The organism is Candidatus Kuenenia sp., assembly GCF_039794105.1.
Lineage (GTDB): Bacteria > Planctomycetota > Brocadiia > Brocadiales > Brocadiaceae > Kuenenia.
On sequence record NZ_JBDIWA010000010.1, the window covers coordinates 1 to 57671 of the forward strand.

Annotated in this window: 44 protein-coding genes and 1 pseudogene (1 of these 45 running past the window's edge); 9 read left to right on the forward strand and 36 right to left on the reverse strand. The window is 42.4% G+C overall.

What is annotated here, in order from left to right; genetic code table 11:
• Nucleotides 1–274: 274 nt before the first annotated feature.
• The 20 genes from ABJL82_RS07050 to ABJL82_RS07145 all read right to left on the reverse strand — a co-directional run bounded on the left by ABJL82_RS07050 (nucleotide 275) and on the right by ABJL82_RS07145 (nucleotide 22588).
• Entirely contained in the window at nucleotides 275–2848 is a 2574-nt protein-coding gene (locus tag ABJL82_RS07050; RefSeq protein WP_347274029.1) for an EAL domain-containing protein, read from the reverse strand.
• A gap of 16 nt (nucleotides 2849–2864) precedes the next feature.
• Entirely contained in the window at nucleotides 2865–3311 is a 447-nt protein-coding gene (locus tag ABJL82_RS07055; protein ID WP_347274030.1) for a response regulator, read from the reverse strand.
• A 20-nt stretch (nucleotides 3312–3331) separates the two neighbouring features.
• Nucleotides 3332–4816 (reverse strand): PAS domain S-box protein, encoded by a 1485-nt coding sequence (locus ABJL82_RS07060; RefSeq protein WP_347274031.1) that lies wholly within the window; start codon nucleotides 4814–4816, stop codon nucleotides 3332–3334.
• 21 nt (nucleotides 4817–4837) lie between these two features.
• On the reverse strand, nucleotides 4838–5620 hold the full coding sequence (locus tag ABJL82_RS07065) for a response regulator (protein WP_347274032.1): 783 nt from the start codon (nucleotides 5618–5620) through the stop codon (nucleotides 4838–4840).
• 31 nt (nucleotides 5621–5651) lie between these two features.
• A complete protein-coding gene (locus ABJL82_RS07070; RefSeq protein WP_347274033.1) occupies nucleotides 5652–6023 on the reverse strand; it encodes a response regulator in 372 nt (123 codons plus the stop codon).
• A 56-nt stretch (nucleotides 6024–6079) separates the two neighbouring features.
• Complete coding sequence (locus tag ABJL82_RS07075; RefSeq protein WP_347274034.1) at nucleotides 6080–8500, reverse strand: response regulator; 2421 nt, start codon at nucleotides 8498–8500, stop codon at nucleotides 6080–6082.
• Entirely contained in the window at nucleotides 8497–10827 is a 2331-nt protein-coding gene (locus tag ABJL82_RS07080; RefSeq protein WP_347274035.1) for a glycoside hydrolase family 15 protein, read from the reverse strand. Before ABJL82_RS07080 ends, ABJL82_RS07075 begins: the two co-directional genes overlap by 4 nt.
• Nucleotides 10828–11100: 273 nt before the next feature.
• Nucleotides 11101–11592: a ferritin family protein gene (locus tag ABJL82_RS07085; RefSeq protein WP_347274036.1), complete on the reverse strand. Its 492-nt coding sequence runs from the start codon at nucleotides 11590–11592 to the stop codon at nucleotides 11101–11103.
• A gap of 569 nt (nucleotides 11593–12161) precedes the next feature.
• On the reverse strand, nucleotides 12162–12410 hold the full coding sequence (gene rpmA / locus ABJL82_RS07090; protein ID WP_347274037.1) for a 50S ribosomal protein L27: 249 nt from the start codon (nucleotides 12408–12410) through the stop codon (nucleotides 12162–12164).
• Nucleotides 12411–12542: 132 nt separating this feature from the next.
• Nucleotides 12543–12857 (reverse strand): 50S ribosomal protein L21, encoded by a 315-nt coding sequence (rplU, locus tag ABJL82_RS07095; RefSeq protein ID WP_347274038.1) that lies wholly within the window; start codon nucleotides 12855–12857, stop codon nucleotides 12543–12545.
• A gap of 41 nt (nucleotides 12858–12898) precedes the next feature.
• Nucleotides 12899–14428 (reverse strand): Rne/Rng family ribonuclease, encoded by a 1530-nt coding sequence (locus ABJL82_RS07100; RefSeq protein WP_347274039.1) that lies wholly within the window; start codon nucleotides 14426–14428, stop codon nucleotides 12899–12901.
• A 3-nt stretch (nucleotides 14429–14431) separates the two neighbouring features.
• Entirely contained in the window at nucleotides 14432–15064 is a 633-nt protein-coding gene (locus ABJL82_RS07105; protein WP_347274040.1) for a TIGR03936 family radical SAM-associated protein, read from the reverse strand.
• 59 nt (nucleotides 15065–15123) lie between these two features.
• Nucleotides 15124–17160 carry a phosphoenolpyruvate--protein phosphotransferase gene (gene ptsP / locus ABJL82_RS07110; protein ID WP_347274041.1) on the reverse strand — a complete coding sequence of 679 codons (2037 nt, stop codon included), beginning with the start codon at nucleotides 17158–17160 and terminating at the stop codon, nucleotides 15124–15126.
• Nucleotides 17161–17477: 317 nt separating this feature from the next.
• A complete protein-coding gene (locus ABJL82_RS07115; RefSeq protein ID WP_347274042.1) occupies nucleotides 17478–17948 on the reverse strand; it encodes a PTS sugar transporter subunit IIA in 471 nt (156 codons plus the stop codon).
• A gap of 28 nt (nucleotides 17949–17976) precedes the next feature.
• Entirely contained in the window at nucleotides 17977–18336 is a 360-nt protein-coding gene (raiA, locus tag ABJL82_RS07120) for a ribosome-associated translation inhibitor RaiA (RefSeq protein ID WP_347274043.1), read from the reverse strand.
• Nucleotides 18337–18592: 256 nt separating this feature from the next.
• Complete coding sequence (locus ABJL82_RS07125; RefSeq protein WP_347274044.1) at nucleotides 18593–19342, reverse strand: ComF family protein; 750 nt, start codon at nucleotides 19340–19342, stop codon at nucleotides 18593–18595.
• On the reverse strand, nucleotides 19335–20408 hold the full coding sequence (locus ABJL82_RS07130; protein ID WP_347274045.1) for an LptF/LptG family permease: 1074 nt from the start codon (nucleotides 20406–20408) through the stop codon (nucleotides 19335–19337). The genes ABJL82_RS07125 and ABJL82_RS07130 overlap by 8 nt, the downstream gene beginning before the upstream one ends.
• Before the next feature lie 15 nt (nucleotides 20409–20423).
• Nucleotides 20424–20897, reverse strand: coding sequence for a 2-amino-4-hydroxy-6-hydroxymethyldihydropteridine diphosphokinase (gene folK / locus ABJL82_RS07135; protein ID WP_347274046.1), 474 nt, complete (start codon nucleotides 20895–20897; stop codon nucleotides 20424–20426).
• 837 nt (nucleotides 20898–21734) lie between these two features.
• A complete protein-coding gene (locus ABJL82_RS07140; RefSeq protein ID WP_347274047.1) occupies nucleotides 21735–22235 on the reverse strand; it encodes a transposase in 501 nt (166 codons plus the stop codon).
• The gene (locus tag ABJL82_RS07145) at nucleotides 22223–22588 is read right to left on the reverse strand and encodes a hypothetical protein (RefSeq protein ID WP_347274048.1); all 366 of its coding nucleotides are present in this window, start codon (nucleotides 22586–22588) and stop codon (nucleotides 22223–22225) included. The genes ABJL82_RS07140 and ABJL82_RS07145 overlap by 13 nt, the downstream gene beginning before the upstream one ends.
• Before the next feature lie 548 nt (nucleotides 22589–23136).
• On the opposite strand from ABJL82_RS07145, the gene ABJL82_RS07150 reads away from it, so the two are divergent.
• The gene (locus tag ABJL82_RS07150; protein ID WP_099325098.1) at nucleotides 23137–23796 is read left to right on the forward strand and encodes a protoglobin family protein; all 660 of its coding nucleotides are present in this window, start codon (nucleotides 23137–23139) and stop codon (nucleotides 23794–23796) included.
• Nucleotides 23797–24182: 386 nt separating this feature from the next.
• Here the strand turns inward: ABJL82_RS07150 and ABJL82_RS07155 are convergent, their stop codons facing one another.
• On the reverse strand, nucleotides 24183–25067 hold the full coding sequence (locus ABJL82_RS07155) for a hypothetical protein (RefSeq protein WP_347274049.1): 885 nt from the start codon (nucleotides 25065–25067) through the stop codon (nucleotides 24183–24185).
• Nucleotides 25068–25457: 390 nt separating this feature from the next.
• On the opposite strand from ABJL82_RS07155, the gene ABJL82_RS07160 reads away from it, so the two are divergent.
• Together ABJL82_RS07160 and ABJL82_RS07165 are read left to right on the forward strand one after the other, a co-directional pair.
• Entirely contained in the window at nucleotides 25458–26855 is a 1398-nt protein-coding gene (locus ABJL82_RS07160) for a sodium:alanine symporter family protein (RefSeq protein WP_347274050.1), read from the forward strand.
• A gap of 649 nt (nucleotides 26856–27504) precedes the next feature.
• Nucleotides 27505–29625, forward strand: coding sequence for a VWA domain-containing protein (locus ABJL82_RS07165; RefSeq protein WP_347274051.1), 2121 nt, complete (start codon nucleotides 27505–27507; stop codon nucleotides 29623–29625).
• Between the two features lie 96 nt (nucleotides 29626–29721).
• On the opposite strand, the gene ABJL82_RS07170 is transcribed toward ABJL82_RS07165, so the two are convergent.
• The 8 genes from ABJL82_RS07170 to ABJL82_RS07205 all read right to left on the reverse strand — a co-directional run bounded on the left by ABJL82_RS07170 (nucleotide 29722) and on the right by ABJL82_RS07205 (nucleotide 44100).
• A complete protein-coding gene (locus ABJL82_RS07170; protein WP_347274052.1) occupies nucleotides 29722–30597 on the reverse strand; it encodes a helix-hairpin-helix domain-containing protein in 876 nt (291 codons plus the stop codon).
• 292 nt (nucleotides 30598–30889) lie between these two features.
• On the reverse strand, nucleotides 30890–32860 hold the full coding sequence (gene uvrB, locus ABJL82_RS07175) for an excinuclease ABC subunit UvrB (protein ID WP_347274053.1): 1971 nt from the start codon (nucleotides 32858–32860) through the stop codon (nucleotides 30890–30892).
• A gap of 77 nt (nucleotides 32861–32937) precedes the next feature.
• Nucleotides 32938–33342, reverse strand: coding sequence for a helix-hairpin-helix domain-containing protein (locus ABJL82_RS07180; protein WP_347274054.1), 405 nt, complete (start codon nucleotides 33340–33342; stop codon nucleotides 32938–32940).
• 214 nt (nucleotides 33343–33556) lie between these two features.
• Nucleotides 33557–36040 carry an EAL domain-containing protein gene (locus ABJL82_RS07185; protein ID WP_347274055.1) on the reverse strand — a complete coding sequence of 828 codons (2484 nt, stop codon included), beginning with the start codon at nucleotides 36038–36040 and terminating at the stop codon, nucleotides 33557–33559.
• Between the two features lie 7 nt (nucleotides 36041–36047).
• Nucleotides 36048–37073 (reverse strand): ABC transporter substrate binding protein, encoded by a 1026-nt coding sequence (locus tag ABJL82_RS07190; RefSeq protein WP_347274056.1) that lies wholly within the window; start codon nucleotides 37071–37073, stop codon nucleotides 36048–36050.
• Between the two features lie 14 nt (nucleotides 37074–37087).
• Nucleotides 37088–39304, reverse strand: a complete 2217-nt coding sequence (locus tag ABJL82_RS07195) for a TonB-dependent receptor (protein WP_347274057.1) — start codon at nucleotides 39302–39304, stop codon at nucleotides 37088–37090.
• Between the two features lie 305 nt (nucleotides 39305–39609).
• Nucleotides 39610–43308 (reverse strand): mechanosensitive ion channel domain-containing protein, encoded by a 3699-nt coding sequence (locus ABJL82_RS07200; RefSeq protein WP_347274058.1) that lies wholly within the window; start codon nucleotides 43306–43308, stop codon nucleotides 39610–39612.
• A gap of 27 nt (nucleotides 43309–43335) precedes the next feature.
• Nucleotides 43336–44100: a hypothetical protein gene (locus ABJL82_RS07205; RefSeq protein WP_347274059.1), complete on the reverse strand. Its 765-nt coding sequence runs from the start codon at nucleotides 44098–44100 to the stop codon at nucleotides 43336–43338.
• Nucleotides 44101–44530: 430 nt separating this feature from the next.
• Here ABJL82_RS07205 and ABJL82_RS07210 point away from each other — a divergent pair, with 430 nt between their 5' ends.
• On the forward strand, nucleotides 44531–45346 hold the full coding sequence (locus ABJL82_RS07210; RefSeq protein WP_347274060.1) for a carbohydrate ABC transporter permease: 816 nt from the start codon (nucleotides 44531–44533) through the stop codon (nucleotides 45344–45346).
• Nucleotides 45343–46398, forward strand: coding sequence for an ABC transporter ATP-binding protein (locus ABJL82_RS07215; protein ID WP_347274061.1), 1056 nt, complete (start codon nucleotides 45343–45345; stop codon nucleotides 46396–46398). The genes ABJL82_RS07210 and ABJL82_RS07215 overlap by 4 nt, the downstream gene beginning before the upstream one ends.
• A gap of 139 nt (nucleotides 46399–46537) precedes the next feature.
• On the opposite strand, the gene ABJL82_RS07220 is transcribed toward ABJL82_RS07215, so the two are convergent.
• The gene (locus ABJL82_RS07220) at nucleotides 46538–46696 is read right to left on the reverse strand and encodes a hypothetical protein (RefSeq protein WP_347274062.1); all 159 of its coding nucleotides are present in this window, start codon (nucleotides 46694–46696) and stop codon (nucleotides 46538–46540) included.
• Between the two features lie 269 nt (nucleotides 46697–46965).
• Here ABJL82_RS07220 and groL point away from each other — a divergent pair, with 269 nt between their 5' ends.
• From groL to argC, 4 genes are all read left to right on the forward strand, one after another.
• Nucleotides 46966–48603 carry a chaperonin GroEL gene (groL, locus tag ABJL82_RS07225; RefSeq protein WP_347274063.1) on the forward strand — a complete coding sequence of 546 codons (1638 nt, stop codon included), beginning with the start codon at nucleotides 46966–46968 and terminating at the stop codon, nucleotides 48601–48603.
• Nucleotides 48604–48798: 195 nt separating this feature from the next.
• Complete coding sequence (locus tag ABJL82_RS07230) at nucleotides 48799–49251, forward strand: Hsp20/alpha crystallin family protein (RefSeq protein WP_347274064.1); 453 nt, start codon at nucleotides 48799–48801, stop codon at nucleotides 49249–49251.
• Nucleotides 49252–49289: 38 nt separating this feature from the next.
• Nucleotides 49290–51731: an endopeptidase La gene (gene lon / locus ABJL82_RS07235; RefSeq protein WP_347274065.1), complete on the forward strand. Its 2442-nt coding sequence runs from the start codon at nucleotides 49290–49292 to the stop codon at nucleotides 51729–51731.
• A gap of 175 nt (nucleotides 51732–51906) precedes the next feature.
• The gene (gene argC / locus ABJL82_RS07240) at nucleotides 51907–52938 is read left to right on the forward strand and encodes an N-acetyl-gamma-glutamyl-phosphate reductase (protein WP_347274066.1); all 1032 of its coding nucleotides are present in this window, start codon (nucleotides 51907–51909) and stop codon (nucleotides 52936–52938) included.
• Nucleotides 52939–53003: 65 nt separating this feature from the next.
• Here argC and ABJL82_RS07245 read toward each other — a convergent pair.
• The 6 genes and pseudogenes from ABJL82_RS07245 to ABJL82_RS07270 form a co-directional block, all read right to left on the reverse strand.
• A pseudogene (locus ABJL82_RS07245) lies at nucleotides 53004–53270 on the reverse strand (type I restriction endonuclease subunit R); the annotation flags it as partial.
• 302 nt (nucleotides 53271–53572) lie between these two features.
• Complete coding sequence (locus ABJL82_RS07250) at nucleotides 53573–53749, reverse strand: hypothetical protein (RefSeq protein ID WP_347274100.1); 177 nt, start codon at nucleotides 53747–53749, stop codon at nucleotides 53573–53575.
• 121 nt (nucleotides 53750–53870) lie between these two features.
• A complete protein-coding gene (locus tag ABJL82_RS07255) occupies nucleotides 53871–54737 on the reverse strand; it encodes a DMT family transporter (protein ID WP_347274067.1) in 867 nt (288 codons plus the stop codon).
• A complete protein-coding gene (locus ABJL82_RS07260) occupies nucleotides 54734–55222 on the reverse strand; it encodes an adenosine-specific kinase (RefSeq protein ID WP_347274068.1) in 489 nt (162 codons plus the stop codon). Before ABJL82_RS07260 ends, ABJL82_RS07255 begins: the two co-directional genes overlap by 4 nt.
• A 3-nt stretch (nucleotides 55223–55225) precedes the next feature.
• A complete protein-coding gene (locus ABJL82_RS07265; RefSeq protein ID WP_347274069.1) occupies nucleotides 55226–56749 on the reverse strand; it encodes a pitrilysin family protein in 1524 nt (507 codons plus the stop codon).
• Nucleotides 56746–57671: the 3' portion of a pitrilysin family protein gene (locus tag ABJL82_RS07270; RefSeq protein ID WP_347274070.1), read on the reverse strand. It continues 580 nt past the right edge of the window; 926 of the gene's 1506 nt are visible here — the last part of the coding sequence; its start codon lies beyond the right edge, outside the window — the gene reads right to left on this strand; its stop codon occupies nucleotides 56746–56748. The genes ABJL82_RS07265 and ABJL82_RS07270 overlap by 4 nt, the downstream gene beginning before the upstream one ends.

A 57671-nucleotide genomic window follows, 5' to 3' on the forward strand; every position in this document is an offset into this window, starting at 1 on the left:
TGGAAGAAAATTTCCAAGAAATATTCAACCACGCAAAAAAATATTTGCTTTCCCTTATAAACCAATTTCTTAACTTAATGACATTGGTTTGCAACCTGAACCAAACGTTTTATACTTTCAATCCAGCTTTCTATTGGGAGAACGGTAACAATCATGCGTTTATGCCCAAACATGCAAATGCTTCGCCCCTGCACTATGCGGCAAACATTTGTTATTAGTGGAATTTTTCAAAAAACTAACGTGTTACAATATATTGAAATTCCTAAACATAGATTTAAAGCAACTTCCCGGCATTTTTTGCCAGAAACCTTCCCATTTCTTCTGACGTCACCGCTTTACTGCAAAGATAGCCCTGGAATTCATCACATTGCAGTCCCCGGAGAAATTCAAATTGTTCATCTGTCTCTACACCCTCGGCAATTACCGTAAGTTGAAGACTTTTTGCCATGGCGATAACTGCTTTTACAATTGCTGAATTAGTCGGGTCTTTATGTAAATTATGAATAAACGTCATGCCGATTTTGAGTTTTTGTATGGGGAATTTACTTAGGTAGCTTAAAGATGAAAAGCCTGTGCCAAAATCATCAATAGTGATCTGAATCCCGAGGCTTTTCAATTTGTTCAGTTTGTAAATGGTGGTTTGCAGGTTTTGGATGGCAATACCTTCTGTGATCTCAAGATCAAGGGCGTCGGGAGACATATTGGTATCATGTAAGACGTTATTCACAAAATCTATCAGGTTTTCGCGTCCAAAAGTATGTCCTGAAATGTTTACCGCTATGGGTATGGAAGGGAAGCCGGCTCTTTGCCATGTTATGTTCTGTTCGCAGGCAGTGCGCAGCACCCAGAAATCGATAGGCACAATTTGCCCCGTGTCTTCCGCCAGTGATATAAATTCTGCGGGCAAAATCAATCCTTTTTTAGGATGTTTCCAGCGCAAAAGGGCCTCTATGCCAACCAATTGCCCTGTAGCAATGTTCACCTGCGGCTGATAGTATAAAACCAACTCCCTGTTTTCCAGGGCGCGGCGCAGGTTCATTTCTTCAAGAAGCTGCTCGTAGGCTTTTTCCTGCATAGTTGAGGAGTAAAAATGATAGTTGTCCCTGCCGCTTTCCTTTGAAATGTACATGGCGGAATCAGCGTTTTTCAGCAATGTTTCCGCTGTTGTGCCATCGCCTGGATACAGGGCGATTCCGATGCTGGCGCTAATGCGAAGATCATGCTCATCGATGATTACAGGCTCTTTTGCTTTCTTTAAAATTCTCTGTATGACGTCATTTGCGTCTTCCATTCTGGAAATTTCCGTCAATAGTAGTACAAATTCGTCTCCGCCCTGACGGCTGACCGTATCTTCTTCGCGTATGCAGCTTTTTAATCTGTCTGCAATTATCTTCAGCAGGCGGTCTCCTGTGCTATGCCCCAGGGTATCGTTGACTTTTTTGAATCTGTCGATATCAATGAATGCCACCGCCAGCATTCGTTGTTTGCGATGAGCGTGTATTATTGCCATATTAAGACGGTCGTGAAATAATTCCCTGTTTGGCAAAGATGTCAGTGAATCGTAATACGCCAGATAATGGATTCTTTCTTCCGCCTGTTTATGCTCGGTGATATCTTCCATAATTGCGAGATAATGGGAAATAAATCCTTCATTGCTTTTGATAGCGGAAAGGGACAGGGACGTCCAAAAGAGTTCTCCGTGTTTTTTCCTGCTGGAAAATTCTTCCTTCCATTCTCCTTTTGAGGTGATTGTTTTCCACAATGTTTTATCTGCCGTGGATGAAAATTCACCGCCAGGCCGTATGATATCTATCAGATTTTTCCCCAGAACTTCTTCCGGTTCAAAGCAGGTCACTTTGCAGAATTTTGGGTTAATATAGTCAATGCGGCCATCCGTATCGGTGACGGCAATCATTGCCGGGCTTTGTTCAACGGCAAGGGTTAATGTACAGATCATTTCCTCCGCGTGTTTACTCCCGCTAATATCTCTTATTACGCCAACGGTTCCGACGAATCGCTTATCGTTCTTCATAACATCGGAGTCGTAATGTCCTGTCGCAGCAACCTCGATGATCTTTTCATGCTTTTTGGGCCATTTTATAACCTGAATGGTGTACTCCATGTACGAAGGGGATTCCTTTGATTTTACCCGTATCTGCAAACCGGTGGTTTTTCTTTGCCCGGTTCTTCTTTCGTCAAACAGTTTGGGCGTGGTTTTGTAGTCGCTTGTCTTCCCGGAATATTCTGATAGCACTTCGGCGCGGCTTACTTTTTTTAAATCATCAGGGTGTATCAGCTCACTAAAATGTTTGCCGATAAGTTCGTCAGGCTCGTAGCCAAAGACCTGGACTGCTTCATTTATAAAGGTAAAATAGCCGTTTGCGTCAATTCTATAGATAATATCGGGTAGTACTTCCACAAGCCGTTTATAGCGCTGTTTTCCGTCCTGCAGTTCCAGTTCGATCTGCTTACGCTCCATGGAATAGCGCATGGTGCGGGCAAGTGCGTCTCCATCTATTTTACCTTTAATCAGGTAGTCCTGCGCACCCTTCTTCAATGCTTCAACTGCAACCTCTTCATCGCCAAGGCCGCTTAAAACAACAATTGGCGTTCTTGAAGCCTGTGCCTGTATCGAACAGAATGTTTTTAATCCCTGACTGTCAGGCAGTGAAAGGTCCAGGAGAATAACGTCCGTAGCATCATTTTCCAGTTTTTTCAATGCGGAAGAAAGACGGTCGGCGCATTCAAGGCTGAAGGATACGCTTTGTATATCGTCCAGCATTTCCCTAACCAGATACACGTCGCCAGGGTTGTCTTCTACCAAAAGCACCTTTATTTCATTTTTCATAACAATAGCATCTTTTTTATTCTGCGGGGAGTTTCACAATACTAAACCAAAAGTTATGAACAGCCTGTACAATCTTTATGAATTCATCAAAATCAACAGGTTTGGTTACGTAACAGTTCGCATGGAGGCCATACGACTTAAGTATATCTTCCTCGTTGTTTGATGTGGTCAGGATTACAATGGGAATTAATTTCAGTTTTTCATCAGTTTTAATTTCTGCGAGCACCTCGCGGCCATCCTTTTTTGGCAGATTCAAATCCAGCAGGATAATATCGGGCCGTGTTGCACCGGCATATTTACCTTCCTTGCGGAGGCATCTCATCGCCTCAACACCGTCGGCAACTACCGTGAGATTGTTGTACAACTTGCTTTCTTCGAGGGCTTCCTGCGTAAGACGGACATCGCCCGGATTATCTTCCACCAGCAGGATTTCAACAGGCCTGATATTTGATAAAGTATGCATATGTGACTCATCTCCATAAATTAATTTCTTACGGGCAGTGAGAAATAAAATGTAGCGCCTTTCCCCTGCTCTGATTTTAACCATATACGTCCGGAATGGCGTTCAACAATTTTTTTGCAAATGGAAAGCCCTATGCCCGATCCGGGGTAGTCTTCTTTGCCATGCAATCTCTGGAAAACAATAAATATGCGGTCGTAATACTGCGGGTCTATTCCAATACCATTGTCGCTGACAGCGAATATCCATTCACTCTCTTTTTTCTCTGCAGAAATATGTACATGTGGCGGAGCCTCGCCGCGGAATTTAAGGGCGTTGCCGATAAGATTTTGAAATAATTGGGTGAGCTGAGATGGGTCTGCCATTACAACCGGTAAGTGATCATGGGTTATTGCCGCCCCACTTTCTTCAAGGGCTATTTTCAGGTTTTTGGCAACACGGTTAAACACCTCCGTGCAATCAACAGGTTCAAAATTCCTGGTCCTGGAAGTCACCCGCGAATATGCCAGCAGGTCATTAATGAGCTGTTGCATCCTCATTGCGCCGTCCACTGCAAAGGCGATGTATTCATTGGCATTGGAGTCAAGTTTGTCTTTATAACGGCGCTCCAGTAGTTTGGTATAACTGGTAATCATACGCAGCGGTTCCTGCAGGTCATGCGATGCGACATAGGCAAATTGCTGAAGTTCTGCGTTGGAACGGGATAATTCTTCCATAGAGTGCATCAGCTTCTGTTCCGCCCACTTGCGTTCTGTAATGTCGCGGATAATGCCAATAAAGGTAAAATATTCATCAAGGCGGGCATCTCCTATCGTTAATTCTATAGGAAAAGCCGTTCCGTCTTTTCGCAGTGCTTCCAGTTCGATAGGCCCTGTGCCAAGTATTCTGGCTTTTCCTGTGTTCAAATATCCTTTTAACCCATCTTCATGTTTTTTGCGGTATGATTCCGGCATGAGCATAATAACGTTTTGGCCAACAACCTCTTCTTTTTTATAACCAAACATCTTTTCTGCGGCAGGATTAAATAGTTCTACAACGCCCTGTTCATCGATGGCAATAAGGGCGTCCGCCGTATTTTTAACAAACGCATTGAAGCGCACTTCTTTACGCTTGCGTTCAGTGATTTCTCTTTGAATTCCAATGAAATGGGTAACGGTCCCTTCTTCGTTCTTCATTGGGGAAATGGTTGCAAATACCCAATAGTATTCTCCATTCTTTTTCCGGTTGTGAAATTCCCCCTCCCATTCGTTTCCGGAGGCAATGGTTTCCCAGAGCTGTTTGTACTGTCCGTGAGGGGTTTCTCCGGATTTCAATATGCGTGGATTTTTCCCAATGGCCTCTTCTTTGGTATATCCGGTTATTTTAGCAAAGGCAGGATTGACGTATTGGATGCAGCCCTCTGCGTCAGTAATGATAACTGACCTTGAGCCATGTTCTATACTATGGATGAGCTTGGAAAGATGTTCCTTGTTAAGCCCGTGCAGGCCATCTTCAAATAATGTAGTCATCTTCGTTCTCTTTTTCTCTTTCTATGCGTTCTTCATAATCAGTACGCCGGTTGACAGCTTTTTGTCTGCATCGAAAATCTTTATTAACCGGGCGTTTATTTTTACCGGCGGTTGTCCTTTGGAAATGGATATCTGGAAATTTGTGTCTTTTTCCTGTGCGTTGGCAAGCGCATCAACGGGCGTTGACAGCTCCATTTGCGAGAGGCAGGCAAGCATGTCCTTTTGCTCCGTTCCGGGGATTTGCAATAGTTGCTGCGCGGTTTGATTAATATTTTTAATTTCCCACTGACCGTTGACCACAATAACACCTTCCTCTATATTTGCCAGTATTATGCTGAGTATTTCTGACTCATCCTCCCTGCTTGCCGCAGTTCTCGGACGAAGCAATGATTTTACCCTTGCAAGGAGTTCTGTTTTGTTGAAAGGCTTGCTGATAAAATCATCCGCACCTGCCTCAATCCCCATAATGCGGTCGTCCATTTCATGTAAAGCGGTAATCATTATTATCGGGATGTTTTTTGTTGCCTCCTCCCCGCGCAATTTTTTACAAACTTCGTATCCGGTAATCTTCGGCATCATTATGTCAAGCAAAATTAAATCGGGATTTTCAGTCCTTGCCTTGTTTAAAGCCTCTTCCCCGTCATATGCTTCAATTACTTCATATTTGAAGGCTGTTAAAATAACTCTCAACAGTTTGACATTTTGTGTTATATCATCAGCTACCAGTATTTTTGCCATAGAATATCCGCGTTTCTCTTTCTGATAAAAGCAATGCCCGGCAAAATGCAGGAATAGCGGCAACAAAGCGCTTCTTCCTGCGTTTTGAACAGACTATTTATTTTTTTAAATATTTTTCTATAGTAAGAGGCAATTCTCTTGTATCAATAGGTTTGCTCATATATGCGTCACAGCCTGTCTCTAGTATCTTTTGTTCGTCCCCCTTCATTGCATGGGCAGTTACCGCTATTATAGGAATGTCTTTTTTACCAACATCGGCTTTTATTTGCCGTATCAATGTAAGCCCGTCAATCCCTGGAAGTTGTATGTCCATAAGAATGATATCCGGTCTTTGTTCTTTCAACAAACTTAATGCTTCCTCACCGGTAGTTGCTTCGATGACATTATATCCCTTTGCTTTAAGCACAACCCGTATTAATTTTCTGTTTTTTTCATTATCTTCTACTACCATTACATTTTTATTCGACATACATTGTTCCCTTCCTGATATATCGGTTGTATAGGAATTTTCACCAGAAAAATCTTTTATCCTTTATGATGGCTTTGTTCTATTTTCCTGATTGCCAGAAGGAGATCTTCCTCTGTATGGCTTCCCTTTTTAATCAAGGCCAGTATGTTGCCGTTTAATTCCCTTTTCTCTTCAGCGGTAATATCCTTTGCTGAGCAGATAATAATAGGGATTTCTTTTGCAACCGGATGCGCCTTCAGCCTTTCCATGACTTCAAATCCGCTGATGCCCGGCATCATCAGGTCCAGAATGATAATATCCGGGTGCATTTCTAATGCGAGATTGATGCCTGCTTCGCCGCTGTAAGCCTTTAAAACATCGGATCCCTTTTCTTTTAGAATAGTGGTTATATGCTTGACCGCCTTCTCGTCATCGTCCACAACAAGAATCTTCATGGGTTTATCTTTTATTTTTAAGGTATTGGCAACCGCATTTACTGCACCTACGAGCTGTTTTCTGCCTATGGGTTTTATCAGATATTCCGCAGCGCCCAGACTGTACCCAAGTTCTTTGTTGTCAATAATTGAAACGATTATTACCGGTATGTGCGCGGTGTTTTTATCGCCCTTTAGTTTGGAAAGGACCTCCCATCCGTCAATTCCCGGTAGCATAATGTCAAGCGTAATCAGAAACGGGTTGCATTTTTTAGCCTTTTCAACAACATCCACTCCGTCGGCCGACACAACAACATTATATCCTGCATTCGTTAAATATAAGGTAAGCAGATTGGCAGACATACGGTTATCCTCTATAACGAGAATAGTTTTTCCTTCTTTTTTTGCCGCCGGAGGCAGGGTGTGCGAACTTGTTTCTTCCTCCTCTACCCCCTCTAAAAACTGGATTTTTTGCGATTTTGTTAAGGGGAGCGCAAAATAAAATGTGCTTCCCTTACCATATTCGCTTTCGAACCAGATGTTTCCCCCGTGCATCTCAACAATCCTCATGGTTAAGGCGAGCCCCAATCCTGTGCCTTCATATTTTCTCGAAAACGAGCTGTCTGCCTGCCAGAATTCTTTAAACACCTTTCCCTGGTCATCGGGTTTTATCCCTATGCCTGAATCCGACACGGAAACCTGCATTTTCCCGTCTACAATGGCAGCATTTGTAGTAATAGTGCCATTCTGCGGCGTGAATTTTATGGCGTTTGAGAGAAGGTTGTATAATATCTGTTTAAATTTCACCCGGTCTGCTTCAATATCTTTCACATCTTCCTGTATCACCGTTTTTAACTGAAGCAGCTTCTTTTTGGCGAGGCCTTTTAAAATAGTATATACCTCCTCGATGGCGTCGGATACAAGAAACACTTCATACTGCAGTTCCATCTTGCCGGCTTCGATCTTTGATAAATCCAGTATATCGTTAATCATTTGCAGAAGATGCCGCCCGCTGCTGTGGATATCCTTGACAAAATCTTCCTGCTCGGCATTTAAATCGCCGCAGAGTTTATCTTTCAGCACCTCCGCAAAACCGATTATTGCATTAAGAGGGGTACGGAGTTCGTGAGACATATTGGCTAAAAACTCCGATTTCATCCTGTTCGCACGTTTCAGCGCAGAAACCGCCCTCTGCAAATGTTCGGTTTTCTCAGCAATACGTTGTTCCAGCATCGCATACGATGACCTCAACTTGTCCGACATGTCATTAAAAGCTTCTCCCAACTGCCCCACTTCATCATTGGTTGAAATTTCTACCTTTGTAGTTAAATCACCGGTTTTTTTAATGGCCGTGGCGGCGGCAGTTAATTTTTCTATAGGCTTCAGGAATTTGTTTGCGGTGAAAAATATAATGACCACTACCAGTAAAATGCTTGCCGTTCCAATAATAATGAAAAATATAATAGCCGCGGCATACCGCTGTTCAGCGATTTCTTTTGGGATAATGACGCTGAGCGCCCCCCTTATTTCTCCCAGTTTGTAATCATAACCCGCATCATAATAATCCCGCACAACCGATGGGGCATTTTCTTTTGGCCCATGGCAAAGAAGGCAGTCTTCTGTTACATATAACGGGTATAGGTATCGTTCCACTCTTTTCCCATGAAAAACCTCATCTGCCCAGTATTCCGCAATAGTGGGATCTTCTTCCATTTTCCTGAGTATTTCTTCTTCGAATGGATCGGGTTTGTTTTCTTCATTCCGGTATCTTAAGCTCGTCTGTTTAATGATATAACCCGTTTTTTTTGCAAAATTTTTACTGATGGCGTTTGTGGCAACGGCAGGAATAAATTTTTTTGTTTGCTCGTTAAGTTCTATTGTATGCATGATGGAGGCAAGATAATTCCTTGTCGTTTCCAGTTGTATCACCAGCATTCTTGCCTTTCCCCTGATTTCTTTTGTGAATTCCAGGCGTGTCTGTTTGTAGATAAAAAATCCCACAATACCGTTCAACGCAATCAGTAAAACTGCCAGAATGATTACCAGTTTATGTCTTATTTTCATGTTTCTTTTTTAACAAGAATAGCCCCTAACGGACAACACCTTTCAAATCCTTCCTCAACATCCCACGTACTTGTTTTCTCCGGAACAAGGCGTGCCTTATCATTTATAAGAACAATTGCTTCACCGGCTCTTACTGCGCAAATTCCGCAGCCAACACATTTATTTTTGTCGATATTTACAGAGATAGCCGCACCATTTTTCTTTAAGATTACGTGATCGGCATACTGGCGGGCGTCTTGTTCCTCAAAAGAAACAAGGTTTCCTGGCAGATGTTTTTTTATTTGCTGCCTGCCATCCCTTTCGCGCAGAAATATTGACCTGCCACATTGCCCGCAGGTATGCAGTTCCTGTAATTTTTTCAGGTAGTCCATGACTGTTTGAACGACGGTGGCGTGGCTCCATGTTAAGGGGGAGACAGACATCGGCTCTCCGGTAAAAGGGTTAATTTGTTCTGCAAGCACGCCGGAAGGCAATGCGCGTGAAACAACCCATTTTAAATAGTATATTGCCCTATCAAGGTCTTTTACGGATCTTGTAATTGCAATATAATACTGCGCCAGCCACATAGTGCAAATAATCCAGGGGTTCCCGGGAATTGAGTCATCATTGCCGGCACGCTGATAATAATCCCTTTCGTATCGGGCAATTCCTCCTATTTCTGTCTTTACCCACAAGACTTCTTCAATTGCCTTCATAGTGTTTTGTATTCTGATATCATCCGGAGGGTAGGCGCCAAAGGCAAACAGTCCATAAAGACTCGCATCAATAGTTTCGTCTATTTCAAATCCACCTTCTTTTTTCGGAACGACCATTCTTAAAAACCGGTTAAGCTTTTCGCTATAAAGGTATTGATCCATCGCTTTTTTAATTTTTTCAGCAGTCTGCCGGTATAGTTTTGTCTTTTCCGTGTAATTGAATATTTCTGAGAGCCTGGACGCGGCCATCAGGCCTCCATATACGGTAGCTACGGTAAACGATAAAATACCGCGTCTTTCTTCCCAAAGATCATACGAAGGGAGGGGCAATCCCGTTTCATCATCTCTGTAGCTTACAAGAAAATCTGCGGCCTTTTCAATAAACGAATGGTATAGCGGGCGTATTACATCGATTTTCCGATACATGTCATAATATTGGCCAATCGCCCAGAGAAGAAGGGCTGTTTCGTCTTCCTGGATAGGCACATGTATTTCTTCTCCTCTTACCCAGGGATGCCACGAACTGCCGAATGAACCGTCAGGGTTGTATTTGTGCAATAAAAAGCCGTCTTCGACCATAACACTTGCACAAAAGTTGTATGGTGCAACCACGTTCGTGCAAAAATCAAAAAACTTTCTGCAGACAGTGGTATAGCCAGCGCTCATGAGCGCATGGGCAACCAAAGCGCCATCCCTTGGCCACATATAACTATAGGTATCTTTTGCGTATTGACGGATATCCGAATCATTTGCAGCAATAATTGCTCCGCCGTTGTCGATCTGTGTTTTAAGCACCAACAAACTGCGTTTAAAGAGATTAATTACTTCCGCAGGAAGGTTCCCATAGTTAAATTCCTCCTTATTGACCCAATGTTTCCAGTAGCTTGCAGTACGGTCGAGTATGGCTTGCGGCTTTTCGCTTAAAAGAATATTGTTTAACGAATTTACTTCGGCATACGTACAGCCAGCGGCAATCCAATAGTATGCAACCGATTCTCCCATAGGAGGGATTTTCAGGGAAATGCCTATTGTCGAATCCACCGATCCTTGTGCAATGGGATTGCCGCCCAAAATGCCGTCTTCCGCATCACGCCAGGTGCCTTCCGCCCCCTGGTGCCGTTTTATTCCGGTAGCATATTCACGCACCCCCCATACGTCTCCGGCTGAACAGTTGATTAAAAAGTAACGGGGACCCTTATAATGAATGAGGCAGTTTTGTTTTGCGTCGTAAAAAACCGTATCGCCGATTTCATTTTCCATAACACTCAGATCCTGATGGAAAAAAAGGCGTACTTCTCTTTCTGTTGGGGCGGAGTTTTTAATTATCATTTTCCGCAAATAAATATTTTTCTCAAAATCAACTACATCGTTACACATGAGTTGAAGGCGCAGTTTTTCATGGTGGAGGAACACAGAGGTCACCAACGTTTCGTCAAGATACCCTAAAGAAATATTCCATTCTTTGGAATTAATCCACGAAAAACCTTCCTGCGTCCATAGCCCAAACCGGCATGGATAACCCCTGGTATGGTTTTCCTTTCCAACATAAGGGAAGTAAAAATCCCGAACCGAATAGCTTGAATCAAAGGTCACCAATAATGATCCGTTTCCAACGGGAATATCTCTGGGCATAGTTGCAAACCTTTTAACTTTAGTGTAATAGCCGAAGGCAAAGAATCATTTTGCTCTTTGCCGGAAAAGACCGAAAATACGTAACACTTTAGCCTTTTGAAAAATTCCAATACTAGCGATGTTTGCCACCCGATGTAGGGACGACGGGTGATGGGAGACGGACGATGGACGAGAAACGAGAGACGAAGTATGTCCATCGTCTCTCGTCCTTCATACTTCGTCCGTCGTCTATCGCTCTTACGTTTTTCAAAAAACTAAAGTGTTACAATTATTTTATATTTCCCAGGGGATATCCTCGTCTGAAAAAAAGAATTCCTCTCCGGCGAGCATATCAAGCTCGGTCAAAGATTGATCTGCATGCATTTGTTCCGCGCTGGCAAGGGTTTCAAATAATCTTTTTTCTTCCGGTGTTTTGGCGGTAAAAGCAGCATTTTTGTAAAATTGGTATGCCTTATTTTCCGCCTTCGCAATAAGCCTTACAACATCAATGAGAGCTGCATTATCGTCATGTTTTTGTATATCAAGTGTATTTTCGGGTAAACTGATACTTTCAGGATCAAATGTTTTTCCATAGGCATCTTCGTACCAGGAAATAAGTATTTCTTCATGTTCCTGTTCTGCGTCAGCCATTAGCTTTAAACGCTTTTTGGCGTCTTCATTTCGTATTTGTTCCCGCATTTTCAAATAAAACTTTTTCGATCTGTTTTCCTGCACAATTGCAGTTTCGAGTATTTTTTTCAATGCGTCGCTTTTCTCATTTACCATTTTTCCCTCAAAATACAGCGTAAATTTGCCAGGAGATCAAATACAATTGTAACAATTTGGTTTTTTGAAAAAGTAGGGGCGAGGCATTTGCCCGTTTGGGTATAACTGCATTTATAGCAAATGCTTCGTCCCTACACTATGCGGCAAACATCGCTATTAATGGTTTTTTTCAAAAAATTAAGGTGTTGCTAACAATTAATTTTAATTGTTAGAAGTATACCATTTTAATGGATTTTTTTAAAAGATGAATTTTTTGAGAAAAAAAATGCCCGTTAACAATAAAAAAGAAACGAAATGGCTAATGCTGTAAAGTCCATGACCAGTATGGGAAGCTAATTCCGGGGACACTTTACTTTAATCCTGCAAAATAAAATCCAGAACGTCTGAAGCGCCTTTTTTGTCAAAAAGTGCCCAAGTGATTAATTATGGTAATCGCGGAAGTGGATGTGATATGGTCACTATTTTTCAGGGAATTTATTTGGAATGCTAAACGAATACTTCTTTTCGGATTTCGTGCTTGTTTAAATACTCGTTCCCAAGCTGGAGCGCCTGGGAACGAGACAGACTATTTAATTACTTGCAGGATATACACTTATACGGCGTCTCGTGTCAAATTTTACCACGCCTTCTATCATGGAAAAAATCGTATAATCTCTCCCAAGTCCCACATTTTTGCCTGGCCTGAATTTAGTGCCGCATTGACGAACTATGATTGCGCCGGTTGTCACGGATTGGCCGCCAAATTTTTTAATGCCTCTCATTTGGGGGTTGCTGTCTCTTCCATTCCTTGAGGAACCTTGTCCTTTTTTATGTGCCATTTTTTTCTCCTCTTAAATTAACCATACGGCAGATACGGACAAACATGTTGTCCGCGCCACCCTGAAAAACTGCGTTTATACAAAATGTACTTCCCGTGTATTAAAATAGTATCTGCACTATTTCCTGAATTGCTACCCGGCAATTATCTCTTTTACTTTGATTTTTGTGTATTTTTCACGATGTCCGCGTTTTCTCATAGACGCTTTTCTCCTTCGAAACTTTATCGTCACGCATTTTTTATCTTTTATTACACCTTTTACCTCCGCAACGACCTTTGCATTTGCAGCGCTGCCAAATGTTGCATTTCCGGATTCATCGGAATAAACCAGCACATTGTCAAACTCCAGATCATCTCCAACTTTGGCGTCCGCCTTTAAATCAATACAAAACTGTTCTCCGGTTCTCACCTTATATTGTTTGCCCCTGTCGTTTATAATAGCATACATCTCTCTATTTCTCCTCCTTGTCTTAAAAACTAAATTAAAAATTATACGGTAACGGGTTCACCCTTATTATCAAAATAACGAATATCTATTTTGCCATATTCATTTGCTGTATCGGTAAAAATAACTATTTTTTTGTTATACGCATCTTCAATCTCCGCCATTTGTTTTCTTTTCTGATTCTGTAAATAATTGACTACGTCGTTATTTGAAGTTATTTCAATCCTGACGACTTGCGGTAAATGTAAAGCAAATTTTACATCTCTCATGATATTTAAACACAGAGATTCTACTGTTTTTGCGTAACCTGTTCCGCAGCAAAATTTACATTCTTCAAACAAAACGTCTCTCAGGCTTGGCCGGATTCTCTGCCTGGTGATTTCAATTGTACCAAATTTTGACATTTTCAGCATCTTTGTTCTTGCCCGATGTCTCTTCAACGAATCCGCAATTGCCTTCTCAACCGCCTGGATATGTTTTTCATCCCGCATATCTATAAAATCGATAACAATTACTCCCCCTAAATCCCGCAGTCTTATTTGGCGTGCAATTTCTTTTGCCGCAATCATATTCGTCCTGAACGCCGTCTCTTCGGGATCGCATTTCCCTTTATATTTACCGCTATTCACATCAATCGCAACTAATGCTTCTGTCTGTTCAAGAACGATTGATCCGCCATGCAGCAGCGGAATTTTTCGTGAGTTTATTTCTTCAATGGCATTTTCAATTCCAAAATTATGAAATAATGGCTTCTCTTTGTTGTAGAATTTAAGCTGTTTTTCATATTTAGGCATTATTATTCGCAGAAACTCTCTTGTTCTTTTAAAAACAGATTCTGAATCTACGATGATTTCGTTTATGTCCTGGCTAAATATATCACGAATTACGCGAATCACCAAGTCGCTTTCCTGATAAATTACGCCTGGTGCGTCAATCTCTTTCGACTTTTTACAGATATTCTTCCAAAGCTTCAACAGATAATGAAAATCTTTCTGTAGTTCTCTCTTTGTTTGTTGCACACCGGCGGTTCGAACGATAAAACCAATATTCTTCGGGGGATTTAAGCTTTCAAGGATTTTCTTTAACCTTTGCCTCTCTTCTTCCTCGGTTATTTTCTTGGAAACGCCGTAACGCTTTACTTCCGGCATTAAAACCAGATATCTGCCCGGCAAACTTATATAGGTGGTCAAACTGGGTCCCTTTGTCCCAAGGCTTTCCTTTGTTACCTGAACCAGTATCTCTTTCCCTTGTTGCAAAACATCGCGTATCCGATGGTGTCTTACAGGGGGGAGATCCGCTTCTTCTCCCTGATTCTTTCCTTCTGACGGGACCAACACATCGGAAGCGTGGAGAAATCCGTTTTTTTTGAGTCCTATATCAACAAATGCCGCTTCCAGGTTTGGTTCTATATTAACCACTCTTCCTTTGTAAATATTCCCTGCAATCTGCTCACGGGAGCTTCTTTCAATATACAATTCCTCAAGAATGTTGTTTTCCAATATAGCGATACGACACTCTTCAGGTTCAATCGCATTTATAAGCATCCTTGTTTTCGTTTTCGTTATTTTTTCCATTCTTTATACAGAAGAGATATTCACTTCCGTCCTGATAATTTCGAAAAGCTCGTTATTTATATCGACCCCAAGGGCGCTTACTACTTCTTCAGGCCTCGGCATCCCATCCGGCGTCAATCGGAAAGTTAAAAACAGGGCGTCATTCTCCCTCCCGATTTTTTGAACAGAAGCTCTGATTTCTACGGATTTTTGCCCCTCTTTTTTCATGCGTTTTATTATAATAGAATGTTCGGTCAAGAAATCTTCAATTTTTAAGGTTTGCAGAATATCTTTATTTTTAAAAATAATCTTATATGTCACATTATCAACAGCGCCTCTTTCCGATAGTGGTATCTGCCTGGCGGAAACAATGCGAATCCCTTCCGGCAATTGCCTGCGAAACCGTTCCGCCACTAAATCAAGCGGTTCGTGATGGAGCAACTCCAATTCCAAAATTTCATCTTCTCCGCTCATACCAACACCAAGCGCTAACGGCATAGATATTTTTGGGTGTGGATTAAAACCTTTGGACATTGCGATGGGGATATTTGCCCTTCGTATTATCCGTTCAATGGTTCTCATCAAATCATTATGGGAAATAAACCGGATATCCCCTGATTTGGAAAAACGAATGCGTATTTTTTCTACTATGGCCACTTATCCTTCATAAAACAGTAATGTAAAAAAAAACAACTTTACCATAAAGATATACACTCTTAATATACTTCCGGTAAAATTTTTCTTACAAAATTATTAAGATATTTTTTGGTTTTTTCAGGATTGTCAAACTTAAAAATAGTTTCTGCAACGTCCCTGGCTTCTTCAAAAGAAACAGACCGGATAATCTTTTTCATCTCGGGGATGATTGTTGCCGGAGCGACGCTAAACTCTTTCAGACCAAGCCCTACAAGGGGAATCGTATATTCCAGTTCCCCTCCCATTTCGCCGCAAATTCCAACAGGAATATCATTTTCATGTGCAGCTTTTATCGCAAATTTCAAAAACCTTAAAATCGCCGGATGTACAGGACAATATAAATATGCCACCCGTTCGTTGTTTCTATCAACAGCCAAAGAATATTGGATAAGATCGTTCGTGCCTATGCTAAAAAAATCGCATTCTTTTGCCAACATGTCTGAAATCATAACAGAAGAAGGGACTTCCAGCATCGTTCCCATTTTAACGTTTTTATCAAAGGGAATGTTTTCTTTCTCCAGTGCTTCCATCGTCTCATACACCATCTGTTTTGCCCGCCTCAGTTCCTGGATGGAAGAAATTAATGGAAACAATATTTTCACCTCTCCCAGAGCAGAGGCCCTCAACAAGGCTCTAAGCTGTATTTTGAATATGGAAGGGTTTTCAAAACAATAACGTATAGAACGACACCCAAGGAAAGGATTTCCCTCTTTTCTATGCTCCAGGTATGGCAGCTTATCTGCGCCTAAATCAAGTGTTCTTATGATAACAGGTCTTCCCTTTAATTCCTGAACAACAGTAGTGTATGCCTCCAAATGCTGCTCTTCTGTCGGAGGCGTTGGAGAATTCAAATAGAGAAACTCCGTTCTGTAAAGACCTATCCCCTCCGCACCGTAGTTTAAATTTACACCTATTTCCCGTGGAAATTCAATATTGCCATAAATGGAAATATGCCTTCCGTCCGCCGTGGTAGAAGGTTGGTCTTTTAGTTCTATCGCCAGTTTTTTCTCAAAAACATCGATACTCTTTACCTTACTTTGGTACGTTGCTAACGTCTCGTCGTCCGGCCTGACAATTACCAATCCCCGGTTTCCGTCTACAATTACGATATCACCTCCAAAAACATCCGAGGTAACCGTGCCAAGCCCTACCACTGCAGGAATCCCCAATGCACGCGCAACGATTGCCGTATGAGAAGTACGCCCGCCGCCATCGGTGGCAAAACCCTTCACTTTTTGAGGATCAAGCATGGCCGTTTGGGAAGGGGTAAGGTCGTGCGCCACTAAAACTACTTCTTCCTCAAGATTTTTAAGTTCTTCCCTCTTTTCACCCAACAAATTTCTTAAAAGACGGCGCTCAACATCAAAGATATCTGTTACCCTTTCCGCCAGGTATGAATCTTTAATATCCTGAAATTTCCTGATATATACACGCAAGGCGAGAGAAACTGCAAATTCAGGCGTAAAGTTGGTTTTCCGTATTCGTTTTATAATTTCATCTTTCAACCGTGCATCCTGCAAAACCATTCTGTGGGTGCCGAAAATGGACCCTATTTCAGAACCTAAATTCTCGGAAACCTTCTTTTCCAAATCCTCTATTTCTTTTTTAGAGGCGTCGATCGCTTTTTCGAGTCTGCAGACCTCATCTTCAACTGCATCATTTTTTATAACGTGGCGTGGTATCCGGAAGCCTTCGCTCTCAAACAAAAAAGCCTGCCGGATCACAACACCCGGTGAAACGGCAATGCCTTTTCGGATTTCCATGAATTCTTCTTCAAACTTGCTCTTCACCAGTTCTTCCAGAGCGTCCAGTGCTTCTGCACAATCCACCCCTTTAGCACTTATTAATAACTCCGTGCCATTTTCCGCACCAAGCGTTAAAAGCTCAATGATGCTTTTGCCATCAATATTTTTACCCTTTGCTTCCACGCGAATCTCAGAAGTATATTTATTGGCAATTTCAGAAAATTTGGTTGCAGGCCGCGCGTGCAGACCATTTGAATTCCATATCTTCACTTTCCGTTCAGATATTTTGGAGTTTACAAAGAAAAAATCCATTATACGTTTCTCTACAAAACTACAATAAAATACTGTATATAATAAATAGTATAGTATGGTAAGGCTTGAAAAACTGGAGAATAAAAAACTTTCACCCTTGCGTTAGCTTGTCCGTCGCTATGCAAAAAATTAGTCCGTCAGCCGTTCTCTGTAATAACTTATCAGCAATTTCTTTGCATTTTTTGGCAAAATATTTAATGGTCCCTTATGCCGTCAGCAATCTAAAGTCGGCAGTCGGTGGTGGGCCAATGACCAATGACTGTTTGGTTCTGGTTATGCCAGCTTGGGTATTGAGGAATAAAAGCACCTCGCCGATGTTACACCTGAATACCGTCAACTTCCTTCAATGTATCTACCATCCCTTCAATGCCTTTTGCTTCACGCATAAAGCGACGGAAATCATTATCTCTGATTGCGGTAGATATTTTCTCTAAAGCGGCGAGATGTGACCCGGTGGAATCGGTGGGGGAAAGCAGCAGAAAAAACAGGAATACGGGTTCGCCGTCCAATGCATTAAAATCAACCCCTTTTGTAGAACGGGCTACAGAACCTATAACATTTTTAATACTTTCATGCTTTGTGTGGGGCACGGCCACTCCTTTGCCTATGCCCGTACTCCCTAATTCTTCCCTTTTCATAAGGGCTTCAATAATTCTTCCGACATCTTTTGCATCGATTTTTTTCGCATCCCGAAGAGCACACACCATCTCCCTGATGACTGCTTCTTTTTCAATGGACTGTATTTCTGTTATAATCGCCTCAGATACAATAAAATCAGTTAATTTCATTACCCTTGCACCTCCAATAAGTATTCTATTACACCTCTTGTTTGCCTTCGGGTTCTACTGCTCCCCCAACGGAATGCTTCTTTTGACGAACAATTTTAGATTCTATTTTCCCCTTGTGTTTCTTCAATTGCGCAACTACTTTATCCACTACAATATCTATAGAACGGTACATGTCTGCATTTGACGCCTCTGCCACAATGGTGGGCCCCCTTGAAACATTGACAACCATTTCGACAAGATGGCTGCTATCCCCCCCTATGTCCAGCGTTACCTGTACATGCAAAATCCATTCAAAGAATTTTTTCATTTTTTCCGTTTTTTGCAAGGCATAATTTTTTATTGCTTCCGTAATATCCAAATGCCTGGCAACTATTGTTATATTATCCAAAGCACAATTCCTTTCTTTAAATAAAAAATATTCACTTAAAACCTTTACATTTTACTGATATAAGACTTTCCGTCAAGGAAATTAAAGCAGAATCCCTAAATTGGCATAGCCAGAACCAAACAGGCGTTAGTCATTAGTCTTTCGTCTTTCGTCTTTCGTCCTTCGTTAACCACCGACTGCCGACTTTAGATTGCTGACAGCAGAAGGGACCATTAAATATTTTGCTAAAAAGTGCAAAGAAATTACCGATAAGGTACTAATTCTTATACTCTGCAATCGCAAAAACAAACAAATGTATGGATTTGGCCCCTGTTTGTTTCAGTTTTTTTGCGCACTCACGCATGGTTAAGCCCGTAGTGAGAACGTCGTCCACCAATAACACCCTTTTTCCCTTCATTATTGCCGGGTTTTTAATAAAAAACGCCTTTTGGACATTTGAATATCTTTTGCTTTTAGATAATCTTGTTTGTGATGTAGTGTTTTTGATTCTTATAAGGTTATTTACGGAGAAAGGCGTTAAAAAGGCCCGATGAATTTCCCGCGCTATAAGCTCTGATTGATTGAAGCCTCTCTGCAATTTCTTTCGCCAATAAAGGGGTACCGGTACAATAATATCTATTTCCTGCATAAGTTCCCCAAGTTTTTTGTTTGCCCGCATAAAGTCCCCTATTGCCTTATATAAGAAACGCTGTCTTTCATATTTATATTTATGTATTAAAACTTTAATCGCTCCATCATAATACGCGATTGCCGTTAACGAATCATGGTAAAGATGCTCTGACCGGCAAAAAACGCAGCCTTTTACCTCAGACATGACGGAATATTGCCCCAAAACACTCCCGCACCGAATACAATGTCTCTCATTTACAAATGGAATATTTTCCCTGCATTTACCGCAAATATACTGCTCGCAATGGTAATTTATATTACTATGACAATAGAGGCATATCCGCGGATAGAATACGTCTAATAATGCCTGTACATAATTATTAATCGCATTAAGCATTCATCATATCAAAAAAGAATATTCCCACAGACCCAAAAAGTACAATGGGCAACCAGGCTGCCAATACGGGGTGAACCATTCCCGTATTGCCAAGATTGGAACAGATAAAAGACACCGCATAGAATACCCCGCAGGCAAGAATACACAAACTTACGCGCAAAAAAATGTTTTTACTCATTCTTTCAAACCCGACAACAAGAGGTATTCCCAAAAAAAGCAACACAATATGCGTAAGCGTATAGGCAATTCTTGAATGAAACAATACCTTATTTTTCGGATTATCGGGTTCCTTTTCGCATAATTCATTTAACTGTTCAAGGCTTAACAAACTGGAATCTAATTTTTTCTTTCCAAGTTCCATTGGAGTTATGGAGGATACGAATTCAAGATTATCCAACTGATGCACCGGAGCCACCCATCTTCCCCTTTCGTCATAAGCATGTTTTAATATCTTGCTCAACAACCAAGTGTTATTTCCAATCCATTCCGCTTTCTTTGCATTAAGGGTGAATCTTTTCCTTCCATTTTCATCCCGTGAAAGGATAAACACAGACTCCATTTTCTGCGTTTTATTACTATATTTCCATATTCTGATTAATGCATTGTTTTCATCATCATGCACAAGCAGGTTCCGTTGAACGTCGCTCTCAAAGGTATTTTGCTGCATAGCCTCCAATTTTTCAGCAAACCGGGGAACAATCCACTCCTGATCGCCAAAGGACGCAAATCCCATAAACACCGTCACGACAAATATGGGCAGCAATATTCGGTATAGTGAAATTCCCGCCACCTGCATCGCCAGTATTTCCCTGTTTCTGGATAGTCTGACCAGTACAATGCCCACCGCAACTAAAGTAATGGCAGGAAAAAATTGAGTGATTATCACCGGGAAGAGGTAGGCATAATAACGCAATGCGACGCCAAATGAATTTATTCCCATCTCCAAAAAATCATCCAGCTTTTGAAGAAGGTCAATAATAACATATGTGCCGGAAATAATGAGGAGACACAAAAAAAATGTCGGGAAAAACGCTTTTAACAGGTATCTGTCCAGCCTTGAAAACATTTAATTTCGCAAACCTTATTGGTTAAAAGTTTTAAACTCCTGATATATTTGAAGTACTGTTTTCTTTAAAATGGGATGCACCATATCTGGCGCTATTTCAACGAGAGGTTCCAGCACAAATATTCTTTCATGCATCAAGGGATGAGGAATTTGTAGTTGCTCATCATCCACAATTCTGTCGCCAAAAAGCAAGATGTCGATATCTATGATTCTAGGTCCCCATTTTTCCTTACGTATCCTGCCCATACGCAATTCTATATGCTGAAGTTTTTCCAGCAACTGGTGGGGCGTCAGTGATGTTTGCAATTCAAGAGCCGCGTTTAAAAACATCGGCTGCGGAGGCCCCCCAAGAGGGACTGTTTCATAAAAGCGCGAAATTTTTAAGGTGTGAATATCTTCAGACGCACTCATATACTCATAAGCGTTCCTTAAATTTCTCTCCCTATTGCCCAAATTCGCACCTAAAGCAACATATACCGTTTCAATCACGCTAGTATTTCCTGTTTGCTATTTACCTCATACCCAGACCGGGACGGTCTGGCTACCTTGTTTCAATCAACCTATTATTTCCCGTTTGCTATTTACTCTCCTGAAAAAACGGAGAAGGAATTTTTCCCATGCTTTTTATGATACCTTTGCAGGAAAATACCATGCAACCTTTTTGTGGGTAGTTATTCTGATATAAGAACCGATGGTAAAGCAAAATGCCATTTTCAATTGCGTTAAATGTTAACAAAATCTGGCACGTATCAAAAGTTTATTCATGCGTTTTAATAAAAACATCAAAATCTCCTGCCTTTTCCAATAATAATTCCAGCACGTCTGAAGTGCCTTTTTTTGCCAAAAAGTACCTAAACTGATTAATTGTAACACTTTAGTTTTTTGAAAAATTCCAATAATAGCGATGTTTGCCGCATAGTGTAGAGTGTAGGGGCGAAGCATTTGCTATAAATTGTTATAAATAAGTTCATACCCAAACGGGCAAATGCTTCGCCCCTACTTTTAAAAAAACTAAAGTGTTACGATTAATTGCCGTGCGATCTGCGCAAACTTTATAGCAAAGGGATTTTCATTTTTTTTTGCGGGTTTTGCGGGCAAGTGCTGTTGTAAAAATGGGGATTGCAAAGAGATATGACAATAGTCGTGGAATGGTGTGGCAGGCGTCCCGCCTGGCCCTGCTTTTTCCCACACAGAGCTTGGACAGGAATGCGCTGTATTCGTTCTTTTTTATCATATGGTTTTAATATCTTGCTTTTGAGTATTTTGTTTGTCTTCATACAAGCTTTTATACGGCGGGTTCAAGTTTGTAACTTGAACCTTAATATTTTATACAACTGTATCAATGTCAATTTTCCCCTCGATATTAGCAGATGACCACACCCAATCTTCAGGATTTTTTACATATTGCTTTCGTACCGGATTTGCATGGATATATTTTATTTTTTGTGCAAGATAATGCTCGCCCTTAATTATTTTAGGCATATTGGTATTCTCCCAAAATTCAAATCTGCCATTCTTCATCTCGAAAAGTTTTAAAACATTTGGTTCTGTAGCAATGATATTCTTTTGCATCTCTTTTGACGTGAATTTTTTAAAATCCCTGACAAAGGCGATCATATCAGGCGACGATGCAATCAAGTGGATATGGTTGAGCATAAAGACATACACATATAGCTTAAGCCCTTTGTGTTTTTGACAGTATTTTAATGAGTCCGCGAGAATTTCAAAGCGGTTATGCCTGTCAAAAAGATAGTAACAGTTCCTGACGGTGAAAGTAAGGTAATAAATTCCCGAAGTAAATTCTTTTGAAATTCTTACAGACGGCATAATACTATTATCCAGTAAAATCCACAGGTTCCTGCGGGTTCAGATTTGTAATCTGAACCCAATAGTTTATTTGGTAAATAGAGCAATATGTATTTCTTGCGTGTACCGCCGATACGGAAGCAGTAGTCCGGGGCTTTTGTGAAACCGCCGATTTTGATGGCGTCTTCATGTATCACATCCTTATAAGCCTCAGCATATCCATTTTTGTTATCTACATCCCATCCAAGAAGGGCAAAGAAGGGATCAACAAATTCACGCCGGAGCTGTGTTTCGTTGTATTGGGTGGAACAGTATGATTCACGGTTATGATGGAACCGTTCTGTCAGGTCAAGGAGTTTTTGAGGTACGGACATTTTTTGATATTGTTGCCGTCGGAGGCATTGAATTGAAATGTTTGGAGTTGTAATTTTGCCAACAATGTCTGAAGGCCGTTCAAAAGTATAGAATTTTGAATGGGAAAAAGCCATAGCTTTTTGTGGAAGCCGCATATATCTAATTGCATTTTTTTCAAAAAACCGAAAAAGTACCCTACGCGGACAGCGCCAATTAAGAAGGCAGGGTAGCGAAATTATTTCGCCGTTTTTTTGTCCCGGAATGCCTTCTCCGAAAAAATTTCGATTCTTTTGTTTTTCCCCTAGGTGTTTTAAATAAATAACTATGCCTGCCATAAGAGGATTACGTCCGTAAGTCTTAGGTAATTATTAAGTTAAGAAATAGGCAAAAATATGGATTTTTTTAGGCACGGTGGTTGCTCATTACAAAACGCAGATATCGGATTTATATTACATTTTAGACTAATCAGGAGGTGCGGCGGGAAGAGATTCGGGGGAAAGGTTATTTTGTTATTTTAGATTATTTGTACTAATTACTTTTTTAACTTAGTTATAAGGAGCGTAACGTAATGGCAACAGCAATGGCAGAAGCGTGGATGAAGACTTTTCCAATGGAAGCAAAAAACAAAAGATCTACAGGCAAATCATCCCGTATACTGGATGTGCCGGCATTTAATAATGCATGGAATATTTACAGGGATACGAGCATGGATATAATGAAGCGATTCGAATATATGTCAAAATGCCTGGATTTCAATGACAAGGATACTGCGGCGATTAAGCAATCGGTAGAGGAATTTGTCGCGCCAAATCTGGAGAAAATCCTTGATCATATCTATTGGGAAAAACTGGTCAATGACCCATGGCTGTCACGATGGTTTATGGATGAAACAGGGAATATCTCCGATGAATATGTAAAGGTGCGAAGGGCAAGACAAAAAATATTTATCCTGAAAATCGTTGAATGCAAGTGGGATGAGGAATTCTGGAATTATGTGAGATGGGTTGGCGCAGTGCATGTTCCGATCTTTGGAAATGAGGATTTGTACATACCCATGAGGCTAAACCTGGCTCTCTGGGGATACATTCATCAATACTTGTTTAACCTTTTGGCAGAGGCATACAAAAGTGAACCGGAAAAACTACAGAAATTTACTACCGCATGGACAAAGCTGTTTTGGTTGATAATTGATGTGTATCATATTGATTATTTCGCGCCATGGATGTAATGTAGGCTGGTTGTAAAGGCAAAAGAAATACGAAGATGGAGGGTTGTGATACCCACTTCGTTTTTTGGTAACAGTCCACCCACCCCTTAATCCCATCTCAAGAGGGGACTTCTTGTATCCCCTCTTGAGATGGGCTAGGGGTGTGTACTTTTCAAATGCCGGGACAATGCATTTGCCGGTATGGACAAGGGAGAAGCGTAAAATACTGCAACCCGCGACGCCATTCCCGGCAAATGCCTCTTACCCTATAAGATGGTATAGCCAGAAGCAAACAGGCATGAGAACAGTCTTCAGTCTGCAATCCTCAATCCTCAATCCTCAATCCTCAATCCTCAATCCTCAATCTGCAATTTGCCGACTGCCGACTGCCGACTGTAGATTGCCGACTAAGGAACCGGCGTTGCGCCCTGTTGCCCCATATTTTCGTTACCGTTTGCCATATCTTCTAATTCTTTTGCCATGCCTTCAGCAAGAGCCTTGCCCATACCTTCCCCACTATTTTTCACTGCCTCCCCGATGCCTTCTATGACTTCTCCCATAGCGCCTCCAAAAACAGACATCATGGTCAGATCGGCGTCCACTTTCCATTGATTCTTTTCTTTAACAAGGATTGTTCGCAGTGGAATGCTTATTTGAGATCCATCCTTTTGCGTATTCAACATGGTTTCTATTGTTGCCTTATCATTGTCAGCAACGATATCTCCAAAAGTTACATGGTTGCTACTGTCATCTATATCTTTGTTGATGGTCAAATTGTCCCCGCTTGCCATGGTTGCAAAAGTTTTTGCGGTATCAAGGTCGTTTTCTAACAATGCGTCCCAGAATCCTGCGGCAATGTTTCTGGCAACGGCATGAATCGTTTCGTCATGGATACCCCTGTCCGGAGGAGATGTGCGTTTGTACCCTGCGTTATCATTATAAGCAACATCTGCCTCCTTTCGTTCTCTGGAAATTTGATTGTGTTCTGAACCGCCGGCGCTTGTGTTTGAGGAGTCAAGAAAACTCTTGCTGAGGTAAGCTACCCCCTCTTCCACGGCGCTAATTTTTTGCATGAGAGCATCCTGGCTGTTTGCGAGTATTTCTATTTCATTATGCATCATGTTTGCGTCTTTAACGAGAAGGGCTACGGATTTGGACAAATCATTCATTCTTTTTTCCAACATCTGGGACCGCGTTTCATCATAAATGCTTTGTTTTTGCAAAGCGCTGCAGCCAAAAATAAAAATTATTGGCAGGCAGGGAGTTATACGTTTGATCCATTCTATCTTCATGGTTTATTGTGTTTAGAAAGGGTTGAGGCGATTACACATTGCTTTTATGAAAACGAACGCGTAAACAGAAATTATTTATAGTCAGCTTGGTTTCAGGGGATGAGGCATTAATCCGATTCATACGCATAAGCAAATTTTTTTTAGTTATTTTTGCAAATTAGAATAAAATAACTAATAATTAGGAGCTTTTACCATATTCCTTAAAAAAAAACAATGAAAACATCTAGGCACAGGGGGCGAAGCATTTGCCTGCATAGAAGATAAGGGATGTTTTTGGATTTGTTTTGAATTTTATGCTTTGTTATTCGAATTTGTTTCGTATTTCGTATTTCGTATTTTTTGCTTATTTGGTTCTGGCTATGCCAGCTTAGTTAGGATGAGGAGTGAACAATGGGAAAATGCCTTGAGGCGTTTAACGGTTATGTATGGGGCGTACCTCTTATGGCGCTCCTCGTGGGGACAGGGCTGTATTTAACGTTTCGGTTATTGTTTGTTCAGCTCAGGGGGTTTACTCACGGAATAAAAGTGCTTCGGGGTAACTATGATGATGTGCGGGATCCGGGGGAGATTACCCATTTTCAGGCGCTTGCCACAGCCCTTTCCGCGACTATTGGCACCGGAAACATTGTCGGAGTAGCTGCGGCAATATTGATGGGGGGGCCTGGCGCCGTATTCTGGATGTGGATTACCGCAATTGTCGGCATGGCGACAAAGTTTACCTCATGTTCACTTGCCGTGCATTTCAGGCGTATTGATGAAAACGGAGAGGCGCATGGGGGACCCATGCATTTTATTGAGATTGGCATGGGGGCAAAATTCAAATGGCTTGCGGTGTTATTTGCCTTCTTTGCGATTATGGCAAGTTTTGGCAGCGGAAATATGTTTCAGATAAATAATGTTGTGGTAAGCCTGAACGAACTTGTTCGCGGCAGCAGCGAGCCAAGCCTCTTGTTTAATATCATTGTGGGGTTTATTATTGCAATACTGGTGGGTCTTGTAATTATCGGTGGGATTAAGAGTGTGGGACGTGTGGCTTCAAAGATTGTTCCATTTATGTGCATCTTTTACGTTATCGGCGGGATCATTATTTTGGGCATACATTATTCAGCAGTTCCTTCCGGATTGTATACGATATTTTATTATGCCTTCCATGCCCCTGAGTCTATCGCGGGCGGTATCCTTGGAAGTGTGATTCGCTCCGGAGTTTCCAGGGGGCTTTTTTCTAACGAAGCGGGACTCGGTTCCGCCGCGATTGCGCACGGGGCGGCAAGGACAAAGGAACCTATCCGGGAGGGGCTTGTCGCCATGCTAGGCCCGTTTATTGATACTATTTGTATTTGTTCCATGACGGCGCTCGTTATCATTGTAACAGGCGCCCATGAGGTATGTCATGTAAAAGGTGAATTAACCGGCATGGCGTTTTCGATGGGCATTGGCAGCAATATCGGCGCTAAGTTTATCGCCGCAAGTATCATATTCTTTGCGTTTTCCACCCTGATTTCGTGGTCGTATTATGGCGACCGTGCGGCAGACTACCTTTTTGGAAAGAAGGCCGTTCATCTGTACCGCATAAGCTACCTTGGATTCATCCTCCTTGGCGCCACTGTTAAAATAGACCCCATTATCAATTTCTGTGATTCGATGAACGGCCTTATGGCAGCGCCAAACCTTATAGCGCTTGCGGTGCTTTCTCCTGTCGTTGCTTCTCTTATGAAGGATTATTTCAGACGGATGAAAAACCCAAAAGAAAGGCCGGTGTCATTAGGATTAGATGCTCCTACAAATTAGCGCGAAACCCAACGTGAACATTTACGGCATTTGATTTACGATTTACTTAGTAATTTTTTCCCGGAACATGGGGTATAAGACAACAATCTCCTTATAGCCTTTATTGCCTCTCCTGCATTGCCACTATCGTAACACTTTAGTTTTTTGAAAAATCCCAGCAATCTGGATTCTAAGCCCCTAGCGCGGCCTTTGGCCGCAACCAAATTCGAAATACGAATATCGAAATACGAAACAAATTCAAATGACAAAAAACGTAACACTTTAGTTTTTGGAAAAATTCCAATAATAACATTGCTTCGCCCCTACTGTCTCAAAAAACCCAATGCTACAAACTTTACGTATTTTTTCATTGTTTTTTGTCAGCCGGGGACATTGTAAATGGCGGATTATTGCTCCTTAAAAATCGATTGCAGAATTTATGATTAATAATTACAATGGTTAACTCAATTGATAAAGCCGAAAATTCATCAGTTTAAAAAAAACATGTGCCATAAGTTGTTCGTATGATTAAATAGAATTTTTTAAAAATTTTGTCAAACATGGATTTTGCAACAGAGCCTATACAGGTATATTGAGAGATAGTTACAATAATTCAATAATTTTGAACAATTGTTTAAAAAATTGATACAAGAAAAGGAGTTTTGAAAAAATGTCATATATACCGAAAGATAATGGCGAAAATATAAATAGGGAAAACAAAAAAACATATAGGGCAAAGAAGAAAAAAAGGTTTATCTTCACTACCATTGCTTTAATATTTATTGCAATACTGATTATTTTGTTACGCAGAGATGCGCCGCCAATACTTGAAATCTCTCCAATCAATCTGAATTTTGGAGACAAACAAACAGATATGGAATTTACCATTAAAAATGCGGCAAAGGCTGAAGGCTTTTTTCGTCCGGACGTTAAAAATCTAACTTTTGAAATCGAGAGCAAAAAACACCCCCATTGGCTTACCATTAAACCTGTAACCGGCGCTATAAAGGAAACCCCGGAAAAAATTAGCGTAAAAGTAGATAGAAACTTTATGCCCTATGGTAGTTCTATGGATGAATTAAGGATTTTAACAAATGCAGGGGATGCTAAAGTTCGAATACTCGTGCAAAAAAGTGAAGAAAGATTAACCCTTATATCTCCGGCGGCAAGCACTTCAATTTCCGTAGGTGATAACAGGTCAATAGAATGGACGGCAACTTCAGGCGTAAGCGAAAGTGTAAACATTTTTCTCTATTCAAAAGAAGAAAAAATTGGAACCATTGCGGACAATTATAATTTCAGGAAAGATGATACTTCCAAAGGATCATTTACCTGGAAAGTTGATGATTTTATCCGTGAGGGGGATGATTATGCAATTCGGATAGAAGATGCCGTAAATCCGGCATTATTTGATGAAATCCGTCCCATAAAGATCCTCCAGCCTGTTCGGAAGATAAAGATATTAAATCAAACAACAGACCATCAGATTCCCAACACGATACAATTTATATTCTCATTAAGAGATCAGAGCAATCACGCTATTTTATTTGACCCTAATAAAGTTGTTTGGGAAAACATAAAGATTTGGGAAAACGAAACGGAGATTGATTATTTGGAGAGCCATGCGCTTCTTTACTCACAAGATGATTTTCAATTACAGGTTATGATAGTTCTGGACTATTCAGCATCAATGTATGAAAAGAACGGGGATATTACCCGGATGGCATTAAGCGCTAAAGATTTAATAGAAAGCCTTAATGATACACATCAGGTAGGCGTGGTTGAATTCCATAGGCCCGATAAACCTCCTGCAATTCTACAAGATTTTACGACGTATAAGAATGCCGCCATAGAAGCGGTTCGCCAGTTTAGTTCCGGCAAGATTTACCGGGATTTTTCCAGTTGCTGGGATGCGGTACTAAAAGGATTAAAACAATTCCCGGAAAAACCAGACCCGGATATTTTTAAAACCCTCGTGTTCTTATCCGACGGATTTGATAACAGCAGTTTTAGTACTCCCGATAATGTTATATCCCTGGCAAAAGAGAGGGACGTTCACATCTATGTACTGGGAATAGGGCGAGGCAGCGAAGAGGATGTGTTAAAAAATATCGCACTGGAAACCGGAGGTACTTATGTTCATGCTGAAAATATAGCTGTATTACAAGAAAGGTTTAAACAAACAATCAAAGATATAAAAGGTCAATATAAAATAAAATATATTACTCCCAAAAAACCGGAGGATGGAAAATTTATTGTAAAAAGCGAGATTACTTACGGCGGCGTTATCGGCGCACCTTTATTGCATGACGAAGTAGAACCTTCTTCTATCTTTGGGAAGACTATAGAAGGAATCATACGCTTTTCCACGCCTTCTGTTATTATGTATAATCAGGCAGAAATATTTATCTGGTGCGAACATGTGCCAAGGTATATCAATGAATTTCGTTTTTGGATAGGGCTGGAGAAGCCTTATGACGTGATACTTACATCATCTTATGATGGGGGACTATGCCAAAATTGGATATTAAGCAAAGATCCTGATGGCTGGTACCGTCTATCATCCCCGGACAAAACAGACCCCCGCTATAATCTTGAATTTGGAGACTTCGGAACTCTTTGTAAGATAGTGGTTGCCGATATTTATGAGAAAGGATTTGCCATTCCTTTTAAATTGGATAATTCAATCTATGATATGGGGCAAGTATTTTATGAGGAGGGGAAAATATCTCAGTCAAAAGACTTTTCTACCATCATTTCCGTTGGAAATACCGTTGAATGGATACCATAATCAGTAATTTCTTTGCATTTTTTGGCAAAATTTTTAATACAGTCGGCAGATTGCAGATTGAGGATTGAGGACTGAGGACTGAGGACTGTTTTTCCTCTACTCTTTACCTGCCGCAACATAAGGGCGAATCTTTTCAAGTGTTTTAGCGCTAATTCCTTTTACTTTGAGCAAATCATCTACGACTCTATAGGGGCGACTGGCTATAATTCTTTCAGCAAGAACCGGACCGATTCCTTTGATAGATTGAAGCTCTTCTTTACTGGCAGTGTTTAGGTCAAGCAAGTTTTTGGGGGAGAGCGCTTTTTTAACCTGGCCTTGTAATTCTTTTAATTCCTGATCTTCACTACGTTGCTTTGAACGAAGTTCGGCAATCTGATCAGGTTCACACTCCGACCAAATACCAACACGTTTCAAAATGGCCGAAATCTCAATATCCCGAAGTCTTTCAATCATTTCAGCACGTGATACTCCATCGGGTGTTTCTCTGCCTATACCATAAGTACGGGCAAAACCATTTTTAACGAGTAGGCTCGCAAAATCATCTCCATCGGATGTAGTGATGAATCCATATATGCGGCCTTTGGCTGACCTTCCCAAGGCACTTGCAAAGGCTGTATGAATAGTAAAAGGTTTCGCAAGGATACTTGCAGCAAAAGTTTTTGCTTCATTGCCAAAATGAATAGTGCGTTCTACGCCAGGCAATCCGAAATAGCGCATTTGTTCCCTTACTCGCTGCGCATCGCTTTTAGAGCCGACAGAAGTTTCAGGACAGTCAACAAAATAAAGCCTGATATGGAGAGGTTTTCCATCACCTTCCACAAAGAAGCTATCTCCATCATTTGCCGGGTTATTTATCAATTTGGCATTAGTGATCTTCTGCAACTCAGCAGCATGTGATAGGGAAATTCCTATAAACAACAATACTACTGCAAGGGATAGGGATTTGATGAGTAATTTAATCAATCCGTTCATATTGACTCGACATTAAAAAGGTTTTGCATAACGAATAAATAAGCCGCCACGCTTTTTGTGGTCGGCTGGATTGCATTGGTATGTGGTTTTTCCAATCCAATATTTTTTAGTAGATTTTCAAGAACTTTCCAGGAATTGAAAATGTCAATTAAATGTATCTGATTGTATTTGATTTTTACAGTAAAACCATCCCATTCAATTACTTTGTCAGGAATACCCCTCATATCCTTCTTTCTGTAAAATAGAATATTGGTAACACTTTATCAAATTACGATAAAATGCCGTTTGCTCTTTACGACACACTTTTTTTAAGCTGTTGTATCTTGTCTCTTAATTCCGCCGCCCTCTCAAACGCCAATTTCTCGGCGGCTTTCAGCATTTCGGCTTCCAATTCGTTAATGTACTCCTGGGTAATGTATTCTTCTTCGCTTTCCGCAACGGCTTCATAGACTATCTTGTGCGAAGAAATATCAGACTCTATCCCCTTTTTGATTTCCTTTTGTATCGTAGCGGGAGTAATGTTATGTTCCTTATTATATGCGCTTTGAATTGCCCGACGACGGTTGGTTTCGTCAATTGCCCGCCGCATGGATTTTGTTATTTCATCCCCATACAATATCACCTCAGCGTTGACATTCCGGGCTGTCCTGCCGATGGTTTGTATAAGGGAGGTTTCAGAACGGAGAAAACCTTCCTTGTCCGCATCAAGAATAGCCACCAAAGAAACCTCGGGTAAGTCTAATCCTTCCCGTAACAAATTGACGCCAATCAATACATCAAACGTCCCCATTCTCAACTCCCTGAGAATAGTGACTCTTTCTATGGCATTAATCTCGGAATGCAGATACATACACTTAATCCCCTCTTCCTTTAAATACCCGCTTAAGTCCTCCGCCAGCCGCTTTGTCAATGTGGTGACAAGCGTCCGTTCTTTTCTCAAAGTTCTTTTTTTAATTTCCGTTATCAAATCATTGACTTGTGTTTTTGCGGGTTTTACGTAAATTATCGGATCCACAAGGCCGGTAGGGCGAATAATCTGTTCCACGATATTGTTTTGAGATTTTTTCAGTTCGTAAGGGCCGGGGGTTGCTGAAACAAAAAGTATCTGCTGAATCCTTGATTCCCACTCGTCAAACCTCAGCGGCCGGTTATCAAGGGCGGATGGCAGCCGGAAGCCATATTCAACCAGCGTTTCTTTACGCGCCCTGTCCCCATGATACATGCCGGCAATTTGAGGCGTTGAAACATGGGACTCGTCAACGATGAGGAAAAAATCTTTCGGAAAATAATCAAATAGCGTATAAGGCGGCTCTCCCGGCGCTCGTCCGCTTATGTGCCTTGAATAATTTTCAATTCCATGGCAATACCCTATTTCCAGAAGCATTTCAATATCATACCGCGTCCGCGCTTCCAGGCGCTGCGCCTCCAACAATTTATCACGGGAACGAAGGTCCTTAAGGCGGCCATTTAATTCAGCGGTAATTGATTGGACAACACGTTCTATTTTCTCTTCCGGCATGACAAAATGCTTTGCAGGATAAACAGAAACCTCTTTTATTTTTTGCAATGTATTGCCTGTTAAAGGGTCTATCATGGAAATCTTATCCACCTCATCCCCGAACAACTCCACCCGGTACGCAAACTCTTCGTAGGCGGGAAACACTTCGATAACATCTCCCCGCACCCGGAATGTTCCGCGGCTAAAGTGGCTGTCATTCCGTTCGTATTGAATACTGATAAGTTTTTTCAAAACAGTGTCCCGCTCTACTTCATCACCCTTGCTGAGATGCAGATACATTTCACGATATTCTTCCGGGGATCCAAGACCATATATACAGGAAACGCTTGCGACAATAATTACGTCTTTGCGCGACATAAGGACACTGGTCGCCGCCAATCGTAAGCGGTCAATTTCCTGGTTAATCGTTGCCTCTTTTTCAATATAAATATCACGCTGCGGAATATATGCCTCGGGTTGATAATAATCGTAATAACTCACGAAGTACCCCACCGCATTTTTAGTGAAAAAATCCTTAAATTCGCTGTAAAGCTGTGCTGCAAGGGTTTTATTGTGGGTCATAACCAGTGTCGGTTTTCCTAATGCAGCAATGACATTTGCCATAGTAAATGTCTTGCCCGATCCTGTAACGCCAAGCAATGTTTGAAATGTGGCGTTTTTCCTGTAATTTTCCACCAGTTTGCGGATTGCCTCCGGCTGGTCGCCTTTGGGTTCGAAGGGGGAGATTAATTCAAAATCGTACATAAACACAGACTTTCCTGCCGTTTAGCCCGGAAATTAATTTTCCTGTTCCTTTACAACCGTCTTCGTTAGTTGGTATTTCATTCATGATTGTCTGATACATGCGCGCTGCCGGTGCCTGCTATCGCGCAATCTTTTAATAACGCTATTATCTTCTTTCCTATGCCATCGATGCGGCGCAATTCATCCAAACTTTCAAATCTGCCATATTTTTCGCGATAGGCAACAATTGCTTTTGCCTTTGTCTCTCCTACTTTTGGCAATAATAACAATTCATACCACGGGGACTCATTAATATCGATTTTTGTTTTCAGGTCTTCGGGGGTAAGAACGCTTACTATTTCCGTTTCCGGCAACCACCAATGGTAATCTCTTCCCGCCTTTATTGCAATTCCGGCAAATAAAACCGTTGTAAGAAAAAAGATAATAATAAGTTGTTTTTTTGCAGGTGAAGATTTATTTGGCTGTTTTTTCGCATCTTCCATAATAACAATACCATGATTTTGGATAAAAAATACGAAGCACAAAGCATACAGCACGAAATACGAAATACGAAATACGAAACAAATTCCAAAATACAAAATCCCAATGAAACAACTCCGGAAGTTTGGAGCATTGGGTTTTTTGTCATTTGAATTTGTTTCGTATTTCGTATTTCGTATTTGGTTGCGGCCCGTAGAGACATGGCATGCCATGTCTCTACGGGTTGAATATTTCAGAGACGGAAACCGCCTTGCTGAAATAGTGTCCCTGCCCGTAGGCAACTCCAAGCTCCTGAAGCAAGGAAATGGTCTGTTTGTTTTCTACAAACTCAGCTATGATTTTTTTCTCGAGTCCGTTTCCGATATCTGCAATTGCCTTTACAAAACATTGGTCAGTCGGATTGTCAGGCAGGTTGCGAATAAAACCCCCGTCAATCTTCAGAAAATCCACTGGAAGATGCTTGAGGTAAGCAAACGAGCAAAATCCGATTCCAAAATCATCAAGCGCAAACCGGAAGCCCTGGTTGCAAAGGTCATTCATAAAGTGCCTGGCATACTCTATATTTTCCACGATGGCGCTTTCCGTGACTTCAAATGTTATGTATCTCGCATCTGCCTGTGATGCTGACAATTCCTCTTTAATAAAAGAAAGCATTCCCGCATCGGTAATTGCCTTACCGGAAAGATTGATTTCGAGCACTGTTTTTCTCCCCTGCATATTATATTTGACAAAAAGCCTGAAGGCATTGCGCACTACCCAGCGATCAATATCGAGAATAGTGCCGTGTCTCTCGGCATAGGGGAGAAATTCTGCGGGTAGTATCAATTCTCCATTCTCTCCGACCATACGCAACAGCGCTTCGTAGCCGAATATCGCGTTGTTCCGCAAATCTACTATAGGTTGTAAGTATATCTCAAAATCATCTTTTCCCAAAGCACTACGAATTCGCTTGTCCCACAAAAACCTGGATTCGATATTGTGTTTCTGTTCCAGGGAAAATATGCAGCACTGGTTCTTGCCCGCCTCTTTTGCGCCATACATGGCCATATCCGCGCAGGCAAGTAGCGCGTCAGCTTCAAGGCTGTGATCGGGGAAAAGCGCTATACCCAGGCTTGTTGTAATATTATGTCCGCGGTCTTTCAGCATCCGGAAATGTTTCTGCGCTGATTGTGTTATTTGTTCTGCAAAAGACCGGGCGTGGTCAGCGTTTGTATTGGGCAAAATGACGGCAAATTCATCGCCGCCAAGCCTGGCAACTATGTCGTTCGGGCGTACACGTTCTTTTAAGAGTATTGCAAACTCGACCAGTATTTCATCGCCTACCTTATGGCCAAGCGTATCATTAATATATTTAAAATTGTCAATATCAAGAAACAACAACGCCCCATTCGTGTTGTATCGTTTGCTGTATCCAAGCCAATATTCCAGTTCCCGATGAAACCGGCGGCGATTAAAGAGGTTGGTAAGGGGGTCGTGTTCCGCCATGACGACCAACATCTCCTCAAACTTCTTTCTTTCGGTAATATCCTCTATAATTCCGATAAAGTTTATAATGTTTCCGTCATCTCCCCGCACTGCAGAAATAGTTACCTGCGAAAAAAACTGTTCACCATCTTTTCTGCTATTAACCAATTCCCTTCGCCATATTTCACCGGAAAGCACCATTGTAATAATAGTTTTGTATCTTTCAGCGGACATATTGAATAAGAGCAGGTCAAATAATTTCTTTCTCAGGGCTTCTTCCCATGCATAGCCTGTGACCTCCGTGAACTTGGGATTAACATGCTCTATAGCGCAGGCAACATCGGTAATGACAATTGCCGTGGGACTCTGTTCCACGGCCTGGGACAATTTCAGGAGCTGTTCCTTTGCCCGTTTATGATCGGCGATTTCGGCGGTTAGATGGTTGTGTGAGTTTCTCAGCGCACCCGTCATCTGGTTAAAATTATCGCACAATTGCCCTATTTCATCATTATGTGAAGCATGTACCTTATGGTCAAGATTTCCTCTGGCTATATCCATGGTAACATTCGTCAAATGCTGCAAAGGTGACACGATATATTTTGTCAAAAGCAGCATAATGCCGAGACCGCCAAAAACAATGCCGATACCTACCGGCATAATGCTGTATATGATGACGCTGTGTATTTTTTCATCTAACTTGTGGGTGGATAACAGCACCTGCACGAATCCTTTCGGCATATTTTTCCTGTTGACCGATTCTTCACTTAGTATCTGCTCCGCAAGGCCCTCACCTGAAAATATTTGCCTTTCGTGGATAGGGGTAAAATATTCATAGAATCTTTTCCCGGATACGGTGATTACCCTGTAGCCTGTATCAGAGGTATCGTCCTGATGGTTCCTTGCGGGGATTTCGTTTGTTTCAATATCCAGCCACGTCGCTTTGTCTTCAAAGAGCGTTTCCCTGTCATTTGAAATGCTGATGTAGCCCACGACGTTTTCCCTGTCAAATTCCTTTATCCTTCTTACCGGCGACGCAATGAGCAATGGCTGTTCATATTCCAGGGCATATCGTATTTCATTATCCCTGTTAAATAAATTAACCAGTGTCTCGCCAAAATACCTCAATTCCACGCTGTATCTCTTTTTTGAGTAAAAAAAGAACGACATGCAACTGAGGGCGTCAATGATAATGATGATTCCGCTTATAAATAAGATGAGTTTTATCCGAATGCTCATTTTTAAATTACTTGTATATCACCACGTCAGGTAATGAAAGAAACTGAGATATATCTACTTTCAGCATTTCCGCTGTCCTGGCATTGAGCGTGATTGTCAATTTTTCCGGTTTCACACAGCGTGGCGGGTTTTGCAGCGGGCCGTTCAATAACTCCTGCGCCATTTTTGCCGCCTGTTCACCCATTGAGTAATAATCCGGGGAGATAGAGACCAGCGCGCCGGTCCTGACAAGCGCGCTCGAAGTACAAAATATAGGCAGGCTTTTTTTCGTTACCGCATCTTGAAATATGCCGATTGACTCCTTTGAAATCACGGTATCGTCCGGCACCACCCACAAAACGTCAATCTTCTTACTGATATCGTCAAGCGCGGGTTTGATGGCATTTCTGGCAGTAACCTTTCTGGTAATAAACTTGTAGCCGTGCCTGCTTCCTAAAGACGTTAGTTCTGACACAATCCTTTCGGTTTTTGCCGGGTCATATATTATCCCGATCTTTTTTTGCGCCTGAAACATCTTATTCACTACAGCAAATTGTTCATCGAAAGGGACATTGGAAGAGATGCCGTAGATATTTTCACCGCGCAAATCCAGCAGTTCATGATTAATAACGGCGCAAAACAGCAGGGGTATATTGCTTATGTGTTTTCTTGCGAGCGTTGTTGCAAGGACTCCTATGGTGATGATAATATCCGGCTCAGGTTTGAGTTCCTGTATAATTTGAATGTCCCGTTTTCCTTCTTCAATGTCACCTTTTAAATCGTACGTTGCCCTAAGAGAGATACCGTAATGACGGCACTGCTTTTTAAACCCTTCTGCAACGTCATTATATGCCGTAATATCCAGGCTTTTTACGATAACGGCGCTGTATCCGCTCCCAGTTGCATTTGGAATAGCCCATAACATTACGGCAGCGAACAATGCCAGGAGAAAAACGAAAACGGGTGCTATCTGCTTTGAAATGTTGCCTATAAAGGCGATTGAAAAGCACGGTGTGGCGCGAACCAATTCCTGTGCCTGTGTATGCTTATCCATCAGTTTCCCTGGAGCTAAAATTGATAACTTAATCCAATAAAAAACGACCTCCCGGGACGGGGAAGGTCGCTGGACATGGATGCAGTCCCCGGGTCGTTGTAATCCTTGTCGAGCAGGTTAAACACCGTGCCCTGTATTTCCATCGTCCTGAAAAATTCCTTGCCAATTACGGAAAGATTCAGCAGTGCATATGAAGGCATGTCATCCCTCGCGTCATCAGCCTCCCTCGACCGCCTTCCACTGATGAATGTATTCAGGTTGGTGTTTATGTATTTCCAGTAATGCACGTTTACCCCAAAGTTGCCCTTGTGCCGGGCGACGTATGGCAAATCGTTGCCGTTGTCATCTTTAGGATCCTGAAACGAATAATTCATAAACAGGTAGTTGCCTCCGCCAATATCCACCTTCGTTTCCATTTCAACTCCATGCACGCGTCCATCTCCATAATTTTCGTAACGCAAGGTGGTGCTGCCGGGCAACGGCCGCTTGACGATAAAGTCCTGTATATCATTATAAAAATAATTTAAACCGCTCGTAACGTATTTGTTAAATCTATAACTCAATCCTGCTTCATAGGTCTTGATAATTTCAGGATCAAGGTCTTCGTTTCCCTGAAGCGCCGGATTGTTTTGGATGTACATTTCAATAAAATCCGGGGCGCGGAATGCCTCTCCGTACAGGAGCTTCAGCGTGGCGTTTTTCATAAACGCCCAGGTCAGGCCGGCGCGCGGACTGGTTTCTCCTCCAAAATCGCTGTACTGGTCATGGCGCACCCCCAGCGTTAAGTTCAGGGTATCTGTCACGTCCCAGGTATCCTGCAAATATACGGACAATATCCGGCGGGTCGCCTCTTTCAGATACGGGTAGGTATCTGAAAGATTTTGTACAGAGTCAAAGACTTCATAGGTTGCAGGATTAAAGTTGCTTTGATAGCGGACGTTTCCCTGGTTCACCCAACGGTATTCCAGTCCAACGGTGAGGATATTTTTATCAAATAACTCATAATCAAACGGTATTTCCGCCCCTGCTATCCTCTCAATCTCACTGCCGATGCCGATAAAACCATCAGGAAATGATACCGTGGTGTCGTAGACGCCGTCCTTGTTTGCGTCAAAGGCGAGTACCGAGCCTTCCGGGTATGCTTCAATTTCAGGCCTGATATCGAATTGGTCATAATAAATTCTTGGCTTTATGGTAAGTCCCCCGTCAAAAACCTTTTTGTATCCTATTTCGCCGAAAACATAATTGTTTTCTATATCGGAATCATCGCTCAACACGTATTGGGGGCCTACAAATGTATCCCTGTTTTTATTGTTATACCATCCATGAAACCACAGGTTGTCGTACTCAACCTTGAGATTCATTGCAAACTCCTGCCGCTTATCATGCATACTTCCCGGCGCATTTGACGCCAAAGTGCCAAAAACCTCATCGAGCGTTGTCTGTACGTCTCTCTCTAACGTACCGCTAAAACCATCCGTTGACCGGTAATGAAGCATGCCGGAGATATCAACCTTCCCGTATTTCTTGCCGAATATTACATTCTCCTCGTAGGTGTTAAAACTCCCGTATCCGCTGCTTATTCTAACGCCGTCTATATCGCCAGCGTCCTTGGTGATGATATTGATGACGGCCAGGAATGCATTTTCTCCGTACATTGCGGACCCAGGCCCGCGGATAATTTCTATCTTCTTTATATTTTGCACCGGAAAGTCATCAAAAGCGTTAAAGGAGCTCCCCTTCAAGGGACTGTTTACAAAGTGCCCATCAAGCATCAGCCGTACCTTGTTTGCGGCTTCAAGGCCACGCACAGCCGGCACCACGTCGCCAAAATCAGGCAGCTTGAGGATTTCAAACCCAGGCACTGTCCTTAAAATTTCCGCAAAGGTGCGGTAGCCCAGGTGTTTGATTTCTTCAGCCGTTATTACGGTGACAATACCCGGCGCCTTGCTCACGGGCGTTTCATGTCTCGTGGCAATGGCTACCCCTTCGCTTTCAAGCCAGAGAACTTCCGATGAGTGCATATCTAATACTGTAGTATCAGTACCGCCGGATGCCTGAGAAACCGAATCCTGAGGCGTTTCCCCCTGGTGTGCTGTTTCCGTACCGGCAGCAAATAGTACCCCTGAAATGCCTGCAAGAAGAAAGATGAGCAACAAAAACGGCAGCGCCGCGATAATGTTTCCTCTTTTGTTTTTTTCAAAAGTACTATTCATATTTGATTCTTTCAAATTCTCCGCCTGCTTACGAATAATGTGTTGTGGGGAAATACGAAATCCGAAGCAAATTCTAATGACAAAATGATTTAAATTATAAACAACTGCATCTTTTGTATCTCGCATTTTGAGCTTCATATTGTTGTATGTTTTGGATTTGTTTTGAATTTTATGCTTTGTTATTCGAATTTGTTTCGTATTTCGTATTTTTTATTTCGTGCTTATTTGTTTCTGGCTATGCCAACTTAGGTTATTAACGCATATATGCTAATTTATAACAGATGCTTCGCCCCTACGCATTGAAATTCCTTAGCATTCCGTCAGGTATTCTGCGGCTTTTCCTGTGTTTCTTCCCATTTGTTGTTTTCATGCACCGTGTTGCTGCCGGGGAATGGCACATAGGAGCGAATATGAATATCCCTTTGGGGGAAAGCAATTTCTATTTTGTTTTTTCGAAATACCTCATCTATGGCAAAACGCATTTCGCTCATGGCAAACCATCGTTTCCCCGGATCATCCGCCCAATAGAATAATTTAAAGACAAGCGAGCTATCGCCGAAATCATCAAACCGTATAAAAGGTTCAGGGAATTGCCTTACATTCTGATTTTGTGCAGCAATTTCCAGGAGGCATTTTTTTACAAGGGCGACATCAGACCCATAAGCAACCCCCACCTGAACATTGCCCCGCATCACGGAATCAGGCAAAGACCAATTTGTCACCCTGCCTTCAACGAACTTTGAGTTGGGTATGGTTAAAACAATATTGTCCGGCGTGGTCATTGTGGTGCTTCGGGTGCTGATTTTTTCAATAGTGCCTAGTGTCCCGTCGTCAAGGGTTATCACATCGCCCACGCGCATTGGCCGTTCAAATAAAAGTATGATACCGCTGACAAAATTACTTATGATATTTTGCATGCCGAATCCGATCCCGATGCCAAATGCGCCGGCAAAGAAGGCAAGGCTGCGCAAAGGTATTCCCGCCAGGTTGAACCCGATAAGCACGGCAATGCCAACGATAAAATACCGGATAAGGTTAGAAAACGAATGCTTCAGCCCTCGTTCCATTCCCAGCCGGGAAAACACCCTTTCTTCCAGCAATTTTTTTATATAACGCGCAAGGAAGAAAAACGCAACCAATACGAGCATTGCAAAGATAATTTTCAGCGGCGTTGTGTGCCTTCCCTCCTGCAGGACGAAACGGTGCACCAGGCCATTGCCAATGCTCCTGAAAATCATGCCCACCTGTGCAAAAATCTTCTGAATAAGATAGGGAGCGGCTGGAGAATCCACCGCATCCCGGAAGGTGGCCATCCATATCCGCACAATAACTATCGCACATATAATGGATGCGGCGTAGTTTACTGATACACTGTAAACCGCAGTCGCCGCATTAAATTTCTTTTCTTCGGGGGTGCTCTTTTCTATTTTTCTTACCTCATAAAGCCTTTCTCTCAATCTGCTTATCCGGTAAAGCAGGAATTTCGTTATCCATAAAGCGATAATTGCGGCAACTATACTTTTTATACAGGTTTTCAGCAGTACATACGTCAATATTGGATATCCAAGACTGCGTATCGCAAAAAGAGAGACGACAAACACCACAAACACCGGATAAATAATGCCGATAATACGCTGGATGAGCCTTCCCAACTGACTGTTCTTGCCAGGCAACAATTTGAAAAACAGGGATTTTTGGGTTGCAAGCCACAAAAGCAGGAGCAACATTCCCATTCGATAGATGAACCAGAGCAGGTCAATAGCGTCTCTTTTATATTGAAATACGGTAAGTACCGTAATAAAAGACAAAGAAATGAGGGAAAAGATCAAAATAGTGTTTAATGACTTGTAAATATGCTTTGGCGATATGTAGGCGAGTGAAACAACGAGTTTCTTGTGTCCCTTTTCCGGGCCGAAAGACTCAACAAGGAGACCCTTCAGCGCCGTATAGAGCGAAATATATAATAGTATATACATCGCTGAGGTTGTTGACGGTATTTTGACTGGGAATAGTGCGCGTATCAATATGCAAAGGACTGCTATCCATAGCACAGTAATGCTCTTATCCAGTATTACCAGCAGGCTGGGGAGCAGCCGCGATTTAAAATAGGTAAAGGTTATCGATTCGTGCAAAAGTTGCAGGGCGTCTGTGCTCCATCGGTGTATATACCGGTGGGAAAAATAAAATAATGCAAGGAGTGACGCCAATCCAAGGCATCTTAACCAGAAAAGAACCGTATTTTTCTCAAGAACAATATATGCCTCTGCGTTTTTCAGATGGCTCTTTGCTGTTTCAAAGAGAGAATAAATGCAGGAAGGAAGATTTTTAACATCAAGGTAAATTGCTTCAAAGGTTTGGGTGGTTATCTGCACCTCGTCTCTTTTCCAAACGTTTGCTGCTTTCATGTGTTGTATTTTTTCTTTGATATTTGAAAGCGCTGATATGCCATATTCCCTTATTTCCAGCCGTTCATGTAAAATATTTACTCTTTCCAGAACAAGAGAAAGCTGTTCTTCCTGCGCCTTGATTCTTTGTTCCACATGATTGATTGCCTGCTGCGCCAATTCCTTATCGGCAAAAGAGGAAACCTCCTTTTTTATATTTGACATATCCTCGCTGGAAAGGGCAAGTTTGTCAGAAAGGAGTTTCTTCTCCTGATCCAGGGAAACAATAAGGCTTTTTATCGAATTGATTGCCTCTGAATAGCGCTTTTCCTCAGCAGCGACTTTCTTCTCCATTTCCTCAATATCTTTTGCCGTGCTGCCTTTGCTCAGAAAAATACCAATGTCTGCCTGTAATCTCTTAAGTTCGGTACGACCTTTATATCGCTGTGCGCCTTCCGTAATAAGCTCGTCTTTCTTCTTTGCCAGCAAACCGTTCTGTTTATGGACTTCCGCCTCTAACTCCAGCACCCTCTTCTTTTCCGGGGAGGTGGTGATTTTTTGCTCTTGAACAATTTCTTCGCCTTTTTTAGCGGCCTCCTGTATGGTTCTTTCCGCCTCTGCCCGGGTGGCCTCCGCAGCCTTTTTTGTCACCTCTTCAACCTTTTTTGCGTACGCCAGCTCCTCCTGTTTCCTTTTCAATTCTTCTGTTTTCTGCTTTTCCTCCAAAAGGCCGGCTTTTTCTGCCAATAACTCCGCGTTGAATTCCGCAGACTTTAGCGCCTGAATTGTTTCATCATATTGAATTTTTGCTATCGCCAGCCTTTTTTTAAATATTGAGATCCACCGGTTGCTTACCTCCTTTTGCCAGAACAAAACATTGTTTATCTTTTCCTGCGCCATACTTTCCAATGCACTGCCGGCAATATCCGCCTTCAATGATTCCAGAAGCTTAACAAGCTCTTGCCTGATAACGGGTGCTTTAAGCCTGTAATCCTCCAATTCTTTGGCAGCAATGGCAATTAATGATTCTTTTTCTTTCATGCTTGCCTGTGCCGCTTTGATATATCCCTTTGCTATATCAGCTTCCTGTCTGACAAGCGCCGCCTGATCGGCAGGAGTTGCTGCAATTGTTTCATTTAACTTTAACGCCAAGGATAATAACGAAACGTAATTTGCATATGCCCTTACCTGATGCTGAAGTGCTGCGATGAGATCCTCGCACTCTTCTAATTGCTCATTGCCCGCGTCAATCTTTTCTTTTAGGATGCCGATCTCTTTGTCGAACAATTCCAAATATTTCACATGCGGTTCTTCTGCCGCATAGGTATTTTTTTCTTCCAGTAATTTTTCGAGATAGGAAGACGTTGATTCCCGATCGCTTTGCAATTTCAAAATGGCCGCTTCATTTTCAGCAATAGTCTTTTCTGCACTGACCTTTATTTCTTCAAGTCTGTTTTTCGCCTTTTCGAGATCTTCGTTTTTTACTGCCACACGCTGTCCCGTCCGTTTCACCTCATCTGCTTTTTTCTCAACGGCAACGGTTTGGTCCTGTGCATGTATATACAGGGAAGTCCACAGTAAACACATTGCCATGCATACAACAACTTTAATGGTGTACTTTTTTAAGATTTTCAACTGAAAAAATACCTCTTTAGGATTAAGTTAAACTTTATGAAACAATTTAGAGGCGCAATGATGCAGCATTATGCAGCCTATGGAATATAATAGTATAAGAATCGTCAGCCAATCTAAAAATGAGGCAACTACATGCAGATCATAATAAGTAACAAATCCCAGTAAACCCGTCGCAAAAAGATTCCTTATAAAGAAAAAAGTATAGAGCAACAGGGCGATAGTCGTATTTGCGAATACATATTTACAATATGCATAAACAAAGATAAAGGGGGAACAGATTTGGATAAGACTGCTTACGATGCCTAAAATATTTGAAATAGCATTGCCTTCAACAAAGACCACATCGATTCCCGTTGACAATACATATTTCGAAAAAAAATATAACCCAAAACCCGCCACGGTTACCAAAAAAAAGTTTTTTACCCACCGGTAACACGCTTCTAAATGTTTGACCGCTTTAATATATTGGGTATCCATATTATCATTATTGTTGACTGTGACGTTGAGCGCATTTCTTACGTTATGGGACGCGAAAAAAAGGTACGCGATAGTAAGGGTAATTATGGTTGCTGCATCTCCCGTCATATCAGGGGGGCTTGGGGTATGAATATCATACCTGTTTGCAGGATTATCTGCCTGGATAATATTAAAAAAGACCAATGCGTTTAGGGTGTTTTCCGTAAAAAAACGCAGATTAATACCGATGAAGTTTATGAAAGCGCTTAACCCCAAATCTTTTATTGCTAAATTAAGTATTATGTACTTGTTATTAATTCCTTGCAACCTGAGCACCTGTTTCTTATCAAAGATATGCGATTTTTAATGATTACAACATGTTTCCATTTTTGGTTATCGGAAAACTGTTGCAAATATTAATGAATCGATTATAAAGTACATACTAGGGCTTTTCAATAGAAAGTATCTGCCAGACACCCTTTACGCTGTTCAAATGCCGTCTTTTTTTCTTCTCATAAATATGCGTATTGTATATAATTTTACCTTACTTGAGTCTTATAACGGTCGCGATTAAGGCCAAAAAAAAACCCGATTACGTATCTTTATTTTCATGGGTAACGTTTTAGTTTTTGAAAATTTCCAATAATCGCAAAGTAGGGACGAAGCATTTGCCCGTTTGGGCATGAGCACATTTATGACAATTTACGGCAAGTGCTTCGCCCCTACTTTCTTATGTGTAGGCAAGGCGGATAACATCATTTATAAAATGAAAAAAAGGTGCCTTTTTTTTCTGTTTACCCTCATGGCGGTCTGTTGGAGCATAGGCCCGTTTGCATGGATTGTATTAACCTCCTTCAAACCCCCTTCAGAGATTATGCAATTGCCTCCCATTTTCCCTGAAACGTATGTCCTTGACTCTTACAAAAACGTCCTCTTTAAAAGCCATTTCCCGTATTATTTGTTCAATAGTTTCATGGTCTCGCTTTCTACCGTATGCGTAGCCATACCATGCGCATTGCTCGCCGCCTACAGTGTTTCGCGTTTTTCGTTTAGAGGGAAAACGGCGATATTGCTTATGATTGTTGTTTTGTTTACCCTTCCGTCTATCTGTCTTGTTGCCGCCCTGTATAAACTTTTTTACACCCTGGGGTGGATAAATTTACCCGTTTCGCTTATTTGCGCCTACAGCGCCCACAACTTTCCATTGGCGCTATTTCTTATGATAAAATATATTGATAAAATACCCATCGAAATGGATAACGCCTCCCTCATTGACGGCTGCACCCATTTTCAGTCGCTTCGGTACGTTATTGCGCCAATTGCATTGCCGGGGCTGATTTCTACAGCGATTCTCATCTTTATTTTTTGCTGGAATGAGTTTCTGTTTGCCCTTACTTTTACCCTTGACGAATCATCCAGGCTCGCTTCTGTAGGCATTGCCCTGTTCCAGGGCACATATGAGGTCCCGTGGGGGGATATTGCCGCAGCTTCAGTGATTGTTACCGTTCCGCTCCTTATTTTTTTACTTGTCTTTCAAAGGTATATCGTACAGGGCATTATTTCGGGAGCGGTGAAAGAATGAGAATTCAATTAAGAAATATTACAAAATATTACAAACACACCGCTGCGGTGAATTGCTTGAACATGGAGATACAAGACGGTGAATTCCTTGTAGTACTCGGTTCGAGCGGGAGCGGAAAGACCACAACGTTAAATATGATCGCGGGGCTGGAGACACCCACTTCGGGAGATATTTATTTTAATGATGACATTATAAATGCCGTGCCTCCCGGCAAAAGGGATATTGCCCTGGTGTTTCAGAACTATGCATTATATCCGCATATGAAAATATTTGACAATATTGCATTCCCCCTCAGGATACGAAAGGCAAAGGATATAAAGGAAAATGTGGAAAATACCGCCAGGATGCTGGGAATAAACAACTTATTGCAAAAGTATCCAAAAGAACTTTCCGGCGGCGAAAAACAGCGGGTTGCACTGGCAAGGGCGCTCGTGAGAAATCCGCAGGTATTTTTAATGGACGAACCTTTGAGCAACCTTGACGCACGCCTCAGAATTTCAGCGCGGGGTGAATTAAAAAAACTTCAGAAACAACGGAATGTTACCACCGTCTATGTTACCCACGATCAAACCGAGGCGCTCACACTGGGAGACAGGATTGCTGTTATGGATAAGGGGCGCCTGCAACAGATAGGGACTCCTTATGAAATATACAATACGCCCCAAAACACCTTCATCGCGGGGTTTGTTGGCGCTCCGGCCATGAATTTTGCAGAGGTGCGGCTAATCACGGCAAGTTCTTTTACCTTAGGGGAAACAATCCTTGAATCCCCAGTTCCCCAGGCAAATACGCCGCGGGTTATTCTGGGGATACGTCCTGAAAAATTGCAATGCGTTTCGCCAGATTTTAAAAACGCCATTAAAAGCATTGTGGAACATATTGAATACCTTGGGCATGAATCAGTATGCCATGTAAGAATTTCCCCGGATATACTTTGGTCAGTAAAAAATACCGAATCAACGGTCTCGGTTGGGGACCTTGTTGGCCTGGCATTTTCCCCGGATGCGGTTCATTGGTTCGACCAATCAACAGGGATGAGAATCGATGAGTAAGGTAATGAGATAAAAAATACGAAATTCGAAGTACGAAATACGAAATACGAAACAAATTCAAAAATACAAAATCCCAATGTAAATGTAACGGTAATAGAGGGACACTTCCCGGTGAATGACGATGGACGATGTTCGTCCATCATCCGTCGTCCATCGTCATTCGTCCGTCATTAAAATGGAAAATACTTACAGTCGGCAATCGGCAAATTGTAGACTGTGGATTGCCGACTGCCGATTGTTTTTGCCGGTGGAATTCATGCAAAGCCTGCCCATCCGCCGAATACCATTCGCCTACCATGTAATCCTGTCATATTGACACATCTAAAAGGGCGGTTTTAGGCAAAGCACTGTCACAATGGCATACCTTAGTTTATGTAATCCTTAGAGGTTTTTTTGTGCAAAAAAACTTTTCTTATATCCTATTGTGATTAAATAAGTTAATTTGCGGAGGAAAAAGAAGTCGCCCGATGGGCGGCAGGCATTGTTCGGCATACTGTTTGCTCCGTTAAATCAGCCGTTAAAAGATTTATTAAAGTCAGCAATACATAATTTGGAGGAAACTTTGTTATGTCGGCAAAAAAAATTATTTATGATCACGACGCGCTGGAGGCAATCAAGATTGGCGTAAAACAATTAGCAGATGCGGTAAAGGTAACGTTGGGGCCGAGGGGACGTAATGTTATTATTCAAAAAAGTTTTGGTTCGCCAACTATCACGAAGGACGGGGTAACTGTTGCGAAAGAAATAGACTTGCCCGATCACATGCAAAACATCGGTGCGCAAATGGTTAAGTCCGTTTCCGCAAAAACGAGCGATGTTGCCGGTGACGGAACGACCACTGCTACGGTGCTTGCAGAGGCAATATTTGTAGAAGGGCTTAAGAATGTTACTGCGGGAGCCAACGCAATGGCGTTGAAGCGCGGCATAGACAAGGCCGTTCAGTGTGTAGTGGATAAGCTGCGGCAGATGAGTATTCCGGTAAAGGGAAGAAAAGAAGTTGAGCAGATTGCCACGGTAGCCTCCAATTACGATGCTGAAATCGGCAAGATTATCGCTGACGCCATGGATAAGGTCGGCAAAGACGGCGTGATTACGGTAGAGGAAGGCAAAAGTTTGCAAACTGAGGCGAAGTGGATTGAAGGATTGCAGTTTGACAAAGGATATCTCTCTCCTTATTTCGTCACGAATCCTAACACGATGCAATGTGTTCTGGAAGACCCTTATCTGCTTATTCATGAGAAAAAGATAACCACCGCCAAGATGCTGGTGCCGATATTGGAGAAAATTTCTCAAACGGGCAAACCTCTTTTGATTATTGCCGAAGAGATAGAAGGCGAAGCCTTAACCTTGCTTGTTGTGAACAAGCTCCGTGGGTCGCTGAAATGCGCCGCAGTTAAGGCGCCTGGTTTTGGCGATAAACGTAAGGCGATGCTGGAAGATATCGCTGTCCTTACCGGTGGCCAGGCAGTTTTTGAAGATTTGGGCATTAACCTTGAAACGTTAGAATTAAGCGACCTTGGCCGCGCAAAGAAGGTAGAAATCGACAAGGAAAACACCATCATCATCGAGGGCGCAGGAGAAAGCAGAAAAATCAAGGATCGTATTGAACAGATAAAAAGGGAAATCTCGACTACCACATCTGATTACGACAGGGAAAAACTTCAGGAGAGGCTTGCCAAGATGGCTGGCGGTGTGGTAATGATCAATGTAGGCGCGGCAACGGAAAGTGAAATGAAGGAAAAGAAGGCGCGTGTTGAAGACGCGCTCCATGCGACACGGGCCGCTGTTGAAGAAGGCATCCTTCCCGGCGGAGGCGTATCGCTTCTCAGGTCTATTTCTCCCCTGAATGATCTTACCCTTGCAGGCGATGAAAAAATAGGCGTTGATATCCTTCAGAGGGCTTTAAGGGCGCCATTGAGACAAATCGCAGCGAATGCAGGGGTTAGCGCTGCAATTGTCGTGCAGAATGTTGAAAATGCGAAAGGAAACGAAGGCTATGATGCGGGGGCAAACCGGTATTGCGATATGGTGAGCGAAGGCATCATTGATCCGACAAAAGTGGTGAGAACCGCACTGCAAAATGCAGCGAGCGTTTCCACTTTGCTGCTTACAACAGACGCCATAATAGGCAAGATACCGGAGAAAAAGAAGACCCCTCCAATGCCTCCGGGCGGCGGCTATGGTGGTTATGGAGATATGTATTAATTTTTTTTACTTTTTTACCGACATCACAAAAAACCCCGCATTTGCGGGGTTTTTTATTTCGACAGAATTTGGCGCTAATGCCAGTTTTATCATTATCTCTTTGCAGATGCTTATGCTGCAAATCCTCTTGTACTTGAAAATGAAAATTGTTATATTGACATCGTTTTCCTTTTGACCTGGAGGTTTCATTCTAAAATGATTTCAAATGATAACGACACTTATTACAAAGCCGATGCAAAACGAAATAAGATAGAACAAATCTTAAGCGAATTTTTTTCTTTTACCGGGAAAGAATATTCTTTCGATTCAATGTCTCCCTGGAAACCCCAGGCAGATATTTACGAAACACCTGAAGACATTATTGTAAAAATGGCCATTCCTGGCACGAAACCGCACAATGTGCAGGTTTCTTTTTCAAAAGACACCCTTACGATAACTGGTCATAGAACTGACGACTCACCTCACGAAAAGATATGTTTTTATCAGGTGGAAATCAGGTATGGATATTTTGAAAGAGCATTTTATATGCCCAAACCAGTTGATACAAATAATATAAAAGCCTCATACAAGGAAGGTTTTTTACAAATAATCCTGCCAAAAATTCAACAAAAAGAGCCGGAAGCATTTGCCATAAAAATTAACCTTTAACCATTCCCTGTATTGCCGGAGAGGAAACAGTACACAACATGACAAATAGTGAAAATAATAACAGTGGCGAAGACCAGGAGCAGCCTGTACTTACGGTTGAAGAAGAAGTACAGGACAAAATAGAACGAATAAAAATACCCCATGAAACCCCAGTGCTTCCAGTGAAAGACACCGTTGTCTTCCCGGGAATGGTCGCAGCGTTAAGCGTTTATACCGAGAGGGATCTTAAACTCTTGAACGATGTTTTGGCCGGGAACCGTTTCCTGACCCTGACCGCGCAGAAAGATAAAGATATTAAAGTGCTAAAACAATCCGATCTCTATGAGAGCGCCACGGCGGCTGTGGTTCTTCAAATGCTGCGCATGCCCGATAATTCTGCAAAAATGCTTGTCCAGGGACTTCGCAGGGTTAAAATCGGGGAATACGTTCAATCCGATCCTTATTTTAAAGCAAAAGTCAGCGCTATCGAAGATATCATTGAAGACGATAGAGAGACAGAGGCGCTGGCAAGAAATGCGGCGGACCAATTTGCGCGCATGATTTCCATGACGCCATCCCTGCCCGAAGAATTGAAGATAGCTGTCGTTAATATTGAAAATCCCAGCCGTTTAGCGGATCTTATTACTTCGCATTTAAATGTTAGCGTGGTGGAAAAACAGAAGGTGCTGGAAATGGCAAACGTAAAATTGCGTTTGCAAAAAGTTACCACGCTGATTGCCAGCGAATTGGAAGTCCTGGAAATGGCTACAAAAATCCAGTCTCAGGTAAGGAATGAAATGGAAAAGGGACAAAAGGAATATTATCTGAGACAGCAGCTAAAGGCGATTCAGGATGAACTGGGCGAAGGCGACGAACGTTCAATGGAGATGAAAGAATTAAAGGAAAAAATCGAAAATGCCAAAATGCCTGCCGAAGCAAAAAAAGAGGCCGAAAGAGAGCTTGAACGGCTTGCAAAAATGCATTCCGCTTCGGCGGAATATACGGTTTCAAGGACATACCTGGATCTGCTGATTGCCCTTCCATGGTCGGTTTCTACGAAAGACCAGTTGGATATTAAAGCGGCAAGCACAATATTGGATGAAGATCACTACGATTTAGAAAAATTAAAGGAAAGGATATTGGAATATCTTGCGGTGAGGAAACTTAAGGATGATATGAAGGGGCCGATCTTGTGCTTTGTCGGACCGCCCGGCACAGGGAAAACTTCCGTTGGGATGTCAATTGCACGTTCGATGGGAAGGAAATTTGTCCGTATGTCCCTGGGAGGAGTAAGAGACGAGGCGGAGATAAGGGGCCACAGGCGTACATATATTGGTGCGTTGCCAGGCAGGATCATACAGGGACTGAAAAAGGCGGAATCAAACAATCCGGTATTCATGCTGGATGAAATTGACAAACTTGGCGCTGATTTCCGCGGAGACCCTTCAGCCGCCTTGCTGGAAGTGCTTGACCCCGAACAAAACCATGCCTTTTCCGACCATTATCTCGACGTAGCGTTTGACCTTTCAAATGTAATGTTTATCACCACCGCAAACATATTAGATACGGTACCGCCTGCGCTGAAAGATCGTATGGAGGTGCTGGAACTTCCAGGATATACTGCTGAAGAAAAAGTATCCATCGTGAAAAAATTCATCCTTCCCAAGCAGCTAAAAGCCCACGGTCTCAAGGATGAACAGCTAACGATTACCGACGATGCAATACAGGCGGTAATCAGTGATTACACGCGGGAGGCAGGACTGAGAAACCTGGAGCGTGAAATCGCGCACCTTTGCAGGAAAACGGCGAAGAAAATCGCTTCCGGAGAAGAGACGTCGGTAACCATCAATGCGGAACAATTAAATACGCTTCTAGGGTCAATCAAGTTTTTCTCTGAGGCGGCTGAACGAACCACTGACGCCGGAGTTGCCACCGGCCTTGCGTGGACGCAGGCCGGCGGAGACATACTTTTTATTGAGGCTACTTTTATGCCTGGCACAGGTAAACTCACCCTGACCGGATGTTTAGGGGATATTATGAAAGAATCTGCCCGGGCAGCAATGAGCTATATCAGGTCAAAACTCGAAAACCTGAAGATTTCATTTAAGGATTTTGATAAATACGACTTTCACATTCATGTTCCTGCGGGAGCTATTCCAAAAGACGGGCCTTCTGCCGGAGTAACAATGGCTATGGCGCTTATCTCACTTTTGAAAGGGACGCCAATCCTCTCTAATGTAGCAATGACGGGAGAAATCACGCTGCGCGGAAGGGTTCTACCCGTTGGAGGCATAAAAGAAAAGGTACTGGCCGCCAGGAGGGCAGGGATTACAACGGTTGTCTTACCGAAGAGAAATGAGAAAGATTTAACCGAAGTTCCGGAAAATGCAAAAAAAGGATTGAATTTCGCATTTGTAGAAAGGGTAGATGAAATGCTGCCAATTGTTTTTGGCGCAGAAGAGCCAAAAAAGAAAAGGATAAAGTTTATTAGCAGGATTTGAGGAAGTCTATTCTTTATGGAGCGAATAATATTAAAAAAAAGGCGTCGGCAATCTACAATCTACAATCTACAATCTACAATCTACAGTCTACAGTCTACAGTCCACAATCCACAGTCGGCAGTTGGCGGTTGACCAATGCCAATGACTGTTTTTGTTCTTGCAGGGAGATACAGCTATGTTAAACATTGGAATTATTGGCGCTACTGCTTACACCAGCCTTGAACTCATCAAAATCCTTCTTCGCCATCCGGAAGTGAAAATTTCCTTTCTCGGCGTGAGGAGAACAGACCACCCTAAGATTTCCGATATATTTCCTTCATTGCAGGGCCAAATCGAATTGACTTGCGATAGTATTCAGGAAAAAGAAGTTCCTGATAACCTGGATGTTGCCTTTATTACCCTGCCGCCCACGGTTTCAATGAAATACGTGCCGCATTTTATTCAGAAAGGAATAAAGGTAATAGACTTCAGTGCTGATTACCGGTTTCAGGATAGCGCATTATACGAAAAATGGTATAAGGCCAGGCATACCGATAGCGCCGGCATAACAAAAGCCGTTTACGGTCTGCCGGAGCTTTTTCGCGATAAAATTAAAAATACTCAATTAACGGCAAATCCTGGATGCTACACTACCGCAACCATACTGGCGTTAGCGCCATTGCTTGCGAAAGGCCTTATAGAACCCGATGATATCATTGTGGATGCAAAGTCGGGCGTTTCCGGGAAAGGACGAGAAGCGCGGGAAGACACACACTACTGCGAATGCAACGAAAATACCGAGGCGTACGCTGTGGGCGGCCATCGCCACAGTCCTGAAATAGAACATATACTCTCCACCAAAACCAGCCAACCCGTATCCATTCAGTTTGTTCCCCACCTCATTCCCATGAACAGAGGCATATTATGCACTATTTACTGCAACCCCAAAATCAGGACAGGCGCTTCAGCCCTGAACGATGAGGCAGCATTGAATATCTATAGGGAATTTTATCAAAAAGAACCTTTTATCCGTTTAAGAGAAAACAACGCCCTGCCGAAAACAAAGGACGTAAGCCACACAAACTTCTGCGATATTGCGGTAAAGGTAACAGAAAAAAGGATAGTGCTTCTTTCTGCCATCGATAATTTAATCAAGGGCGCCGCAGGCCAGGCAGTACAAAATATGAATGTGATGTGCGGATTTAAAGAAGAAGCGGGATTGAAATAGATAAAAGATACGTAATACCCGGGTTTCATGCAGATTTGATAAATTTCTCTACCGTTGGTGTCCAGTTTCAGCTTTTCAGCGTATTTCTTGGCCTGCGCCGCACCTTCGCCCACTTCAAGCCCATCGCTCTTGGCCTCGATCACAGACAGTTTGCGGCCCTGATACATCAGCACATAATCGGCAATCAGCGGCTTGGCGCGCCCGCCGCCCGTCTGGATTTTACCGGCAGTGATATTGTATTCCCGCAATATTTTTGACCCGTCCACCACACCCCAGCCGCTTTCCTTGAGTTTCGGGTCAATCAGCTCCGCTCTGGTTTCCGCTTCGTTCATGGTTTCTCTCGTTTCTTTACAGAGTAATACTTCTGTTTCGGGCTTGTCAGTTTATCGGGTATAGTCGGATACAGCAAACCCTGCTCAAGAAGCGACTGTAAGATTTCTAAACAAAAATGTTTTCTGTCTTTGTAACCGGTAAACTCCTGAATTTCCCCTCTTGTCCTTGGGGTGAGACAGTAATCCACTATTTTTTTGTCCGTTCGATTGCCCCGGCAGCTTGGGGGTTGCTTTCCCGGTAAGCGGCAGGATGAATTTGAAAATATCCTGTTCTATGAGTTGCGGATCGTGGCCGCAAGGATCTACGATGTCTGTTCCACATAATCCAGCTCGCTGCTGCAACCGGCGTCTTTGTGGAGGATGTCGTCTATATTCTTGAAGGTTTGTTCAAACAAGGCGATTTCTCCCGGGTAAAAATATTTTCTCTTGCGTCCGGCATTAAACGGCATAATTGTGGTATAGCAGAATTCTAACGACATAGCATGCGACTGGGACTCCCACACGAGCAATCCTGACCACGGGGAATCTTAGCTGTTTTTCAACATTGAGTCAATAATCAAGTATGGCGTCCCCCGCATTCCGGTACAGCTCCGGGCCGCCCTAAAACAAGGTAATAACAACAACTCCGGCAATCATTACCACCCCTCCGACAAGCCGTTCGGCAATATTTTTTTCTTTAAACAATATTGCCCCATAGAGAATGCCGAAAAGGAGACTCGTCCTTTTCACCGAGATGAAATAGGGGACTTCTGTTAATGTCACCGCGTAGAAGTGGCTGACCGTTGAAAACACGATCAACAATCCTATTAAAATAAAGAGAGAGAGATGAGAACTCAACGGCTGTCTTATTTTGCCATTGTTTTTCCACAGAAGAAGAGGAAAAAGAACTAACGAGAGGAATGGAAAATAGGTTGCTGAAAAAAACAACGGGCTGGAATGCTGGATCGCCATTTTTCCCAAATTGGAGGTAATGCTGTAGATAAAGGCGACAATGATCATGTAAACAGAGCCGCGTTCCCTCAAAATTGCCTTAAACGGCTGCAATATTCCATGCCGGCTCATTTTTACATTAAGCAAATACGCCCCCAATGTGACAAGCAGTACACCGATAATGCCGTGCTTATGCAGCCTTTCGCCAAGGATGATATTTGAGGTCACTATTAAAAACCCCGGGCTTAATGCAAGGAAAGGCAATGTCATTGACAACGGTGAAATTTTTATCGCCTTCATATACAATATGAGTGCGGTTGTCTCCAACGGGACAAGGAAGATGAGAATAAGAAAAAAGGTGTGGTCCAGTGTTGGTATTTCTATGAAAGGCAGGAAACACAGCAAAAACGGAGAGGCAAATCCAATGCGCACCCATAAAACGATATACTCGTTTTTTTCTTTTAGAACCTTTTTGCTCAGTGCATCAGCGGTTGCCACGCAAAATGCACAAAAGAGAGAAATGAAAAGCCAATTCAAGGGAGCTTATATCCTATTTTGCGCAGTAGTTGTCTTCTGTCCAGGATATCTTTTTCAGTTTCGGTTCCCGCCGGACTATATCCATCAACTACGCCGATTATGCCGTTCCCCTGTGCTGTTTTGGCCACAATAACCTGAAGGGGATTGGCGGTAGCGCAAAAAACTGTACACACCTCTGGGCATAATTTCAGGGCATTTAATACATTTATGGGATATGCCTCTTTCATTAGGATTACAAAGGTATGGCCTGCGGCGATGTTTTTCGCATTTCTTGCGGACGTCTCTTTCAAATGGTCATCGTTCCCCTCGATTCTTATAAGCCTGGGGCCGGAAGCTTCGCAAAACGCAATGCCAAATTTTATTCCCGGCGCTGCATTTATAAGGATTTCGTAAATATCCTCTGCCGTTTTGATGAAATGGGTCTGGCCGATTATTATATTTGCCCCTTCCGGCAGCTCCATTGTTATTGCCATTGTTTCAACCATGGTTTATTCAGCCTTGTTTTTTGCGGGTATTTCCGGAGGTTGTTCCAATAAAACCTCGTTGACCTTGCCGAAAGTGTCAAGCGGTTTGTCAAATTTATCCTTATTTCCAATAACAAGGATGCTGATTTTATCCGGGTGCAAATATTTTTGCGCCACCCTTTTTATGTCTTCAACAGACACTGCCTGGATATTATTCTCATACGTTTCCAGATAGTCTAACGGCAGACCTTCGTATTCAATATCGACCATTTGCGCAACAATACTCGCGCTTGTAGTAAAACGGAAAACAAACTGATTTAAGAGGGTCTCTTTGGCATGCGTTAATTCTTCATTGTCTACCGGAGTGGCGCGCATTCTTTCGATTTCCTTCAGCGCAATTGAAATAGCGCGATTGGTGGATCCCAGTTTGGTCTGGCACATTACATAAAACATGCCAAGGTCCTGAGATGTTTGAAAACTGCTAAATGCTGAATAGGCAAGCCCTTCATCGGAACGTATCCTGCTGGTTATTCGGGCATTAAACCCTCCGCCGCCCAGAATAAAATTCATAATCTCAATGGGAAAATAGTCAGGGCTCCTCCTGTGTATTCCCAGGTGCCCCATGATGACGTTTGCCTGATTGATGTCTTTATATACGTAGTTTACCGATTTGTTTAGTTCGTATTTGACCTTTGGTATATCAGGGACAATATTTTTCCCCTTTTCCCATCCCTTAAAAACCTCATTCAATTTCTTAATCATCGCTTTTCGGTCAAAATCGCCGGAAATACCAATTATTATATTGTTCGGACGGAAAAATTTTTTATGAAAGGCAATCATGTCGTTTCTAGTAATTTTTTCTATGGATTCCAGAGTGCCGTCCACCCTTCTGCTGTACGGATGATTGCTTTCATATAGCATCTTGCGAAATTCTCTCCCTGCGATTTGCAGTGGCCGGTCGTTTTCCCTTCGGATGGATTCAATGGCTTCATCCTTTTTCATCCTTATTTTGTCTTCGGGAAATGCGGGATTTCTCAGCACGTCGGCAAAAATCCTCAACCCTTTGTCTATGTCTTTTTTAAGCACGGAAAGGCTTGCACCGCCTGACTCTCTGCCTATGAAAGTCTCCACAGAGGCTGCTATGAATTCCAGTTCCTCATTCATTTTGTCAGGCGGCATGGACACCGTGCCACCGCTCCGCATAACATCTCCCGTCAAACTTGCCAGCCCGGCCTTTTCCGCTGGTTCATAAATAGCCCCCGTTCTGATTCGCGCCGTTACATTTATAATCGGTAAATCATGATTTTCCAGCAAGTAAAGAATTACGCCGTTATCCAACATCAACCTCTCCGCCTTTGGAGGATTAAAGCCGAGAGGTGCAAATTTAAATTTTGATAATATCCTTGCTCCTTCGGATTTAGGCTCGCCGGAGGAGGGGAGTACCTCTTTTTTGTGCTCCGCACGGAGCATCCGGAAATTGTTTGTGGAAAAAACACCTACGAAACAGACTACACATATAATAAGATGCTGATATCTTTTTATGCTCACTTTGCACTCTCCCCATTTTCTTTCTTAACCAACATAGCGACGGTACGGTTTTTCTTTATCAGATATTTCTTTGCAACCCTTGTGACATCCTCAGCAGTGACTTCACTTACTTTTTCCAGAAAGGTGTTAATATACCTCCAGTCGGAAATAATCTCATAATGCCCTATCTCGCTGGCAAGGCCGGAGGCGCTTTCCAGCCTTCGTATGAAGCTTGCCTCCAGTTGTTTTTTGATCTTTTGCAACTCCCATTCAGACGGAGGCTTGGTTTTGAGCAATTCTATTTCCTCATAAAACGCCGCCTCTACCTCTTCAACGGTATGAGGGGCTCTGGGGGCGGCATAAAAGGTAAAGGTTTCCGGAAATCTTCCGACGCCAATGCCTGCATTTGCCATTACAGCAATGCGCTTTCCTTCGATCATAGATTTATACAAACGTGATGTTCTTCCGTCAGAAAGAAGGGAACTCAATACATCCAATGCATAGATGTCAGGGTGGTCTATTCCCGAAATGTGATATGAAATAGCCATATACGGGTTGGAATCAAACTCCACCTCTATCCGCCGCTCTCCCTTTTGCTCAGGCTCCGCGGTCTTAACTTTTGGAGGGTCAGGCTGGCGGGGAATATCGCCAAAGTATTTTTCAATCAGTTTTATTGCATCATCCTGCTTAAAGTTGCCCACCATCACAATCACTGCATTATTCGGGGTATAATACTGTTCAAAATATCCGGCGGTTTCCGCCTTTGTCATATTTTGAATATCAGAACTCCATCCTATCGTGGGCCAACGATAGGGATGTGCAATGAATGTTACCGCATTAAGCTGTTCTATTAATGCGCCAAACGGGCTTGTTTCCGTCCTTGTCCGCCGCTCTTCCATTACAACGTCACGTTCGGAATAGAATTCCCTTAATACGCGGTTTT

Coding starts and splice junctions, on each gene's coding strand:
- ABJL82_RS07050 (WP_347274029.1), bottom strand. CDS start 2,848: ATGAAAAATGAAATAAAGGTGCTTTTGGTAGAAGACAACCCTGGCGAC.
- ABJL82_RS07055 (WP_347274030.1), bottom strand. CDS start 3,311: ATGCATACTTTATCAAATATCAGGCCTGTTGAAATCCTGCTGGTGGAA.
- ABJL82_RS07060 (WP_347274031.1), bottom strand. CDS start 4,816: ATGACTACATTATTTGAAGATGGCCTGCACGGGCTTAACAAGGAACAT.
- ABJL82_RS07070 (WP_347274033.1), bottom strand. CDS start 6,023: ATGTCGAATAAAAATGTAATGGTAGTAGAAGATAATGAAAAAAACAGA.
- ABJL82_RS07075 (WP_347274034.1), bottom strand. CDS start 8,500: ATGAAAATAAGACATAAACTGGTAATCATTCTGGCAGTTTTACTGATT.
- ABJL82_RS07080 (WP_347274035.1), bottom strand. CDS start 10,827: ATGCCCAGAGATATTCCCGTTGGAAACGGATCATTATTGGTGACCTTT.
- ABJL82_RS07085 (WP_347274036.1), bottom strand. CDS start 11,592: ATGGTAAATGAGAAAAGCGACGCATTGAAAAAAATACTCGAAACTGCA.
- rpmA (WP_347274037.1), bottom strand. CDS start 12,410: ATGGCACATAAAAAAGGACAAGGTTCCTCAAGGAATGGAAGAGACAGC.
- rplU (WP_347274038.1), bottom strand. CDS start 12,857: ATGTATGCTATTATAAACGACAGGGGCAAACAATATAAGGTGAGAACC.
- ABJL82_RS07100 (WP_347274039.1), bottom strand. CDS start 14,428: ATGGAAAAAATAACGAAAACGAAAACAAGGATGCTTATAAATGCGATT.
- ptsP (WP_347274041.1), bottom strand. CDS start 17,160: ATGGATTTTTTCTTTGTAAACTCCAAAATATCTGAACGGAAAGTGAAG.
- ABJL82_RS07115 (WP_347274042.1), bottom strand. CDS start 17,948: ATGAAATTAACTGATTTTATTGTATCTGAGGCGATTATAACAGAAATA.
- ABJL82_RS07125 (WP_347274044.1), bottom strand. CDS start 19,342: ATGCTTAATGCGATTAATAATTATGTACAGGCATTATTAGACGTATTC.
- ABJL82_RS07130 (WP_347274045.1), bottom strand. CDS start 20,408: ATGTTTTCAAGGCTGGACAGATACCTGTTAAAAGCGTTTTTCCCGACA.
- ABJL82_RS07140 (WP_347274047.1), bottom strand. CDS start 22,235: ATGCCGTCTGTAAGAATTTCAAAAGAATTTACTTCGGGAATTTATTAC.
- ABJL82_RS07145 (WP_347274048.1), bottom strand. CDS start 22,588: ATGTCCGTACCTCAAAAACTCCTTGACCTGACAGAACGGTTCCATCAT.
- ABJL82_RS07150 (WP_099325098.1), top strand. CDS start 23,137: ATGGCAACAGCAATGGCAGAAGCGTGGATGAAGACTTTTCCAATGGAA.
- ABJL82_RS07155 (WP_347274049.1), bottom strand. CDS start 25,067: ATGAAGATAGAATGGATCAAACGTATAACTCCCTGCCTGCCAATAATT.
- ABJL82_RS07160 (WP_347274050.1), top strand. CDS start 25,458: ATGGGAAAATGCCTTGAGGCGTTTAACGGTTATGTATGGGGCGTACCT.
- ABJL82_RS07165 (WP_347274051.1), top strand. CDS start 27,505: ATGTCATATATACCGAAAGATAATGGCGAAAATATAAATAGGGAAAAC.
- ABJL82_RS07170 (WP_347274052.1), bottom strand. CDS start 30,597: ATGAACGGATTGATTAAATTACTCATCAAATCCCTATCCCTTGCAGTA.
- uvrB (WP_347274053.1), bottom strand. CDS start 32,860: ATGTACGATTTTGAATTAATCTCCCCCTTCGAACCCAAAGGCGACCAG.
- ABJL82_RS07180 (WP_347274054.1), bottom strand. CDS start 33,342: ATGGAAGATGCGAAAAAACAGCCAAATAAATCTTCACCTGCAAAAAAA.
- ABJL82_RS07185 (WP_347274055.1), bottom strand. CDS start 36,040: ATGAGCATTCGGATAAAACTCATCTTATTTATAAGCGGAATCATCATT.
- ABJL82_RS07190 (WP_347274056.1), bottom strand. CDS start 37,073: ATGGATAAGCATACACAGGCACAGGAATTGGTTCGCGCCACACCGTGC.
- ABJL82_RS07210 (WP_347274060.1), top strand. CDS start 44,531: ATGAAAAAAAGGTGCCTTTTTTTTCTGTTTACCCTCATGGCGGTCTGT.
- ABJL82_RS07215 (WP_347274061.1), top strand. CDS start 45,343: ATGAGAATTCAATTAAGAAATATTACAAAATATTACAAACACACCGCT.
- ABJL82_RS07220 (WP_347274062.1), bottom strand. CDS start 46,696: ATGGTAGGCGAATGGTATTCGGCGGATGGGCAGGCTTTGCATGAATTC.
- groL (WP_347274063.1), top strand. CDS start 46,966: ATGTCGGCAAAAAAAATTATTTATGATCACGACGCGCTGGAGGCAATC.
- ABJL82_RS07230 (WP_347274064.1), top strand. CDS start 48,799: ATGATTTCAAATGATAACGACACTTATTACAAAGCCGATGCAAAACGA.
- lon (WP_347274065.1), top strand. CDS start 49,290: ATGACAAATAGTGAAAATAATAACAGTGGCGAAGACCAGGAGCAGCCT.
- argC (WP_347274066.1), top strand. CDS start 51,907: ATGTTAAACATTGGAATTATTGGCGCTACTGCTTACACCAGCCTTGAA.
- ABJL82_RS07250 (WP_347274100.1), bottom strand. CDS start 53,749: ATGTCGTTAGAATTCTGCTATACCACAATTATGCCGTTTAATGCCGGA.
- ABJL82_RS07260 (WP_347274068.1), bottom strand. CDS start 55,222: ATGGTTGAAACAATGGCAATAACAATGGAGCTGCCGGAAGGGGCAAAT.